The 55,270-nt window shown below is 64.4% G+C and carries 55 protein-coding genes (1 of these 55 only partly in view); 24 read left to right on the top strand and 31 right to left on the bottom strand.

Translation table 11 applies throughout. The annotated features are described in order from the left end of the window. A protein-coding gene (locus tag ACP15I_RS18490) for a hypothetical protein (protein WP_424976207.1) crosses the window boundary here: on the top strand, window positions 1–421 show its 3' portion. 86 nt of this gene lie to the left of the window's left edge; the window shows 421 of its 507 coding nt (coding positions 87–507); its start codon lies beyond the left edge, outside the window; the stop codon is at window positions 419–421. A gap of 3 nt (window positions 422–424) precedes the next feature. On the opposite strand, the gene ACP15I_RS18485 is transcribed toward ACP15I_RS18490, so the two are convergent. Further along, a complete protein-coding gene (locus ACP15I_RS18485) occupies window positions 425–598 on the bottom strand; it encodes a hypothetical protein (protein WP_424976206.1) in 174 nt (57 codons plus the stop codon). A 2-nt stretch (window positions 599–600) separates the two neighbouring features. Further along, window positions 601–1,137: a hypoxanthine phosphoribosyltransferase gene (hpt, locus tag ACP15I_RS18480; RefSeq protein WP_424967452.1), complete on the bottom strand. Its 537-nt coding sequence runs from the start codon at window positions 1,135–1,137 to the stop codon at window positions 601–603. Between the two features lie 78 nt (window positions 1,138–1,215). On the opposite strand from hpt, the gene ACP15I_RS18475 reads away from it, so the two are divergent. Next, entirely contained in the window at window positions 1,216–1,674 is a 459-nt protein-coding gene (locus tag ACP15I_RS18475) for a type II toxin-antitoxin system RatA family toxin (protein ID WP_424967499.1), read from the top strand. On the opposite strand, the gene ACP15I_RS18470 is transcribed toward ACP15I_RS18475, so the two are convergent. Genes ACP15I_RS18470 through ACP15I_RS18460 form a run of 3 tightly spaced genes read right to left on the bottom strand, consistent with a single transcriptional unit; the run spans window position 1,662 to window position 3,768 of the window. Then, window positions 1,662–2,135, bottom strand: coding sequence for a CinA family protein (locus tag ACP15I_RS18470; RefSeq protein ID WP_424976205.1), 474 nt, complete (start codon window positions 2,133–2,135; stop codon window positions 1,662–1,664). The genes ACP15I_RS18475 and ACP15I_RS18470 overlap by 13 nt on opposite strands. Continuing rightward, window positions 2,132–2,620 carry a phosphatidylglycerophosphatase A family protein gene (locus ACP15I_RS18465; RefSeq protein WP_424967450.1) on the bottom strand — a complete coding sequence of 163 codons (489 nt, stop codon included), beginning with the start codon at window positions 2,618–2,620 and terminating at the stop codon, window positions 2,132–2,134. The genes ACP15I_RS18470 and ACP15I_RS18465 overlap by 4 nt, the downstream gene beginning before the upstream one ends. Next, window positions 2,617–3,768 (bottom strand): bifunctional 2-C-methyl-D-erythritol 4-phosphate cytidylyltransferase/2-C-methyl-D-erythritol 2,4-cyclodiphosphate synthase, encoded by a 1,152-nt coding sequence (locus ACP15I_RS18460; RefSeq protein ID WP_424976204.1) that lies wholly within the window; start codon window positions 3,766–3,768, stop codon window positions 2,617–2,619. The genes ACP15I_RS18465 and ACP15I_RS18460 overlap by 4 nt, the downstream gene beginning before the upstream one ends. Before the next feature lie 197 nt (window positions 3,769–3,965). On the opposite strand from ACP15I_RS18460, the gene dusB reads away from it, so the two are divergent. The 5 genes from dusB to ACP15I_RS18435 all read left to right on the top strand — a co-directional run bounded on the left by dusB (window position 3,966) and on the right by ACP15I_RS18435 (window position 11,169). After that, window positions 3,966–4,967 carry a tRNA dihydrouridine synthase DusB gene (gene dusB, locus ACP15I_RS18455; RefSeq protein WP_424976203.1) on the top strand — a complete coding sequence of 334 codons (1,002 nt, stop codon included), beginning with the start codon at window positions 3,966–3,968 and terminating at the stop codon, window positions 4,965–4,967. Then, complete coding sequence (locus tag ACP15I_RS18450; protein WP_424967447.1) at window positions 4,964–6,037, top strand: two-component system sensor histidine kinase NtrB; 1,074 nt, start codon at window positions 4,964–4,966, stop codon at window positions 6,035–6,037. Before dusB ends, ACP15I_RS18450 begins: the two co-directional genes overlap by 4 nt. After that, entirely contained in the window at window positions 6,037–7,401 is a 1,365-nt protein-coding gene (locus tag ACP15I_RS18445; RefSeq protein ID WP_424967446.1) for a response regulator, read from the top strand. The genes ACP15I_RS18450 and ACP15I_RS18445 overlap by 1 nt, the downstream gene beginning before the upstream one ends. A gap of 103 nt (window positions 7,402–7,504) precedes the next feature. Further along, a complete protein-coding gene (locus ACP15I_RS18440) occupies window positions 7,505–9,757 on the top strand; it encodes an ATP-binding protein (RefSeq protein ID WP_424976202.1) in 2,253 nt (750 codons plus the stop codon). Continuing rightward, window positions 9,754–11,169 (top strand): sigma-54-dependent transcriptional regulator, encoded by a 1,416-nt coding sequence (locus ACP15I_RS18435; RefSeq protein ID WP_424967444.1) that lies wholly within the window; start codon window positions 9,754–9,756, stop codon window positions 11,167–11,169. Before ACP15I_RS18440 ends, ACP15I_RS18435 begins: the two co-directional genes overlap by 4 nt. A 6-nt stretch (window positions 11,170–11,175) precedes the next feature. Here ACP15I_RS18435 and ACP15I_RS18430 read toward each other — a convergent pair whose 3' ends face one another. Next, window positions 11,176–11,616: a hypothetical protein gene (locus ACP15I_RS18430; protein WP_424976201.1), complete on the bottom strand. Its 441-nt coding sequence runs from the start codon at window positions 11,614–11,616 to the stop codon at window positions 11,176–11,178. Between the two features lie 105 nt (window positions 11,617–11,721). On the opposite strand from ACP15I_RS18430, the gene trkA reads away from it, so the two are divergent. The 4 genes from trkA (at window position 11,722) to hflX (ending at window position 16,257) form a co-directional block, all read left to right on the top strand. Beyond that, window positions 11,722–13,098 carry a Trk system potassium transporter TrkA gene (gene trkA / locus ACP15I_RS18425; protein WP_424976200.1) on the top strand — a complete coding sequence of 459 codons (1,377 nt, stop codon included), beginning with the start codon at window positions 11,722–11,724 and terminating at the stop codon, window positions 13,096–13,098. Then, window positions 13,098–14,603, top strand: a complete 1,506-nt coding sequence (locus tag ACP15I_RS18420; RefSeq protein ID WP_424976199.1) for a TrkH family potassium uptake protein — start codon at window positions 13,098–13,100, stop codon at window positions 14,601–14,603. The genes trkA and ACP15I_RS18420 overlap by 1 nt, the downstream gene beginning before the upstream one ends. 125 nt (window positions 14,604–14,728) lie before the next feature. Then, entirely contained in the window at window positions 14,729–14,962 is a 234-nt protein-coding gene (gene hfq / locus ACP15I_RS18415; protein ID WP_424967440.1) for an RNA chaperone Hfq, read from the top strand. A gap of 41 nt (window positions 14,963–15,003) precedes the next feature. After that, window positions 15,004–16,257, top strand: a complete 1,254-nt coding sequence (gene hflX / locus ACP15I_RS18410) for a GTPase HflX (protein WP_424976198.1) — start codon at window positions 15,004–15,006, stop codon at window positions 16,255–16,257. 30 nt (window positions 16,258–16,287) lie between these two features. Here hflX and ACP15I_RS18405 read toward each other — a convergent pair whose 3' ends face one another. Beyond that, a complete protein-coding gene (locus ACP15I_RS18405; protein ID WP_424976197.1) occupies window positions 16,288–16,650 on the bottom strand; it encodes a hypothetical protein in 363 nt (120 codons plus the stop codon). 98 nt (window positions 16,651–16,748) lie between these two features. On the opposite strand from ACP15I_RS18405, the gene ACP15I_RS18400 reads away from it, so the two are divergent. Next, window positions 16,749–17,351 carry a TetR/AcrR family transcriptional regulator gene (locus ACP15I_RS18400; RefSeq protein WP_424976196.1) on the top strand — a complete coding sequence of 201 codons (603 nt, stop codon included), beginning with the start codon at window positions 16,749–16,751 and terminating at the stop codon, window positions 17,349–17,351. Here ACP15I_RS18400 and ACP15I_RS18395 read toward each other — a convergent pair. The 3 genes from ACP15I_RS18395 to hemB form a co-directional block, all read right to left on the bottom strand. Next, window positions 17,348–19,828, bottom strand: a complete 2,481-nt coding sequence (locus tag ACP15I_RS18395) for a penicillin acylase family protein (protein WP_424976195.1) — start codon at window positions 19,826–19,828, stop codon at window positions 17,348–17,350. The genes ACP15I_RS18400 and ACP15I_RS18395 overlap by 4 nt on opposite strands. 74 nt (window positions 19,829–19,902) lie before the next feature. Then, window positions 19,903–20,472 carry a YSC84-related protein gene (locus ACP15I_RS18390; RefSeq protein WP_424967435.1) on the bottom strand — a complete coding sequence of 190 codons (570 nt, stop codon included), beginning with the start codon at window positions 20,470–20,472 and terminating at the stop codon, window positions 19,903–19,905. Between the two features lie 176 nt (window positions 20,473–20,648). Beyond that, on the bottom strand, window positions 20,649–21,650 hold the full coding sequence (gene hemB / locus ACP15I_RS18385; protein WP_424976194.1) for a porphobilinogen synthase: 1,002 nt from the start codon (window positions 21,648–21,650) through the stop codon (window positions 20,649–20,651). Between the two features lie 114 nt (window positions 21,651–21,764). On the opposite strand from hemB, the gene ACP15I_RS18380 reads away from it, so the two are divergent. Together ACP15I_RS18380 and mfd are read left to right on the top strand one after the other, a co-directional pair. Further along, window positions 21,765–22,295 carry a component of SufBCD complex gene (locus ACP15I_RS18380; protein WP_424967433.1) on the top strand — a complete coding sequence of 177 codons (531 nt, stop codon included), beginning with the start codon at window positions 21,765–21,767 and terminating at the stop codon, window positions 22,293–22,295. A gap of 114 nt (window positions 22,296–22,409) precedes the next feature. Next, window positions 22,410–25,904, top strand: coding sequence for a transcription-repair coupling factor (gene mfd, locus ACP15I_RS18375; protein WP_424976192.1), 3,495 nt, complete (start codon window positions 22,410–22,412; stop codon window positions 25,902–25,904). Between the two features lie 81 nt (window positions 25,905–25,985). Here mfd and ACP15I_RS18370 read toward each other — a convergent pair whose 3' ends face one another. The 4 genes from ACP15I_RS18370 to ACP15I_RS18355 form a co-directional block, all read right to left on the bottom strand. Further along, a complete protein-coding gene (locus tag ACP15I_RS18370) occupies window positions 25,986–26,411 on the bottom strand; it encodes a hypothetical protein (protein WP_424976191.1) in 426 nt (141 codons plus the stop codon). Between the two features lie 141 nt (window positions 26,412–26,552). Further along, entirely contained in the window at window positions 26,553–27,761 is a 1,209-nt protein-coding gene (locus ACP15I_RS18365) for a multidrug effflux MFS transporter (protein WP_424976190.1), read from the bottom strand. Window positions 27,762–27,838: 77 nt separating this feature from the next. After that, the gene (locus tag ACP15I_RS18360; protein ID WP_424967429.1) at window positions 27,839–28,486 is read right to left on the bottom strand and encodes a DsbA family oxidoreductase; all 648 of its coding nucleotides are present in this window, start codon (window positions 28,484–28,486) and stop codon (window positions 27,839–27,841) included. Continuing rightward, window positions 28,473–29,993 carry a class I adenylate-forming enzyme family protein gene (locus ACP15I_RS18355; RefSeq protein WP_424976189.1) on the bottom strand — a complete coding sequence of 507 codons (1,521 nt, stop codon included), beginning with the start codon at window positions 29,991–29,993 and terminating at the stop codon, window positions 28,473–28,475. Before ACP15I_RS18355 ends, ACP15I_RS18360 begins: the two co-directional genes overlap by 14 nt. Window positions 29,994–30,058: 65 nt before the next feature. Between ACP15I_RS18355 and ACP15I_RS18350 the strand changes: the two genes are divergently transcribed. Then, window positions 30,059–30,685, top strand: a complete 627-nt coding sequence (locus ACP15I_RS18350) for a helix-turn-helix domain-containing protein (protein ID WP_424967427.1) — start codon at window positions 30,059–30,061, stop codon at window positions 30,683–30,685. A 172-nt stretch (window positions 30,686–30,857) separates the two neighbouring features. Here ACP15I_RS18350 and ACP15I_RS18345 read toward each other — a convergent pair whose 3' ends face one another. The 3 genes from ACP15I_RS18345 to otnK are packed head-to-tail and all read right to left on the bottom strand — an operon-like array spanning window position 30,858 to window position 33,531. After that, entirely contained in the window at window positions 30,858–31,625 is a 768-nt protein-coding gene (locus ACP15I_RS18345; RefSeq protein ID WP_424976188.1) for a hydroxypyruvate isomerase family protein, read from the bottom strand. Then, window positions 31,622–32,272: an aldolase gene (locus ACP15I_RS18340; RefSeq protein ID WP_424967425.1), complete on the bottom strand. Its 651-nt coding sequence runs from the start codon at window positions 32,270–32,272 to the stop codon at window positions 31,622–31,624. The genes ACP15I_RS18345 and ACP15I_RS18340 overlap by 4 nt, the downstream gene beginning before the upstream one ends. Continuing rightward, a complete protein-coding gene (gene otnK, locus ACP15I_RS18335; RefSeq protein WP_424976187.1) occupies window positions 32,269–33,531 on the bottom strand; it encodes a 3-oxo-tetronate kinase in 1,263 nt (420 codons plus the stop codon). Before otnK ends, ACP15I_RS18340 begins: the two co-directional genes overlap by 4 nt. A gap of 189 nt (window positions 33,532–33,720) precedes the next feature. On the opposite strand from otnK, the gene aroQ reads away from it, so the two are divergent. Then, a complete protein-coding gene (gene aroQ, locus ACP15I_RS18330) occupies window positions 33,721–34,164 on the top strand; it encodes a type II 3-dehydroquinate dehydratase (protein WP_424976186.1) in 444 nt (147 codons plus the stop codon). Further along, window positions 34,161–34,907 carry a LuxR family transcriptional regulator gene (locus tag ACP15I_RS18325; RefSeq protein WP_424967422.1) on the top strand — a complete coding sequence of 249 codons (747 nt, stop codon included), beginning with the start codon at window positions 34,161–34,163 and terminating at the stop codon, window positions 34,905–34,907. Before aroQ ends, ACP15I_RS18325 begins: the two co-directional genes overlap by 4 nt. A 304-nt stretch (window positions 34,908–35,211) precedes the next feature. Here ACP15I_RS18325 and tsf read toward each other — a convergent pair whose 3' ends face one another. Continuing rightward, on the bottom strand, window positions 35,212–36,084 hold the full coding sequence (gene tsf / locus ACP15I_RS18320; RefSeq protein WP_424967421.1) for a translation elongation factor Ts: 873 nt from the start codon (window positions 36,082–36,084) through the stop codon (window positions 35,212–35,214). 90 nt (window positions 36,085–36,174) lie between these two features. After that, window positions 36,175–36,951, bottom strand: coding sequence for a 30S ribosomal protein S2 (gene rpsB, locus ACP15I_RS18315; RefSeq protein WP_424967420.1), 777 nt, complete (start codon window positions 36,949–36,951; stop codon window positions 36,175–36,177). A gap of 207 nt (window positions 36,952–37,158) precedes the next feature. Here rpsB and ACP15I_RS18310 point away from each other — a divergent pair, with 207 nt between their 5' ends. The 4 genes from ACP15I_RS18310 to ACP15I_RS18295 all read left to right on the top strand — a co-directional run bounded on the left by ACP15I_RS18310 (window position 37,159) and on the right by ACP15I_RS18295 (window position 40,161). Beyond that, on the top strand, window positions 37,159–37,494 hold the full coding sequence (locus ACP15I_RS18310) for a cupin domain-containing protein (protein ID WP_424967419.1): 336 nt from the start codon (window positions 37,159–37,161) through the stop codon (window positions 37,492–37,494). Window positions 37,495–37,543: 49 nt separating this feature from the next. Continuing rightward, complete coding sequence (locus tag ACP15I_RS18305; protein WP_424976185.1) at window positions 37,544–38,440, top strand: PfkB family carbohydrate kinase; 897 nt, start codon at window positions 37,544–37,546, stop codon at window positions 38,438–38,440. Then, entirely contained in the window at window positions 38,437–39,345 is a 909-nt protein-coding gene (locus tag ACP15I_RS18300; protein WP_424976184.1) for a pseudouridine-5'-phosphate glycosidase, read from the top strand. Before ACP15I_RS18305 ends, ACP15I_RS18300 begins: the two co-directional genes overlap by 4 nt. Before the next feature lie 108 nt (window positions 39,346–39,453). Then, window positions 39,454–40,161, top strand: coding sequence for a DUF502 domain-containing protein (locus tag ACP15I_RS18295; protein WP_424967416.1), 708 nt, complete (start codon window positions 39,454–39,456; stop codon window positions 40,159–40,161). Window positions 40,162–40,177: 16 nt separating this feature from the next. Here the strand turns inward: ACP15I_RS18295 and ACP15I_RS18290 are convergent, their stop codons facing one another. Further along, complete coding sequence (locus tag ACP15I_RS18290; RefSeq protein WP_424976183.1) at window positions 40,178–42,001, bottom strand: extracellular solute-binding protein; 1,824 nt, start codon at window positions 41,999–42,001, stop codon at window positions 40,178–40,180. A 444-nt stretch (window positions 42,002–42,445) separates the two neighbouring features. Here ACP15I_RS18290 and ACP15I_RS18285 point away from each other — a divergent pair, with 444 nt between their 5' ends. Both ACP15I_RS18285 and ACP15I_RS18280 read left to right on the top strand, forming a co-directional pair. Then, window positions 42,446–43,219: a 3-hydroxybutyrate dehydrogenase gene (locus ACP15I_RS18285; protein ID WP_424976182.1), complete on the top strand. Its 774-nt coding sequence runs from the start codon at window positions 42,446–42,448 to the stop codon at window positions 43,217–43,219. Between the two features lie 52 nt (window positions 43,220–43,271). Further along, complete coding sequence (locus ACP15I_RS18280; protein WP_424976181.1) at window positions 43,272–44,309, top strand: patatin-like phospholipase family protein; 1,038 nt, start codon at window positions 43,272–43,274, stop codon at window positions 44,307–44,309. A 3-nt stretch (window positions 44,310–44,312) separates the two neighbouring features. Here the strand turns inward: ACP15I_RS18280 and ACP15I_RS18275 are convergent, their stop codons facing one another. The 8 genes from ACP15I_RS18275 to ACP15I_RS18240 form a co-directional block, all read right to left on the bottom strand. Further along, entirely contained in the window at window positions 44,313–44,762 is a 450-nt protein-coding gene (locus ACP15I_RS18275) for a hypothetical protein (protein WP_424976180.1), read from the bottom strand. Between the two features lie 125 nt (window positions 44,763–44,887). Continuing rightward, the gene (phoB, locus tag ACP15I_RS18270; RefSeq protein WP_424976179.1) at window positions 44,888–45,574 is read right to left on the bottom strand and encodes a phosphate regulon transcriptional regulator PhoB; all 687 of its coding nucleotides are present in this window, start codon (window positions 45,572–45,574) and stop codon (window positions 44,888–44,890) included. 15 nt (window positions 45,575–45,589) lie between these two features. After that, complete coding sequence (phoU, locus tag ACP15I_RS18265) at window positions 45,590–46,294, bottom strand: phosphate signaling complex protein PhoU (protein ID WP_424967410.1); 705 nt, start codon at window positions 46,292–46,294, stop codon at window positions 45,590–45,592. Next, window positions 46,294–47,088 carry a phosphate ABC transporter ATP-binding protein PstB gene (gene pstB / locus ACP15I_RS18260; protein ID WP_424967409.1) on the bottom strand — a complete coding sequence of 265 codons (795 nt, stop codon included), beginning with the start codon at window positions 47,086–47,088 and terminating at the stop codon, window positions 46,294–46,296. The genes phoU and pstB overlap by 1 nt, the downstream gene beginning before the upstream one ends. Before the next feature lie 15 nt (window positions 47,089–47,103). Further along, window positions 47,104–48,459: a phosphate ABC transporter permease PstA gene (gene pstA, locus ACP15I_RS18255; protein WP_424967408.1), complete on the bottom strand. Its 1,356-nt coding sequence runs from the start codon at window positions 48,457–48,459 to the stop codon at window positions 47,104–47,106. After that, entirely contained in the window at window positions 48,456–49,925 is a 1,470-nt protein-coding gene (gene pstC, locus ACP15I_RS18250) for a phosphate ABC transporter permease subunit PstC (protein ID WP_424976178.1), read from the bottom strand. The genes pstA and pstC overlap by 4 nt, the downstream gene beginning before the upstream one ends. Window positions 49,926–50,008: 83 nt before the next feature. After that, a complete protein-coding gene (locus tag ACP15I_RS18245; protein ID WP_424967406.1) occupies window positions 50,009–51,034 on the bottom strand; it encodes a substrate-binding domain-containing protein in 1,026 nt (341 codons plus the stop codon). 170 nt (window positions 51,035–51,204) lie between these two features. After that, window positions 51,205–52,248: an ATP-binding protein gene (locus ACP15I_RS18240; protein WP_424976177.1), complete on the bottom strand. Its 1,044-nt coding sequence runs from the start codon at window positions 52,246–52,248 to the stop codon at window positions 51,205–51,207. Window positions 52,249–52,446: 198 nt separating this feature from the next. On the opposite strand from ACP15I_RS18240, the gene ACP15I_RS18235 reads away from it, so the two are divergent. Then, window positions 52,447–52,839, top strand: a complete 393-nt coding sequence (locus ACP15I_RS18235) for a hypothetical protein (protein ID WP_424967404.1) — start codon at window positions 52,447–52,449, stop codon at window positions 52,837–52,839. 200 nt (window positions 52,840–53,039) lie between these two features. Here ACP15I_RS18235 and ACP15I_RS18230 read toward each other — a convergent pair whose 3' ends face one another. The 3 genes from ACP15I_RS18230 to ACP15I_RS18220 all read right to left on the bottom strand — a co-directional run bounded on the left by ACP15I_RS18230 (window position 53,040) and on the right by ACP15I_RS18220 (window position 55,174). Continuing rightward, the gene (locus ACP15I_RS18230) at window positions 53,040–53,564 is read right to left on the bottom strand and encodes a gamma carbonic anhydrase family protein (RefSeq protein WP_424976176.1); all 525 of its coding nucleotides are present in this window, start codon (window positions 53,562–53,564) and stop codon (window positions 53,040–53,042) included. After that, window positions 53,561–54,214 carry a guanylate kinase gene (gene gmk, locus ACP15I_RS18225; protein WP_424976175.1) on the bottom strand — a complete coding sequence of 218 codons (654 nt, stop codon included), beginning with the start codon at window positions 54,212–54,214 and terminating at the stop codon, window positions 53,561–53,563. The genes ACP15I_RS18230 and gmk overlap by 4 nt, the downstream gene beginning before the upstream one ends. Before the next feature lie 75 nt (window positions 54,215–54,289). After that, a complete protein-coding gene (locus ACP15I_RS18220) occupies window positions 54,290–55,174 on the bottom strand; it encodes a YicC/YloC family endoribonuclease (protein ID WP_424976174.1) in 885 nt (294 codons plus the stop codon). Between the last annotated feature and the right edge of the window lie 96 nt (window positions 55,175–55,270).

The raw sequence follows: 55,270 nt of genomic DNA, 5'->3' as shown, positions 1-55,270 counted from the left end.
TCTGACAATCATTGCCCTGCAGCTTGACGGGTTGCTCATCCCGCGGCGTGACCAGATTCCGGTCTACCTGCTCTGCCTGGCGCTGGCTGCTGGTGCACTCTTTCTTCTGCCGTCCACCACGCCTTATCGCATCGCCCGGATCCGGTCCGGCTTTGGCGGGGTGACGGCCATTCTCGTTCTGCTCGCCATGTCCGTGGTGCTGGTGATGAGCTTTGCCGCCGCGTTGGAGATCCCCGCCACAACACCGCTGAGCGATCACGCATCGCTCGCACGAGACCTTGTGCTCGTCTTCGCGCTGGCGGGATGCATGGCGATTGCCTGGCTGGGGCTGACGGCGACACGGGGGCAGGCCAAGCGCGTGCCGATCCTCGAGGCGACGGCCCGCAATCAGGCCCGCGCCAGCGCACAGCGCCGCGCCTGAGCCTCAGAACCGCGGCACACGCGGTGTGCGGTCCGGGGTCAGGGCCTCGGGCCAGCCAAAGATCTGTTCATAAGTGAAGATCAGCGCACAGATCGCGAGGATCACCAGCAGGAACTTGACCTGCCCCATGGAAGGCGGATGCCGGACCCAGCGCGCCATCCGCAGGAACCAGCCCATATTCAAAGCATCCGGACCTTTCCGATATAGGGAAGGTTCCGGTTTCTCTGCGCGTAATCAATGCCGTAGCCAACAACGAATTCATCGGGAATCTCGAACCCGATCCAGGTCGCCTGCACGTCCACTTCGCGCCGCGTGGGCTTGTCGAGCAGGCAGATCGTCTCCATCCGGCGCGGCTCACGCGAGGCGAGCAGGCGTTTGACATGGGACAGGGTAAAGCCCGTATCCACCAGATCCTCGACCACCAGCACGTCGCGCCCGGCAATCTCGCCGCGCAGATCCTTGAGGATCCGGACCTCGCGCGAGCTTTCCATCCCGTCGCCGTAGGAAGAGGCTTCGAGGAAATCCACCTCCACCGGCAGGTCCAGTTCGCGCACGATATCTGCGATGAACACGAACGAGCCGCGCAGCAGCCCTATTACGATCAGCTTGTCTGTCTCGGCAAATGCGGTCTCGATCTCGCGCGCCAGCGCCTCGACCCGGGCCGCGATGGCCTTGGCTGAAATCATCTTGTCGATGACATAATGGTCGTGCTTCATCCCGCCCCCTTGATTTCCGGCGCATATTCACCGAAATCAGCGCGGACCACCATGAAAAAGAGCGTCTCGCTAATCGCCATGCCGCAGCATTCCGAAACCCGCAATCTCCCCTATAGCGCCGCGCAGATGTATGCGCTGGTTGCGGATGTGGCGGCCTATCCGAAATTCCTACCCTGGTGTGCGGCGGCGCGGATCCGCTCTGTGCGCGAGACCGGGACGGGATCCGAGATGCTGGCCGATCTGGTGATTTCGTTCAAAGTCTTTCGCGAGAAGTTCGGCAGCCGGGTGAGCCTTGTGCCCGATGCCCACCAGATCGACACCGAGTATCTCGACGGACCGTTCCGCTACATGCAGTCGCGCTGGACCTTCACGGATCTCGAGGAGGGCGGCTGCAAGGTCGATTTCCACACGGATTTCGAGTTCAAGAACAAGGTTTTGCAGGGTGTGATCGGGGTCGTTTTCAACGAGGCGATGCAGCGGATCGTCAAGGCGTTCGAGAAGCGCGCCGATGCGCTCTATGGGCCTCAGGCCGCTTGAGCCGCCGCAAGTAGCAGCCCGATCGCGTGGTCCCGCGCGGCTTGCCGGACCTGCGCACGCCCCAGCGCTCCGAACTCGACGGTCTCTGTACTCAGCTTGGTGTTGGGACCGATAATCCCGAAACAGACGCGTCCTTCCGGTTTGAACTCGGATCCGCCAGGCCCCGCGATCCCGGTGATCGCCACGGCGATCTGCGCGCCGGCGGCGGTTTGCGCGCCGCTGGCCATCTGGGCCGCAACCTCTTCAGAGACCGCGCCATGGGCCTCCAACGTGGCGGGCGCGACGCCCAGCATCTCGGTCTTGGCGACGTTGGAATAGGTCACGAACCCCCGCTCAAACATCGCGGAGGACCCCGCCACATCGGTGATCGCCGCTGCGAGCATGCCGCCCGTGCAGCTCTCGGCGCAGGTCACGGTCAGGCCCTGCGCCGTGCAGAGTGCGACAAGCGTCGCCGCGCTCAAATCAGCACCACATGGGCCAGAAAGGCGAGCACCGCGACACAGATGGCCGCCATCACGCCGGCCACGATATCGTCGAGCATGACGCCCGCTGCGTCATGGCGCTTGTCGGCCCAACCCACGGGGCCGGGTTTCCAAATGTCGAACAATCGGAAGAAAACGAAGGCCGCGATCCATCCGGGCCAGAGCGCTGAAATCTCGGCCCCCACATGCCAGGCCCCGGCCGAGACGGGCCAGAGCGCGATCCATTGCCCGGCCACCTCGTCGATCACGATCTCGGACGGATCGTGATCCGCAGCGCCCCGTGTCGCCTCCGCCGTGGCCCACCAGCCAAGGGCGCAAACCGCCAGGGTGGCAATCGCGAGGGCCGGAAAGCCGCCCAGCGTGTGGATCGCCCAGGCGAGGGGCAGGGCGGCCAGCGAGCCCCATGTCCCCGGGGCAGGTTTCATCAGGCCGACGCCGAATACGGTTGCGATCATCCGGCTCATGGGCGCAACAGGGTCACTGTGGCCAGCGCCGCAATACCCTCCTCGCGGCCGGTGAAGCCGAGCCGTTCCGAGGTGGTCGCCTTGACGCTCACCTGATCCGGGGAAAGCCCCATCAATTCCGCCATTTTCGCTTTCATCACAACATGATGTGGGCCGATCTTCGGGCCTTCGCAGACCAGCGTGCAATCCATATGGGTGATGCTGTAGCCGCGCTCCGCCGCCAGAGCCACCGCGTGTTTCAGAAAGATCTCCGAGGCGGCACCCTTCCATTGCGGGTCGCTCGGCGGGAAGTGCTGGCCGATATCCCCATCCCCCAGCGCGCCATAGATCGCATCCGTCACCGCGTGCATGCCGACATCCGCATCGGAATGGCCCATCAGGCTCCGGTCATGGGGGATCTCGACCCCGCAGAGGATGACCGCGTCCCCGGGGCCGAACCGGTGCACGTCATAGCCATTGCCTGTTCGTATATCCATCGCTTGCCTTTCCCCCAGCAGCGCTTCGGCCCGTGCGAAGTCCTGCGGATAGGTAATCTTGAAGTTCGTCTCATCGCCCGCCACGATCGTGACAGGATGCCCGGCGGCGCGGGCAATCTCCACGTCGTCCGCGGCGGCGGCGTCATGGTTCAGATGCGCCGCGCGGATCAGCCCGAGGCGGAAGCCCTGCGGCGTCTGCGCGCGGTAGAGCCCGGTGCGATCCTGCATCCCCGTGACCTGATCCTCGGCCCCGGTCCAGAGGGCATCGACCACCGGCAGGGCCGGGGCCGCGGCCCCGATCCGGCGCACGGCGGCAATCACCCGGGCGATCAGATCCGCGGGCACCATCGGGCGCGCGGCATCATGGATCAACACGGGGTCCGAATCTGGTTTGTCCAGACTTGTCAGCGCATTAGCCACCGATTGGTCGCGACGCGCACCCCCCGAGACAACCCGGATCGGGGTCGCGGCCCGCAGGCTGCAGGCAAGGTCCATGTCGTCCGGATGCAGCACCACGACGATCTCGCAGATCTCCGGCACCGCATCAAACGCAGCGAGGGTCCAATCGATCACACGCCGCCCGGCGAGCGGGCGCCACTGTTTCGCGATCCCGTCCCCCGCGCGTGTGCCGCGCCCCGCCGCGACAAGAATGGCCGTAACATCGGGCGTCAAATCGTGCTCTTCTCGCCTAGGAATTCGCTCCGTTGGTAAGTCGCTGCGCCTCAAGGTGCAATCCTGAAGCGGAGTTCGGAGGTTTTCCGCGCAAAAATTAAGCAGACGCTGTTTTTTGCCCACAAGATCAATCCGGGGGCGTTGCGGGAAATCGTTAAACGAGTTACCGGAATAGGGCATGCACAAGGATTAATCGTTTGACTGTTATCTTGGCAGAAAGCCGGTTGACTCACCCGGTCCTCCTCGCGCCCATGGCGGGAATCACAGATCTGCCCTTCCGCGCCATCGTGGCGGAGTTCGGGGCTGGGCTCGTGGTCTCCGAGATGGTCGCAAGCCAGGAGATGGTGCAGGGCAAGGAAAGCTCCCGCGCGCGGGCCGAGCTGGGCTGCGGTGCGCAGGCCACCTCGGTGCAGCTTGCCGGGCGCGAGGCCTATTGGATGGGCGAGGCTGCCCGTTTCGTGGCCGATCAGGGCGCACTGGTCATCGACATCAACATGGGCTGCCCCGCCAAAAAAGTGGTCAACGGCGCGTCGGGCTCGGCCCTGATGCGCGATCTCGACCATGCGCTGAGCCTGATCGACGCGGTTGTCGCCGCCGTGGATGTGCCCGTGACCCTGAAAACCCGGCTCGGCTGGGATGATAGCAGCCTCAACGCGCCGGAGCTTGCGCGCCGGGCCGAGGCCGCCGGCATCGCCATGATCACGATCCATGGCCGGACCCGGTGCCAGTTTTACAAGGGATCCGCCGACTGGGCGGCGATTGCCGCCGTCAAGGAGGCCGTGTCGATCCCCGTGATCGCCAATGGCGATATTGTCGATACCCAAACCGCGCGTCAGGCCCGGGATCTGTCCGGTGCGGACGGGCTGATGGTCGGGCGCGGGGCGCAGGGTCAACCCTGGAAGCTGGCTGACATTTCTGCCGCGCTCTATGGCACGGCCGCTCCCGCGCGGCCCGAGGGGCAGGATCTGATCGATCTCGTGTCGCGCCATCTGGAGGCGATGCTGTCCTTCTACGGCACCGAGCTGGGCCTCAAGACCGCGCGCAAGCACCTCGGCTGGTACATGGAGGCGCGGTCCGACGGGCTCGAGACGCCCAAGGCCCTGCGCCGCGCGCTCTTGACCGAGACCCGCCCCGCAGAGGCCCTGCGCCTGATCCCGGCGGCCCTGACCGAGGCCGCGCCCGCACAGGTGGCCGCATGACCAATCGCACGCAGGCGCTCTGGATTTCGCTGCCGATCCCGGCGCTGATCCTGTCGGGGGACAACAAGATCCTCGATCTCAACCCGGCGGCTGAGAATTTCATGAACGGCTCGTTGCGCAGCCTTCTGGACATGCCGATCTGGGACAAACTGATGGTCGACGCGCCGCTGGAGGATGCGTTCGCCCGGGTGCGCACCAACCTCTCGCCGCTGTTCATCAATGACGTGGATGTGGGCACGGGCGAGCGCCCGCCGGTGCTTTGCAACATCCAGGTCAGCCCGCTGGTGGACAATCCCAACCTCGTGCTTCTGCTGCTGGAGCCGCGCGAGATTGCCGGGCGGCTCGGTCGCTCGATCCAGTCCAAGACGGCGGCGAAATCGGCCATCGGCATGGCCGAGATGCTGGCCCATGAGATCAAGAACCCACTGGCCGGCATCACCGGGGCGGCGCAGCTTCTGAGCATGAACCTGAGCACCGAGGACCGGGAACTGACGGATCTGATCGTGGCCGAAAGCCACCGGATCGTGAAGCTGCTGGAACAGGTGGAGCAGTTCGGCAACCTTCGCCCGCCCGCGCGCAAGCCCGTGAATATCCATGACGTTCTCGAGCGGGCCCGGAAATCCGCCGTGGTCGGCTTCGGGGCCCATGTCTCGATCACCGAAGAATACGACCCCTCGCTGCCCTCGACCTATGCGGATGGGGACCAGCTCTTGCAGGTTTTTCTCAACCTGCTGAAGAACGCCGCCGAGGCGAGCAAACCCGGCGGCAAGATCCGGATCCGGACCTTTTACGAGCTCTCCCTGCGCTTGCGCCGCAAGGATGGGTCCGGGGGCACCGTGCCGCTGCAGATCGAGATCATCGATGATGGTCCGGGCCTGCCACCGGACATCGAATCCGATGTCTTCGAACCCTTTGTCTCCGGCCGCGAGAACGGCACAGGCCTTGGCCTCGCACTGGTGTCAAAAATCATCTCGGAACATGATGGCTGGATCGCCGTGGACAGCGTCCCGGGCCGCACCGTGTTCCGCATTTCCCTTCCTGTCGCCCCCCGAAGTGAGGAGACCTCCTGATGGATGGAACTGTCCTTGTCGCCGATGATGATCGCACGATCCGCACCGTGCTGACCCAGGCCCTGACCCGCGCGGGGTGCAAAGTGCACGCCACCTCGAGCCTGATGACGCTGATGCGCTGGGTCGAAGAGGGGAAAGGGGATCTGGTGATCTCCGATGTGGTGATGCCCGATGGCAATGGGCTCGACACGCTGCCCAAGATCACCGAGGCGCGGCCCGGTCTGCCGGTGATCGTGATCTCGGCGCAGAACACGATCATGACCGCGATCCAGGCCGCCGAGGCCGAGGCCTATGACTATCTGCCCAAGCCCTTTGACCTGCCGGACCTGATGAAGCGGGCGGCCCGGGCACTGGAGGTCAAGCGCCGCGCGCCCCCGCCCAAGATGAATTCCGAAACCGCGAGCGAGGATCTGCCGCTGGTGGGGCGGACCCCGCAGATGCAGGCGCTCTACCGTCTTGTGGCGCGGGTCATGAACACGGATCTGCCGGTGATGATCACCGGCGAGAGCGGCACGGGCAAAAGCCTGATCGCGCGGGCGATCCACGACTTTTCGGACCGGCGTTCGCTGCCTTTCGTGGTAGCTGGGGCGGCGGATCTGGCGGGCGCCGATGGGCCCTCGACCCTCGTGGCGCGGGCGCGCGGGGGCTCGATCCTCTTTGACGAGGTGGGCGATCTGGATGACGACGCCCAGGGGCGCATCGTGCGGATGCTCGACACCTTTGGCGACAACGCTCCGCGGATCATGTCCACCAGCCAGAAGGACCTGATGCAGAAGATGGAGAGCGGGATTTTCCGTCAGGATCTGTTCTACCGGCTGGGCGGCGTGACGATCAACGTGCCCTCCCTGCGTGAGCGGGTGGATGACATCCCGCTGCTGGCGAGCCATTTCCTGTCCCGGGCCGAACGAGACGGCCAGCCGCTCAAGCGGCTTTCCGATGCCGCGAGCGACATGGTGCGCGCCTATTCCTGGCCGGGCAATGTGCGCCAGCTTGAGAATGCCATGAAGCGGCTCGTGATCACCGCGCAGGAAGACGAGATCGGGCGCGGCGATGTGGAACTGGTGCTGGGCAGCCAGCCCGCCATCGAGCCGCTGATGGGCGGCGGCGAGGCGGACAAGCTGAGCGCATCGGTCGAAAAGCACCTGCGCCGGTATTTCGACCTGCATGGCGGGGTTTTGCCGCCCCCGGGCCTGTATCAGCGGATCCTGCGCGAGGTGGAAACCCCGCTCATCGAGATCGCGCTCGACGCAACCGGCGGAAATCAGGCGAAATGTGCCTCTCTGCTCGGAATTAATCGCAATACTTTGCGCAAGAAGATCACGGATCTGGATATTCAGGTGACACGCCGCCGCAAGTTGATGTAAAAGCGCAACATAGCGTGTCAATCAAGGCACGGTCGCATTGGGGCGAAGCCCCATGGATCGAGGAAACGTGCGAGCAGCCCCTGGGCGATATGTAAGTCGTTGGATGGCGCAATACGTGTCCCTCCGCGCGGTGCAGACCTGGACCACCTTCGGCATGGTGGCCCTTGCGCCAGTGCTGGCGGTCGCGACCTTCTTAGTGCTGGGCCCGCTTGATCAGGGGGCCGATGCCACCTCGCTCCGGATCGTGATCCTCGCCGATTTCGTCTATGTTCTGGTCCTCGCGGCGCTTGTGTTGCAGCGGGTGGCGCGGATGATCGCCGCGCGGCGGGCGCGCTCGGCGGGCTCTAGGCTTCACCTGCGCCTGACGGGCGTTTTCGCCATCGTCGCCCTCGTGCCCACGGTGCTGGTCGCTGTCTTTGCCACGATCACGGTGAATTTCGGATTGGAAGGCTGGTTCTCGGACCGGGTGCAGCGGGTTCTGGGCGCGTCGCTCTCGGCGGCAGAGGCCTATGAACAGGAAAAGCGCGTCCAGTTGCAGATCGACACCTCGGCGCTCGCGGCCTTCCTCGACCGCGCCCGGGTGGAGCGGGTCTTTCTCAGCGATGGCGACCTGCGCCAGCTATTGGCGCAGGGGCAGGGCCGGGTACAGCGGGGCCTGCGCGAGGCCTATATCGTCAACAGTCTGGGCGAGATCCGGGTGCGGGGCGAGCGCAGCTACCTGTTTGATTTCGAACAACCCACGCTGGAGCAGATGGCCGCCGCCGATAGCAGCATTCCGGTGGTGATCGAGGACTGGCCAAACAACGAGTTCCGCGCCCTGATCAAGCTGCGCCGCCATGTGGACCGCTATCTCTATGTCAGCCGCGACGTGGACGGGCAGATTCTGACCCTGCTCGATGACACGCAGGAAACCGTGCAGCTTTTCAATCAATTGGAGAGCGATCGCGGGCGGCTCCTGTTTGATTTCGGGCTGCTCTATATCGGGTTCGCTGTGGTGCTCATCATCGCATCGATCTGGCTGGGGCTCTGGTTCGCCGAGCGGCTCGCGCGACCGGTCGGGCGACTAGCGGGCGCGGCGCAGCGGGTCGGGGCAGGGGATCTCGACGTGAAGGTCCCCGAGCAGACGGGCGATGACGAGATCGCCATGCTGGGGCGGCTCTTCAACCAGATGACACGGCAGCTCAAGGGGCAGCGCGACGCGCTTCTGGACAATACCAGCCAGATCGAAAGCCGCCGGCGGCTGTTCGATTCCGTGCTGGGCTCGGTCACGGCGGGGGTGATCGGTCTCGATCCGGACGGCAAAGTGGAATTCATGAACCGCTCGGCCACGACCATGCTCGGGCTCGAGGAGGACGGCGCCAGTGGCCGCAAGCTACGGCAGGTCGTGCCCGAGTTTGCCGAGCTCTTTGACCGGCTGCAATTCGGCAACCGCGACGTCACCCAGCAAGAGATCGTGCTCAGCCGACAGGGCCGCTCGGAAAGCCTGCTGGTGCGGATGGCGCGGCGGGCCAATACCGATGACATGCTTGAGGGCTACGTGATCGCCTTTGACGACGTGACCGATCTGGCATCGGCCCAGCGTATGGCGGCCTGGGGGGACGTGGCTCGGCGCATCGCCCATGAGATCAAGAACCCGCTGACGCCGATCCAGCTCTCGGCCGAGCGGATGAAGCGCAAGTTTGGTCCCAAGCTGGGCGAGGATGGTCCCGCGCTGGTGGAGCTCAGCGATGTGGTGATCCGGCAGACCAATGACCTGCGCCGGATCGTCGACGAGTTCTCGAAATTCGCGCGCATGCCCGAACCGGAGACCGCCGAGACCGATCTGGCCAATCTGGTGCGGGACGCGGTGTTGCTGCAACAGGTGGCCCAGCCCGATACCCGCTTTGTCACCGAGATCGCCCAGGACCCCGTGCGCGCCGAGCTGGATCCCACGCTGCTGAGCCAAGCGCTGACCAACCTTCTGAAGAATGCGGGCGAGGCCATCGAAAGCCGCTTGTCAGGCAATTCCGGCGATACGCGCCCGGGCGAAATTCGCGTGCAGTTGCGGACCCATGGTCGGGAGGCGGAGTTGCGGATTGCCGATAACGGCATCGGTCTGCCCGACAATCCGGCCAAGCTGTTCGAGCCTTATGTGACCACGCGCGACAAGGGCACGGGCCTCGGCCTGCCCATCGTGCGCAAGATCATCGAAGAGCATCAGGGCACGCTCGAGCTTGTGAACGCGCCGCCCTTCGCCCCCGGTGATCCGCCCGGGGCCGAGGCCCTGATCCGCTTGCCCTGCCATCCACCGCCAGCCGCCACGGATGCAGACCCTTCCACGACAGACACGCCCAATAAGAAGATCGAAACAGCATGACCGACATACTGATCATCGACGACGAAAAAGACATCCGGGAGCTTGTCTCGGACATCCTGCAGGACGAAGGCTACGCCACACGCACGGTTGGAAATGCCGAGGATTGCATGGCCCAGATCGAGGCCCAGCCCCCCGGGCTGATGATCCTCGACATCTGGCTCAAGGATTCGAGCATGGATGGCATCGACATCCTCGTGAAGGTCAAACGCGAGCGTCCGGAGATCCCCATCGTGATCATTTCCGGTCACGGCAATATCGAAATCGCCGTCGCCGCGATCAAGCAGGGGGCCTATGACTTCATCGAAAAACCCTTCAATATCGACCAGTTGCTGCTGGTGGTGAAGCGGGCGATGGAGACCTCGAAGCTGCGCCGCGAAAACGCCGAGCTTAAACGTCAGGGGCCGGTTTCAACCGATCTGCTCGGCACGTCGGCGGCGATGAAAACCCTGCGCAGCCAGCTCGACAAGGTGACCCGGTCCAATGGCCGCGTGATGCTGACCGGCCCGTCGGGCAGCGGCAAGGAGGTCGCGGCCCGCTATATCCACGCCAATTCGAACCGCGCGTCGGGCCCCTTCATCACCGTGAATTCCGCCGCGATCGAGGCGGACCGGATGGAGGATGTCCTGTTTGGGCGCGAGGGCGCGGACAAGTCGATCGAGAAGGGCCTTTTGGAGCTGGCCGATGGCGGGGTGATCTTTCTCGACGAAGTGGCGGACATGCCCGCCGGCACCCAGTCCAAGATCCTGCGGGTGCTGGTCGATCAGCAGTTCGAACGGGTCGGCGGGAACCAGAAGATCAAGGTCGATCTGCGGGTGATCTCATCCTCGACCGCCAATCTCGAAGAGGCTGTCAGCTCGGGCCGGTTCCGCCAGGAGCTTTATCACCGGCTCAACGTTGTGCCGATTGCCGTGCCGTCGCTCGGGGAACGGCGCGAGGATATCCCGGTGCTCGCGCGCCATTTCATCGAGCATTTCAACGAGAGCCAGGGCCTGCCGAACCGCGATCTGGGCACCGAGGCCGAGGCGATGTTGCAGACGATGATCTGGCCGGGAAATGTGCGGCAGCTCAAGAACGTGATCGAGCGGGTGCTGATCCTCGGCAATGCGGATGGCCCGATCGAGCCCGATGAACTGCCGAGCTCCGGCGGCTCGGAAGAGCCGGGCGGGACGGGCGTCGTGTCCGGCACCCTGGCGACCTTGCCCCTGCGGGAGGCGCGCGAGCTTTTCGAGCGCGAATACCTGATGACGCAAATCAACCGCTTTGGCGGGAATATCTCGCGCACGGCGGCCTTTGTCGGGATGGAGCGCTCAGCGCTGCACCGCAAGCTCAAGTCGCTGAATGTCGTGACCTCGACCAAATCCGGCGCGCGGGTCGCCCATGTGGAACCACAGGACAGCGAGAACGAGGTCTGAACGCGCTCAGCTTCCGGGCAGGATGACAGGCCCCACGCCCGAGATCTTTGCCGCACAGGAGGTCTCGCTCGCCGCGACCTGTCGTGTGGCGGGCGTGATCTCGCCTGCACGTCCGGTGCTGCAGCTCGGGATCTGCGCCAGGCTGTAGCCCGCCGCCTCGAGACAATTCAGACGGCTCTCCTCGCGCAGGCCTGCATTGATGTCCACATCCACCCATTGTCGGTCATAGGTGATGCGCGGCACGCCGTAGCGATACTCGATCACCTCGACCGTGCGGCGTTCGCGCTGCACGTCGCGCGGTGCGATGGATCGGGCGCGCAGGGCGCAGCGTTCCAGATCGCTGGCCAGTTGCGCCACGGTGACGCCGGGCTGGTCATAGACGATCACCGGCGCGCAACCCGTCAGGCCAAGGGCCGCCACCCCGATCAGTGCCACTGCTTTGCGCATCCGTGCTCTCCTCTGCCGCCCGCGGGACGGCCTCACGCGGCGCAAGCCTTTTCACCGCGCGCGCAACCAAGTATGCCGGGAAGCATACCGAGATGAGGCGGGTCTATGAAAGTCATCATTTGTGGAGCAGGGCAGGTGGGCTGGCAGATTGCCCGCTTCCTGTCGGGCGAGCGCAACGACGTGACCGTCGTGGACAACAACCCCGAATTGGTGCGCCGCGCCACCGACACGCTGGATGTGCAGGGGATCACCGGCTTTGCCTCCTACCCGGATGTTCTGACCTCGGCCGGGGCCCGGGATGCGGATATGATCATCGCCGCGACCTTCTCGGACGAAGTGAACATGGTGATCTGTCAGATCGCCCACTCGATCTTCGAGATCCCGCGCAAGATCGCGCGCCTGCGGGCCCAGAGCTATCTGACCGCGATCTATTCGGATCTCTATCGCCGCGACCACCTACCGATCGACGTTGTGATCAGTCCCGAACGCGAGGTGGCCGAGGCCGCGTTGCAACGGCTCTCGGCACCGGCGGCCTTTGATACGGAAGAGTTTCTGGACGGCAAGGCGCAGCTCCTGGGCATCGTGCTGGACCCGGATTGCCCGGTGCTCTCGACGCCGCTGCGCCAGCTCACGGACCTGTTCTCGACCCTGCATGTGATGGTGGTCGGTATCCGACGGCAGGGCACGCTCTTTGTGCCGGAGCCGGGGGACCAGCTCTTTGAAGGGGATCAGGTCTATCTCTTCTGCAAGGACGCCGATGTGGCCCGCACGCTCGAGGTTTTCGGCAAGACCGTGGGCAAGCTCGAACGGGTGGTCATTGTGGGCGGGGGCAATGTGGGCCTCGCCGTGGCGCGCCAGTTGGAAAAGCGTGAAAACCGTGTCCGGGTGAAGATGATCGAGCGCGACCGCAAGCGGGCCGAACGGGCCGCGGATGAGCTGGAACGCACGATTGTCCTCAATGGCGACGGTCTGAACGTGGAGCTTCTGCGCGAGGCCAATATCGAAAAGGCCGATGCGGTGCTCTGCATCACCGATGATGACAAGACCAACCTGCTCTCGGGGGTGCGCGCCAAATCCGAGGGCTGTCCGGTGGCGATCTCGCTGGTCAATGATCCGACGCTGGTCCCACTGCTCGGCCCGCTCGACATCGATGCCTATATCAACCCACGTGCCACCACCGTCAGCTCCATCCTGCGCCATGTGCGCCATGGCCGGGTGCGCACGGTCTATTCCATCGGCGATGCCGAGGCCGAGGTGATCGAGGCGCAGGTTCTGTCGACCTCGCCGCTGGCCGGACAGCTGGTGCGCGACGTGGACTTTCCCGAGGGCGTGCTGCTGGCCGGGATCCTCAAGGATGGCAAGGTCATCCGCCCCAAGGGCAGCACCCGCATCGACGAGACCTCGGTGATCGTGATGTTCGCCCTGTCCAAGGACGTGCCAGAGGTCGAGCGCCTGTTGCAGGTCTCGATCGACTTCTTCTGATGCAGGCCCTGCGGCGCTTTCCTCTGATCGTGGTGCTGATGGGGATCGGCGCCCTCGCGATGTTCATCCCGGCGCTCTATGCCGGGGCGATAGGCCAGCATGAGATTGCGCGGCCCTTCCTCTATGGCGGGATCCTGTTTCTGACCCTGGTCCTCTTGCTGGGCCTTGCGACGATGAACATCCCCGCGCCGCATAGCGAGCGACGGCAACTGGTTGCGCTCCTGCTGACTTTCTCGGCCTTGCCGGTCATGCTCGCCGTGCCGCTGGCCGAGGCCGTGCCGGACACCCGGTTCAGCAACGCCTATGTGGAGATGGTCTCGTCGATCACCACCACCGGCGCGACCCTGTTCGAGCCCGACCGCCTGCCCATGCCGGTGCATCTGTGGCGCGCGACCGTGGGCTGGCTCGGCGGGTTCCTGATCTGGGTGACGGCCTTCGCGGTGATGGCACCGCTGACCCTCGGCGGGTTCGAGGTCACCTCGGTGCAGGAGGCCGGGCAGGGCCGCAGCACCCGCGAGACCAGCGGCAAATCCGCGGCCTCGACCCGACTGATCCGCTTCGCGCTGCGGCTTGCTCCGATCTATATCACGCTTACGGGGATGCTCTGGCTGGCGATGATCCTGTGCGGCTCGGGACCGGCCGAGGGGCTGATCTATGCCATGTCGACCCTGTCTACGAGCGGGATCACCGCCGGGGATCTGCCGGGGGAGGCCCCCAAGGGCGCGCTTGCCGAGATCGCGATCTTTGTGTTCCTGATCTTTGCCATCACACGGCGCAGTTTCATCGGCGGGCTCAGCCCGAACTGGCGCGAGCTGCGCCGCGACCGGGAGCTGCGCATCGCCCTGATCTTCGTTCTTGTCATCCCGCTCTTTCTCTTCCTGCGCCACTGGCTCGGTGCGTTCGAGGTCCATTCGCAGCTGGACGAGAGCGCGCTGACCGCGCTTTGGGGCAGCATGTTCATGGTACTGTCCTTTCTCACCACAACCGGATTCGAGAGCACCTCCTGGGCAGCGGCGCAGAACTGGTCCGGTCTCGGGACGCCGGGGCTTTTGCTGGCGGGGATCGCGCTGTTCGGCGGCGGGGTGGCGACCACGGCTGGCGGGGTAAAGCTGCTGCGGGTCTATGTTCTTTACAAGCATGGCGTCCGCGAGATGGAGCGATTGATCCATCCCTCCTCGGTGAACAGCGCGGGCTATACGGGGCGTCGGTTGCGGCGAGAGGGGTCCACAATTGCATGGATCTTTTTCATGCTTTTTGCCCTATCTATCGCGCTCGTGATGTCCGCATTGGCACTTACCGGACTTGGGTTCGAGGAAGCCACATTACTGACCTTCGCGGCTCTCACCACCACCGGGCCAATTGCGACGATTGCGACCGAAGTGCCCATTTCCTATGCGGCACTTCCGGAAAGCGCGAAATTCATTCTTTGCGCAGCCATGGTCCTCGGCAGGCTTGAAACGCTGGCCATTCTGGCCCTGCTCAATCCGGATTTCTGGCGCAACTAGAGCGCATTTCCGCTATGTGCCTGCCTTTAGGGCTGGAATCCCCCGCGTGCACATCACATACTCGGGCTTAGTCAGAGTTATCCGCGATTTCATTTGCGGCACAGCACAAGAAAAAGGCACTCAGAATGGCCGGCGACAAACAGAATTTGCAGGACGCGTTTCTCAATCATGTTCGTAAAACAAAGGTTCCGGTAACGGTATTCCTTATTAATGGCGTGAAATTGCAGGGGGTTATCACATGGTTTGATAATTTCTGCGTTCTGCTGCGTCGCGACGGCCAGAGCCAGCTTGTTTACAAGCATGCGATCTCGACCGTCATGCCGACCCAGCCGATCAGCCTGTACGAGGGCGAAGACTGACCGACTATTATGATCACGCACCCGAGCAGACCCGTGCTCTGGTGCTGCACCCCGAACTGACCTCGGACCGGGAGCGCCGTCTGGCGGGCCCGGCTCTGGAAGAGGCCGTGTCCCTCGCGGCCGCCCTGCCACGTCTTGATGTGGTGGGGGCGGAAAACGTGCGCCTGCCCAAGGTGCAACCGGGGTTGCTGTTCGGATCGGGGAAGATCGAGGAGCTGGGCGCGCGCATCAAGGTCGAAGAGATCGGGCTGGTGTTGATCGACGGCCCTGTCAGCCCGGTGCAGCAGCGCAATCTGGAACGCGCCTGGAAGACCAAGATCCTCGACCGGACGGGCCTGATTCTCGAGATTTTCGCGGACCGGGCCAGAACGCGCGAAGGTGTTCTGCAGGTGGAACTGGCCGCGCTGGCCTATCAGCGGACGCGCCTTGTGCGGTCCTGGACCCACCTGGAGCGGCAGCGCGGTGGGCTCGGCTTTGTCGGCGGCCCCGGTGAGACCCAGATCGAGGCGGACCGCCGCGCGATTGACGAGGCGGTGACCCGGATCAAGCGACAGCTTGCCAAGGTGGTGAAAACCCGCGAGCTGCACCGCGCCGCGCGCAAGAAGGTGCCCTATCCGATCGTGGCGCTGGTGGGCTATACCAACGCCGGTAAATCGACCCTGTTCAACCACCTGACCGGGGCAGAGGTGATGGCCAAGGACATGCTCTTTGCCACGCTCGATCCCACCATGCGCGCGTTGAAACTGCCCACGGGGCTCGACGTAATTCTTTCGGATACGGTGGGCTTCATCTCGAACCTGCCGACCGAGCTGGTCGCGGCCTTTCGCGCGACGCTGGAAGAGGTGCTCGACGCGGATCTGATCCTCCATGTGCGCGACATCGCCCATCCCGACAGTGCGGCGCAGGCCGAGGATGTGCACAAGATCCTCGATGCGCTGGGGGTCAAGGACACGACCCGGATGGTGGAGATCTGGAACAAGATCGACTTGCTGCCCGAGGCCGAGGCCGACGCCCTGCGCATCTCGGCGGCGCGGCAGGAGGATGTGCTCGCGATCTCGGCGGTGCGCGGAGACGGGTTCGATGCGCTGCACGAAACGGTGGCAGCACTTCTGACCCCGGCGGTGACCGATGAGACCTTGCTGATCCCCTATGCCGAGGGGCGGGCGCGGGCTTGGCTGTTCGAGCAGGGCGTGGTCGAGGGCGAGGCGCAGACCGAGGATGGCTACGAGCTGCAGGTGCGCTGGACCCCGGCGCAAAAGGCCCGATTTGCCGTCAGGCAAGGGGCCGGGACCTGATCCCAGCCCCCTGATCCCAGCCCCGACCGGTCACGCGGCCTCTATGCGTCCGGCGAGCAGCGCGCGCCACAGCACCACAGCCGCCGCCACCTGACCGCTCAGAACAGCGGGCCAGATCAGTGCGATCTGCGGATCGAAGTAATTCTGCGGCCCGAAAGAGACCAGCGCGCCCAGGGCGGCCAACACCATAAGGCCACGCCCTGCACGCTCCGCCGGGCCGATCCACACCGCCGCCAGCGCCGCCGCAACAGAGGCGCCGATGAACGGACCAATGGCGAAAAGCGGTGTGGTGGCCGGCGGGTGTGGGGCCACCCCGGTATACAGCGCGCTCAGCATCACCACTTGCAATACGATCGGGGCCGCGAGCCCCGCCTGGCTATAGCGACAGGTCATCTTTCTCTTCCTCCCATCAAAAGTGTAACAACGTGTACGGTTGCCCATATCCGTAATCATCTGTACGGTTGTCGTCAAGACCGAGAGGAGGTGACGTGATGCGCGCTGAAAACAAGCGAGACCGACAAGCGGCCATCGAAGAGGCTGCCTTCGATGTCCTCGAAGAAAAGGGCTTCGCGGGCATGTCGGTTCTGTCGGTCGCGCAGCGGGCCAAAGCGTCCAACGGCACGCTCTACAGTTGGTACGGCAACAAGGTGGGCCTGTTCAAAGCGCTGGTCGCACGCAACGCAGCCGAGTTGCGCGCGGCACTCGAAACGGCGCTGGAGGGCGGCGCGTCTCCGCGCGAGACGCTTGATCAGATCGGGCCACAGCTTCTGGGGCTGCTGCTGAGCCCGCGGGCCGTCGCGCTCAATCGCGCGGCGGCGGCGGATCCGAGCGGCGCGCTTGGCGCGGCGCTGTCCGAGGCCGGTCGCGGCACCGTCGCCCCCTTGATCGCCCGGGTGGTGCAACAGGCGCAGGGCGACGGGATGCTCTCGCGCGGAACGGATTTCCAAGAAATCACAGAGGTTTACTTCAGCCTTCTGATCGGGGAGCTGCAGATCCGCGTTGTGGCCGGGCACCAATCCCCGCCCGAGGCCACGGCGCGCAAGGCCCGGGCGGCCCGCGCCCTCACACAGCTCGAAACGCTCTATCCCGCCTAGGGCTGTGCAGCCTCGGCCGGATAGAGCAGGGTCACCCCATTCGCGCCCGCACGCGCAAGGTCGGGATCCAGCGTCATGGGGATGTATTCCCCGCGCCGCCAAAGCTCCCCCAGATCGTCATAATGCCGCGAGAGCGGATGCCCGGATTGCCCGGTGGAGATGATGAAGACCGAACTATCGGGGTCGGCGAAGTCATAAACCCCGCGATAGGCCCCGCCATGGGTGTTGAGATAGGGGTTCGGCCCGGTCCCCTTGGTCACCCCGCGCATCAGGGTCGTGTCCCCGCCGCTGGTGGATTGCCGAATGTTCAGAAGCGGGCCGATGAACGGGGCTGCGCCCAACACAGGATGGTCATGGGTGGCTTCATGGGCATCGCCCCAGCGCCAGCCCTCTACCGCGCGGCCAAAGGTCTCCGACAGGGACAGCAGCGCGTCGTCGAGCGCCCGGCGGGCTTGCAGGGTGCAGGTCTCGACCTCGCTGCTCTGGACCACATCGCACCAGATGCTTGCGCCATCCACATCGCGGAAAACCCGTTCGAGGAACAGCACCTCCGGGTGGCGGAACTCGTCCGCGAGAGGCCCAAGCTCGTCGCGGATCAGGCGGTCCTGCAGGGCGCGCATCCACGCGGTATAGATCAGCGGCTCGGGCAGATGCTCGGACATCTCACCATTCCACTCGGCCAGTAGGTCGAGCGCGATGCGGCGGTCCCGGGATTGGGAACCGAGGGCCGAGGCCTCTTCCGAGAACCACAGGTCCCGCGCCACCAGCGGCAGCAGGGTCCGCGCGCCCTGGCTGACCGTGTCGAGCTGCGCCTCGATGAAGCTGTCGCGGGTATGGACCTGCCGCGCCCCCATGAGCCGTTCCCAGCGCTGGACCCGTTGGGTGTCGCCCCAGTCATAGGACATGTGGAACGGGAAGGGGCGGTCGATCACCTTGTTGTTGGTATTGCCCAAAAGGCCGCTCTGCGGATCCACGAAGCGCGGGTTGGCCGCATAGCCCAGCGCCCCCTGCCAGCGGTTCTCGGGCCGCCAGCCGGGGGTGGGCAGGCGGCCAAGGCTCTGATGGGCCGCGGCGCGGCGGGGCAGGGCGCCGACGGTCTGGAACGCCACCCGCTCGGCATCGGCGAGGGTCAGGTTTTGGGCCGGGGCGATGAAATCACGTCCCACCTCGATCGCGCCCTCCACGTCGCGTGCCGCCATCAGGTTCAGGGCGGCATCCATCGACGTGTCATTCGGGCTCAGCGCCGTCCAGGCCAGCGCGGCCACATGGGCTTGGGGCGTGATGCTCGCGAGGTTATAGTGCTGCCCGGGCAGGACCGGCCCGTTCTCGGTCCAGCGCAGTGTGATGGTCACCGGCGTGGCATCCTTCACCTCGATGACCGAGCGGCGCGTGCGGAAGGGCTTGTAGCCCTCGGGGGTCAGGTATTCCTCGGGATTGTCGGGGTTGAGCTGCTCGATGAAGAGGTCCTGATCATCGGCATAGCTCGAGGTCAGGCCCCAGCCGAGAAACCCGTTGCGCCCGGTCAGAACCGCCGGGATGCCCGGCACCGTCCCGCCGATCACGCCACCCGCGCCGAGATCCATCCGCGCAAGGTACCAGATCGCCGGGGCCGTGAATTCCAGATGCGGATCATTGGCCAGAAGCGTGCCCCCGGCCGCTGAGCGCGAGGGGGCCGCGGCCCAGGCATTCGACGCGCCCGCAAAGGGACGGGGATGGAGCGGCGAGAGCGGATCAAGCGGCAGAGGCGCGCCCGCGAAGGCCTGACGCCGGTCGATCCCCGGCACAAGGCTGGCGAATTCCGGCAGCACGGTCAGGCCCGCGCCCGGGCTCTCGGGCAGGATATCCAGCACCCGCTCCGGCGGCAGGGCGAGCGAGATCCGGGCGCGCAGCACTTCGGTCTGCATGTGCCAGCTCAGCTGCAGCGCCATGAGCTTGATCATCACCACCGAATCCGCGGGCTGCCAGGGGGCGATCTCGGGTTCGAACAGGAAAAACTCCGGCGCACCACGCCCCAGCGCGCCCTTGTTCACCTCGGCGATCCAGGCGTTCACGCCCGCCGCATAGGCCTCCAGCGCTTCGATCGTCGCCGGTGAGAGCGCATCGACCGAAGATTGAGCGAGCCGGTAGAAATCGAACCGTCGCAGCAGGTCATCGATCTGTAGGGTGCGGCTGCCAAAGAGCTCGGACAGACGCCCCTGCGCTGTGCGGCGCATCATCACCATCTGCCACAGGCGATCCTGAGCATGGACGAAGCCGAGACCGAAATAGCTGTCGGCATCGGTCTGGCCAAAGATATGAGGAACATTGTGGGTGTCGCGCACGATCTCGACCGGCGCGGACACCCCTTGCAGCGCGTAGCTGCCATCGTAATCCGGGATCGACCGGGAGGCGAAATAATAGGTGAACCCGAGGCCGATCCCGACACATGCGAGACTGGCCAACAGGATCCGCATCATCCATTTCAGGAGCCGCGCCATATCACCCTTTCCACCCCGGGACGGGCCCGGTCATTCCCTTGGCGCGCCCGGAGGGGCGGTCACCTCCCCGAGGATCAGGGGATGATGCGGTTATAGACCGTCCCGTTCAGGGATGCGCCCGCAATCAGGCCCGCCTGACCGAAGATGATGCCAACCACCGGGTCACGCGCGGTCAGGGTCTCGGCGCTGATGGCTTCGCCCGTATCCGCGAGGGTGATCTCGAGATCGCCGCCCACGGTGAGCCCATTGCCATTGCGGAATTTCTGCAGGGCTTCCTCGGTCATGAAGAAGATCGCATGGGCGTATTGCTGTGCGCCGATCTGAAAGCCGAAGCTGGCTTGAGTGCCCTGGTAGTAGTCGATCGTCGCGCCGTTGATCCGCAGCGCGCCCTTGCCATAGGCCCCGCCCACGCCGAACCCGGCCTCGGTGATCAGCGGCATCACCAGCACGCCGGAGGCCTTGCGCCCCAGATCGGCGGCTCCGGGCACGCTCGATTCCAGAAACAGCATCGCGGCATCCACGCGCTGATCAATGGTTGCGGCCCGCTGGGCGCTGCCCTCGACCGAAGCGCAGCCCGCAAGGGCCACAAGTGCCCCGAGGCTTGCGCCCAAAACGGCACCGCGCCGTGTGATTTTCTGTGTCATCTGCTCGCTCTTTCTCATGACGTCGACTGGGCCGGCGCTGCCTGTATGGCCGGGATCCAGCCGGTTTAGTGGCTGGGGGCTCTATGGCCCCTTGATGTCGTGTTTTAAACGAGGGAGTGCGGTCTGTCACCTCACATCCCTGCATATTGGCCGCTGCGTGCGGAAAACGGGCGGGTTTATGCGATCCCGTTGAGGCGCTCGGCCACGGTCGGTGCGAAATAGGTCAGGATCCCGTCGCATCCGGCGCGCTTGAAAGCCAGAAGCGACTCAAACATCACCTTGTCATGGTCGAGCCAGCCATTGGCCACCGCGGCCTGGATCATCGCGTATTCGCCCGAGACCTGATAGGCATAGGTCGGCACGCCGAACGCGTCCTTCACCCGGCGGCAGATGTCGAGATAGGGCATGCCCGGTTTGACCATGACCATATCCGCGCCCTCGGTCAGGTCGCGTTCGATCATCCGCAGCGCCTCGTCGGAATTGCCCGGATCCATCTGGTAGGTGTTCTTGTCGCCCACCAGCGCCCCGGACGCGCCCACCGCATCGCGGAAGGGTCCATAAAAGCCGGAGCTGTATTTCGCGGCATAGCTCAGGATCGTCACATCCGTATGGCCCGACGCCTCGAGCGCTGCGCGCATTGCGCCGATCCGGCCATCCATCATGTCCGAGGGGCCGAGGATGTCGGCCCCGGCCTCGGCCTGCGCCACGGCCATCTTCACCAGCGCGCCGACGCTTTCGTCATTCACGATCACGCCGTCCCGGACGATGCCGTCATGGCCGTTGATATTGTAGGGGTCGAGCGCAACATCGGTCATCACGGCAATCTCGGGCACCTCGGCCTTGATTGCCCGGATCGCGCGATTGCTGAGGTTTTCGGGGTTCCAGGCCTCTTCGCAGAGCAGGGTCTTCAGGGCCGGATTCGTATAGGGAAAGATGCAGATCGCCGGGATCCCGAGCCGCGCCGCCCGCTCGGCAGCGCGCACGGCCCCCTCGACCGTTACGCGGCTCACCCCGGGCATCGAGGCCACGGGCACCGCCCCGTCGGGTTCGCTGACAAAGATCGGCCAGATCAGGTCATGCACGGTCAGTTCCGCCTGCCGCGTCAGATTGCGCAGGGCAGGGGTGCGGCGCAGCCGACGGGGACGGAAATGGGGAAACGGAGCTTGTGTCGGTCGCATGTTGGGCCTTTTCGTAACTCTGATCTGGGTGCCACGAAATTGCCCGTATCTCAAGGCTGGAACTCCCCTGCGCACCTGCCTATGGTCCGCGCACGCGCCTTCAGGATTGTGCCCTTGGACCTGCATCTCACCATCTCCGAGCTCATCGACGCCCGCTCGTTTTCCAGCATGTGGTACTGGATCGTGCTTGCGGCGTTCTGGTCCATGCTGAGCCATTACATCGTGGGCGTGCCCTTCGATCTGGTGCAGCGCGCCCAGCGGCGCAACGATCCGGAGACCTGGCGCGATCTGACCGCGATCAGCCGCATCCAGGCCCGCCGCTATCTCGCTTTCAGCGGTCGGACCGGGCTTGTGGCCACGGCCCTTGGCGGCTTCTTGATCACCGCGCTCTTTCTGCTGGGGTTCTTCTACTGGATCGAGCTGTGTCAGGCGCTGTTCTTTCTGGTCTTTCCCTTTTGCCTGCTCACCCTGCTGAGCCAGCGCACCGCGCAGGAGATCCTCGACAAGCAGCCCGAGGGCCCCGATCTGGTCGCCGGCCTCAAGCGGCACCGGCTCTGTACTCAGCTGGTGGGGATCGTGTCGATCTTCATCACCGCCTTCTGGGGCATCTGGCAGACCATGAGCGTTGGCGTCCTCGGCAACTGACCGCCCCGAAACCGGCACGGGACAGGACCCCGGACCTCCCCGCCAATATGCCATCACACCGGACGCGGCCGAACCCGCGGTTGACAGCAGCCCCAAAGCACGTACCTCCACGCCATGACCTCCCAAACCTCTCCGACACGATTGCGCGTTACCGGCGTGCCCGAAGGCTTCGACGCGCAGATCGTCGCGCGCGAGGCGCAGGGCGCGGGCGGGCAGGCGGTCTTCGTGGCCCGCGACGACAAGCGCATGTCGGCCATGGCGGCCGCCCTCGCGGTCAGTGCCCCGCATATCCCGGTGCTGCGGTTTCCGGGATGGGATTGCCTGCCCTTCGACCGCTCCTCGCCCAATGCCGAGATCAGCGCCACGCGCATGGCGACGCTGGCCGCGCTGGCCCATGGCATGCCGGGACCCTTTATCCTGCTGACCACGCTGAGCGCGGTGACCCAGCGCGTGCCCGCCCGTGCCGTACTTGCGGAGGCAAGCTTCTCGGCGCAGGTCGGGGGCCAGATCGACGAGCGCGGGTTGCGCGAGTTCCTGACCCGCATGGGGTTTGTCCAGGCGCCCACCGTGACCGAGCCCGGAGATTACGCGATCCGGGGCGGGATCATCGACATCTTCCCGCCGGGTCAGCCGGGCCCCGTGCGGCTCGATCTGTTCGGCGATGTGCTGGACGGCGCGCGCCGGTTCGATCCCGCGACCCAGCGCACCACGGTAAAACTGGACGTGATCGAGCTTGCGCCGGTCTCGGAGATCATCCTCGACGAGGCTGCGATCACCCGGTTCCGGCAATCCTACCGGATCGAGTTCGGGGCAGCGGGCACGGATGACCCGCTCTACGAGGCCGTTTCGGCGGGGCGCAAACATGCGGGGATGGAGCATTGGCTGCCCTTCTTCCACGCCCGGCTTGAGACCCTGCTCGACTACCTGCCCGAGGCCAGCCTGTTGCTCGACGATCAGTTCGAGGCGATGCATCTCAGCCGCTGGGAAGGCATTCAGGACCAGTATGAAACCCGGCGCCACGCGCTGGCGCAGAAGGGGCAGATGGGCACGGTCTACAAACCCTGTCCGCCGGAGCTGCTCTATATCCCACCCGCGGATGAGGCCGTGCAGATCGCCACGACTCGCACGCTGCAGCTGAGCGTGTTGCCCTCGGCCACGGGGCCCGGGGTCACGGATGCGGGCGGACGGATCGGGCGCAATTTCGCGCCTGAGCGTCAGAGCGAGGCGACCGGCCTCTTTGAGGCGCTCGCCGCCCATATCGCCGACAAGCGTCGCGAGAGCCAGGTGGTCATCGCAAGCTGGTCCGAGGGCGCGCGCGAACGTCTGCGCGGGCTGTTGGAGGATCAAGGCGTTGCCGGGCTGGCCGAGATCGGGCGGCTGTCGGATGTGCCCGCCGGGACCGGGGGCGTGCATCTGCTGGTCTGGGCGCTGGATGAGGGGTTCGAAGGCAAAGACGCTGCGGGCACGCGCCTGACGGTGATCTCGGAGCAGGATGTGCTGGGCGACCGGCTCATCCGCACCACCAAGCGCAAGCGCAAGGCCGAGAACTTCCTGCAGGAGGCAACAAGCCTCAGCGCCGGGGATCTGGTGGTCCATGTGGATCACGGGGTGGGCTGTTTCAAAGGGCTTGAGACCGTCACCGCCATGGGCGCGCCCCATGAATGCCTGCTGCTGGAATATGCGGGGGGCGACCGGCTCTATCTGCCGGTGGAAAACATCGAGCTGCTCAGCCGCTTCGGGCAGGAGATCGGCCTGCTGGACAAGCTGGGCGGCGGCGCGTGGCAGGCCAAGAAGGCCAAGCTCAAGGAGCGGATCCGCGAGATGGCGGACAAGCTTATCCGCATTGCCGCCGAGCGTGCCCTGCGCCGTGCGCCCATGCTCGAGCCGCCCCCGGATATGTGGGAGGCGTTTTCGGCTCGCTTCCCCTATACCGAGACCGACGATCAGCTCAGCGCCATCGAGGATGTGGTCAGCGATCTCGCGGCGGGCACGCCCATGGACCGGCTGATCTGTGGTGATGTGGGCTTCGGCAAGACCGAGGTGGCCATGCGCGCCGCCTTCATCGCGGCCCTCTCGGGGGTGCAGGTGGCGGTGATCGCGCCCACCACACTGCTGGCGCGGCAGCACTACAAAAGCTTCGCCGAACGCTTCCGCGGCTTCCCGCTGGAGGTGCGTCCGCTCTCGCGCTTCGTGCCCGCAAAATCCGCGACCGATACGAAAAAGGGGCTCGGTGCGGGGTCCATCGACATCGTGGTCGGGACCCATGCGCTTTTGGCGAAGAATGTCCGGTTCCACAATCTCGGCCTGCTGATCATCGATGAGGAACAACGCTTTGGCGTTGGCCATAAGGAGCGGCTGAAAGAGCTGCGCTCGGATGTGCATGTGTTGACCCTGACGGCGACGCCGATCCCGCGCACACTGCAGCTCAGCCTGTCGGGCGTGCGCGACCTGTCCATCATCGGGACGCCGCCCGTGGACCGGCTCTCGATCCGCACCTACGTCTCGGAATTCGATCCGGTCACCCTGCGCGAGGCGCTCTTGCGCGAGCATCACCGGGGCGGCCAAAGCTTCTTCGTGGTGCCGCGCATCAAGGACATCCCCGAGATCGAGGACTTCCTGCGCGATCACGTCCCGGAGGTGAGCTTTGTCATCGCCCATGGCCAGATGGCGGCGGGTGAGCTCGATGAGCGGATGAACGCCTTCTATGACGGGAAATACGACGTGCTGCTGGCCACGACCATCGTGGAATCCGGCCTCGATATTCCTACGGCGAACACGATGATCATCCACCGGGCCGATATGTTCGGGCTGAGCCAGCTCTACCAGATCCGGGGCCGGGTGGGGCGGGCCAAGACCCGCGCCTATGCCTATCTGACCACGAAACCGCGCCAGAAACTGACGCCCGCCGCGGAAAAGCGGCTGCGCGTTCTCGGCTCGCTCGACAGTCTGGGGGCGGGGTTCACGCTTGCCTCCCAGGATCTCGACATACGCGGGGCAGGGAACCTTCTGGGTGAGGCGCAGTCGGGCCAGTTCCGAGAGGTCGGCTATGAGCTGTACCAGACCATGCTCGAGGAGGCGATCGGCAAGATCAAATCCGGTGAGCTGGAGGGCGTGTCGGACATGGATGGTCAATGGGCACCGCAGATCAATCTCGGCGTGCCGGTCCTGATCCCCGAGGCCTTTGTGCCCGATCTCGATGTGCGGCTGGGGCTCTACCGGCGGCTGTCTCAACTGACCACCAAGGTCGAGCTCGAAGGCTTTGCCGCCGAGCTGATCGACCGGTTCGGGAAATTGCCGCGTGAGGTCAATACCTTGCTTCTGATCGTGCGGATCAAGGCGATGTGCAAGAAGGCCGGGATCGCCAAGCTCGACGGCGGGCCCAAGGGCGCGACGGTGCAGTTCCACAACGACAAGTTCGCCAATCCGGCGGGCCTCGTGACCTTCATTCAGGACCAGCGCGGGTTGGCCAAGGTGCGTGACAACAAGATCGTGGTGCGTCGGGACTGGGCCAAGGAAAGCGACCGGATCAAGGGCGCCTTTGCCATCGCGCGGGATCTGGCGGCGCAGGCCAAGGGCGCGGCGAAACCCGCCGCCAGCGCCAAGGGCTGACCTGCGTTGATGCGCGGGCCATGGCCCGCGTGCCCCCCGATGCGAAGACCGGGCAGGCCTGCAGGGCCGCGATTGGCCGGCTTAGTCGATCAGGTCACCGCCGCCATCGATAGGCAGGGCATCGCCACCGTCATCGCCATCGTCACCGCCCGCAGGGGCGCTGCGCCGGCCGGGGCTTTCGGTGTCCACCAGCCCGCCGCTCACACCGAAATCGAGCAGGTTGAGCGCGGAATCATAGCCGAGATCCAACCCCAGGTAATAATCCTCATCGAGAAAGGCGATCCCGACCGTCGGGCGGAAGACACGGGTCCGGAACATGTAATCGACCCCGAGGCTGCCGACCGTGCTGTCCTGCTCGTCATCCGAGAACAGGCGCAGACCCACGCCCGCATTCGGCTCGCCGCCCGAAAAGGCCATGGTGAAGCCAAACCCAATGGTCGGGTCCGCCTGCGCCGGAACGCTGAGGCCAAGGGCTGCGACAAGGGCCAAAGCCGTCGATTTCATCATGGGATCATCCTGACCGATAGACATATCTGTGGCCTTGAGAGTGTCGAGTTTCCGGCGCGATTTCAAGCGCAGGCGCGGCTGGATCGGGCGGATGCGGCATTGCAGCGACAGTGCACGCCGCATGCGCGGGGGCCGCTCTGCTCAGGCGGGCGCCTCACCGCGCGAGCCGAGGATTTTCATCACCCAGAGCGCGCCGATGCAGAGCACCAGCACCCCGGCAACCCCGGGGATGGGCGTGCCGTTGAACATCAAGCCGATGGGCACCGCCAGCAGGACCGACCCCATGGTCGAGAGCGATCCGACCACCGAGGCCGCCGTGCCCGCGATGTGGCCCATGGGCTCCATCGCGATGGCGTTGAGATTGCCCAGCGTCATGCCTGCCATGAAAAACACGCTCGTCACCCAGAGGAAATAGGCCCAGAGATGCAGCGCCTCGGGCCAGCCGACCCAGCTCACCAGCAGGAATACCGCCGAGATCAGGATCTGTCCCGTCAGCACCGCGCGGACCATCCGGCGCATACCCAGCCGCACCACGAGGCGCGCGTTGATGGCACTGGCGCTGGAGGCCAGAACGGCGATGGCGGCAAACCACAGATGGAAGGTTTCGGCCTGATTGAATGTCACGTCAAAGACCGGCTGTGTCGAGGACAGGGTCGCAAAGAGCGTGGCAAAGGACATGGTCTGCGCGAGGATCGACAGGCGTACGACGCGGTCGCGCAGCACCTCGGCGACATTGCCCGCAACGCTCCGCATGGACAGCGGCCTGCGCGCGGCCACGGGCAGGGTCTCGGCCTGGCGGATCATCATCCAGCCCACCGAGAAGACCGCAAAGCCGATAAAGGCCGCAAAAATCGCTCGCCACCCGGCAAAATGGATGATCAGCGCGCCGAGGCTCGGCGCAATGGCAGGCACCAGGGCGAAGATCAGAAAGACCAGCGACATGATCCGCGCCATATGCCGCCCAACATAGAGATCGCGCACCATGGCGATGGCCACGACCCTTGGCCCCGCCGCCCCGATGCCCTGAACCACCCGGGCAATCAGCGCGAGCTCCAGCGATTGCGCCGCCCAGGCCAATGCCGCCGCCGCACAATAGAGGATTGCACCCGCCACAATCACCGGCTTGCGCCCGAAACTGTCCGAGAGCGGCCCGGCCAGTAATGTGCCGAACCCCATGCCGAAGACAAAGGAGGTGACGATCAATTGCGCGCGGTTCACATCCTCGGGCGTAAGCTCTGCCGCGATCTCGGGCAGGGCTGGCAGCATGGCGTCGATGGAAAAGGCGATCGTCGCAAAGAGCATCGCCATAAGGGCGATGAACTCCGGCTGGGACAGGCGGGGCGGGGGCATTTCAGGCTCCGGTGGATTCCCGGATCGCTAACACGCCTGACCGCGCCGCGCCATATGCTGCGTCGGATTGCGCGGATCTAGTCTTGGGCCGCCTGGATCTGCGCCTTCAGCTCGTCGATGACTTTGGTCCAGAGTTCAGGGGGTTGCGCGCCGTTCAGCACATGCTGGTTGGCCAGAACGAAGGTCGGCACGCCTGAGACGCCGCGCTGCCGGGCATGGGCGTCGCGGGCGCGGATATCCTCGGCATCCGCATCCCCCTCCAGCAGGGTCCGCGTCACGGCCGCATCGAGTCCGATCTCTTCGGCGAGGGCGCAGAGCACGTCCAGATCGCCAATGTCGAGCCCTTCGCGGAAATAGGCCGTGAACAGGCGCGAGACCATGGCGATCTGCCGCCCTTCGAGCCCGGCCCAGTGGATCAGGCGGTGCGCGTCCAGGGTGTTCGGCGTCCGCTTAATCGCGGCGAAATCGATGTCGAGCCCGGCTTGCTTGGCGGTCTCCTCGATCCGGCCATACACCTCGGCGGCACCGTCCGGTCCGCCAAACTTCGCCTCAAGATAGGTGCGCCGCTCCATCCCCCTGCGCGGCATGTCTGGGTTCAGCTGAAACGGATGCCATTCGATGGTGAAGGGGTGGTCCGGCGCTTCGGCCATCGCGCGGTCGAGATAGCTTTTGCCGATGTAGCACCAAGGGCAGATCGGGTCGGACAGGATATCAAGCTTGATCATGTGGGGCCTCGAAACCCGCCCGCAGGGCGCGGCGGTTCAGTTTACCATTGCCCCCCTTGGGCAGCGTTTCCCGGTGAATGTAAAGCCGCGGTTGCTTGTAAACCGCCAGGTGTTGCGCGGCCTCCGCGCGCAGATCGGCCTCGGGCAGCGGGGCAGGGCCTGCGTAAAAGAGCGCGATCACCGTCACATCCGGTTTGATCTCAACCTCGACCGCGGCGGTCTCGGACATGCCTGCCATCCCCTGAAAGGCTCGTTCGACCTCCAGGGGAGAGACCCGGTAGCCGCCCGCGTTCATCATGTCATCGCCGCGCCCGAGATAGCGCAGGGCGCCGTCCGCATCGATTTCGACCATGTCGCCGGTGTCGAACCACTCCCCGGACAGGGGCAGCTTGGGCGTTCCGGCCTCCAGATATCCCAGCATCAGCCCCGGATCGCTGCGATGGATGCCGAGCCGCCCGGGCTGACCCAGGGTGGGCGTGCCGTCTGCGCCAAGGGTGGTGATCCGGCGTCCGGGCTGAGCAAAGCCCGCAGCACCCGCGGGCGCCTGTCGTCCCGGCGCGCCGGACACGAAGGTGGAGCATTCGGACATGCCCAGGGCTTCGTAAATCTCCGTTCCGGTCTTGGCGTGCCACAACTCGCGGCTGGCCTGCGGCAGGGCTTCGCCCGCAGAGAGGCCATGGCGCAGTCTGGGCAGGGCCGGAAAGCTGTCCGCCCGCAGCATCTGGCGATAAACCCCCGGTGCGGCAGCGAAAATCGTCGCGTCGCTCTGGCGCAAGAGAGCGGGCAGGGCGCTGGTGTCTGTCCCTGCTGCCGGGATGAGGGCGGTTGCCCCCATGGCCCAGGGATCCATCAGGCCGACGCCCAGCGTATAGGTCCAGTTGAACGCCCCGGCATGGAGGATGCGGTCCTCGGGGCCCATCCCGTACCAACCCTGCCACATCATCCGCCGCGCCCAGATCGCCCGATGGGCATGGGCCACGGCCCGCGGGCGACCGGAACTGCCCGAGGTGTAAATGATATAGCCGAGCCGGTTGGGATCCCCGAAAACAGGTTGAAAATCGGATCTTTGCGCGCCGTTTCTCAGGTCCTCCGAGAGGAGCGCGGGCATGCCCCGAGGTTTGGTTGTCTCACCGTCCCAGATGCAGAGCGCCGGGTTCAGATCCGCCGCGATCCAGTCGATCTCTTCCTGTGTCAGCGCCGCCGAGGTCGGCACGGGCACCAGATCCGCCGCGAGACAGGCCAGAAAGACGATGGGAAAAGCCACCGTGTTGCCGATGCGCATGAGGATCTTGTCCTGCGGCGCGCACCCGGCCGCGCACAGTGCCTGCGCGGTGTCAGCCACAGCCCCCCGCAACCGGTCATAGCTCCACCGGTCCACACCCGTCGCAGACCAGAGCTCCAGCGCGTGTTTCGCGCCGGGGGCTGCCGCCGGATCGAGCACATAGGCCGCGAGGTTGAACGGCGCAGGGCAGGGTGCGAGCGGGTCGATCTGGGGCGTGGAACTCATGCCATCGGTGCTAGGCTGCGCGCCGGGCGGTTGCAAGTCGCCGCGCAATTCCGGACAATGCGCCCATGACCAAGCCCGATACCGAACCCAGTCTGATCCGTTTGGCCCGCGAAAGCGGCGATAGCACACCGGTGGAGCCGCTCAATCTCGGCGTGCGCGTGCGCGAGTTGCGCAAGGCGCGGAACTGGACGTTGGAACAGGCCGCCGGACAGGCCGGATTGGCGCGCTCGACGCTCTCGAAAATCGAGAACGGGCAGATGTCACCGACCTATGAGGCCCTCAAGAAGCTGGCCGATGGGCTCGAGATTTCCGTGCCGCAGCTTTTCACACCGCCGCGTAAGGCGCAGGTGAATGGCCGCATGTCCGTCACGCGCCGCGAAGATGGTGAGCCGCATCCCACAGCGACCTATGAGCATGAGCTTCTGGCGGTGAGCCTGACAAAGAAGAACATGCTGCCATACCGGGCACGAGTACGGGCGCGCAGCTTCGACGAGTTCGACGGCTGGGTGCGCCATGATGGCGAAGAGTTTCTCTATGTGCTGACCGGCGCGATCCGGCTGATCACCGAATTCTACGAGCCGGTCGACATGCGCCGGGGCGACAGTGCGTATTACGACGCCTCCATGGGTCATAACGTGATCTCGACTAGCGAAGAGGATGCGAGCATCCTCTGGGTCACGTCCATGGCCTGAGGCCGCGTTTTACGGCGCGGAGCGATGGGTCAGGAGGCCTTATCCGGGCATGCAGGAGTCCTGTAATCCGTATTATGTAAATATATGGATGATGAGGCTGGGCGGCGTGAGCGCTTACAGGTGTTTGATTACAATGCCTTGCAGCACCTTTCCGTCACAACTTGTGCTGCGTCTATGGCCGCCCAAGTTCGTCCATCCACCCAAGGCTGTCCTCGGTTGCGCCCTGAGGCTTGTACTCCGCGCCCAGCGGCATGTCCCATCCGAGCTGACCGATTTCAGCGAAGACATGGCCGTAGTTCAGCTCGCCATGGTCCGGCGTGCCGCGATCCGGGACGCTGGCGAATTGGATATGCCCGATGATGTCCTGCAGCGCGCCGAGTTTGTGCGTGATGTCGCCCTCCATGAGTTGCACATGGTAGCAGTCGAACATCAGCTTGAGGTTTGGCAGATCAATCTCGGAAATGATGTCAGACGCTTGGGCCGTGGTTTGCAGAAAATAGCCCGGCGCGTCATAGCGGTTCAGAGGTTCGATCAGAATGGTGATCCCAGCCTCGGACGCGGCGCGGCACGCATATCGCAGGTTTTCGATGAAACACCGACGCGCCTCGGGACCTTCGGCAAACCCGGCCATGACATGGATCGCGCCCGCCTCGATCTGCGTTGCGTATGTCACGGCCTCGTCAATGGCTGCGCGCGCCTCCGTCTCGCGCCCGACGAGCGCCGACAGGCCGTTCTCGCCACCGGCGACATCGCCGCGCCGGGTGTTCAGACCGAGCATCCGAAGCCCGGTCTCTTGCAGCGCGGTCCTGACCAAGGACGGATCCGTGTCATAGGGCCAATGGCACTCCACAGCGTGAAATCCAGCCTCATGTGCGGCGTGAATTGCCTCCGGTAACGTCTTGTTGGTCCAGAGAAACCCTAGATTGGCTGAAAACCTCATGCATCCCATTCCACATCAAAGCGCGTGACGACATCGGTGATCTGTTCCGGCGTCAAGGCGCGCGGGTTGAGGCCGCGGGTCATCATGGCGAGCTGGGCTGTGGCCTCAAGCTCTTCAATGGCATTGCAGGCGGCCTCGATATCTTTGCCGGCGACAACGGGCCCGTGATTGGCGAGCATGACAGCGCTGCGCTTGCCAGCAAGCCCGCGCACTGCATCCCCCATGGCCGGATCCCCCGGCAGGAACAGCGGCAGGAGTTTCACCTTGCCGAGCTTCATGATGCCATAGGGGGTCAGCGGCGGCAGGAAGTTGTCCGGGTCCACATCGGGCATCATGGAGAGCGCGACCGAATGACAGGAATGCAGATGCACCACGGCGCCCGCGGTGCTGCGCGTGTCGTAAAACGCTGTATGCAAAGGCATTTCCTTGGTCGGTTTATCGCCCGAGATCAGCCGCCCCTGCCCGTCGAACCGGCTCAGCCGACCGGGATCGAGCCGCCCGAAGCTTGTGCCCGTGGGCGAGACCAGAAGTCCGCCATCCTCGGTGCGCGCCGAGATGTTTCCCGTGCTGCCGCCAGTCAGGCCGCGGTCGAACATGGATTTCGCCAGCAGGCAAAGCTGCTCGCGCAGGGTGGCCTCGGTGCTCATGCGGCGTTCAGCTGCGCGAGGGCATCGGCAAAGAAACTCTCGGCGCCGAAATTGCCGGATTTCAGGGTGATGGCGATGTCGGATCCGTTGCTTTTGGCAAAGCACCAGGGCACGCCCGGCGCGATTTCATCGCGGATGTCGAGACGGGTGACGCCAAGCGCACTGGCAACCGCGCCGGAGGTTTCGCCGCCGGCAACGACGAAGCGGCGGATGCCAAGATCGCGGGCGGCGACGGAAAGAGCGGCGAGCGCGTCCTCGACCACCGCGCCAGCAGCGGCCACACCGAGCTCGGACTGGGCACGGCGGACCTCCTGAGGTTCGGCGGTGGCATAGATCAGCGGGTTCGCGGATGCGGCTTGTGCCTTGAGCCAGTCGAGGGCCGCGCCATGTCCGGATGTCGCAAGCTGCAGCGGATCGAGTTTGAAACCCGGCGCTTGACCGAGATAGGCGGCCACCTGTGCACGCGTCATTTGCGAGCAGCTGCCCGAGAGGACGAGGGCGCCGTCCGGGACGGACGGCGCGGACCCGCGCTGCGGCGCCCCCTGCCCCTTGGCGTAGAGCGCGGGAAGTGGTTGCGCGACGGCACTGCCGCCGGTCAACAGCGGCATGTCCTGACATGCCTCGGCAATGATCGCGAGATCTGCATCGGCCACGGCATCCACGACCACATGCGCGACGCCTTCGGCGGCACGCTGTGCAAGAGCCGCGCGCAGGGCCTCGGGGCCCTTGGCCACGGTCAGACGATCGATCAGGCCGACTTCGCCCCGCACTTGCGGTGCGAGCAGGCGCATGAGGTTCGAATCCCGCATGGGCGTCAGGGGATGGTCCTTCATCGGGCTTTCATGGAGCGGTTGCTGCCCCACAAACAGGTTCCCCATGAAGATCGAGCGCCCATTCTCGGGAAATGCGGGGCAATAGATCGTCTGGGTCGCGCCGAGATCCCCCATCAGCGCCTCGGCCACGGGGCCGATATTGCCCTCCGGCGTTGAATCGAAGGTAGAGCAATACTTCCAGAAGAACCGCGACGCGCCAGCGCGCTGCAGCCAGCCCAAAGCCGCGCGGCAGCTGGCAATGGCGTCATCCACGGGGGCGGTCCGGCATTTCAGGGCGATCACCTCGAACTCGGCGGCTGTCTCCGCCTCGCTGGCATCGGGCACCCCGATCCGCAGACTGACCGCCGCCCCGCTGCGCGCGAGCAGCCCCGCCAGATCCGTTGCGCCCGTGAAATCATCAGCGATACAGCCCAGAACCGCGCCCATCTTCATCCTCCCCATGGACGCACCCGCGTCTCCCGCGTGCAGAGTGACATTCGTCCGAGCGCTCCACAAGGGGGCGCAGACCACCGTGTTCGGCAGTATCCCTCTGGCTGCGCAGCAAAAAACTTCGACTTGGCGAGGAAGTCTGTTAACAGGTTAAGACTGAATTCGCGCCTGGACCCCGGACGAGCTATGCACATCACGATTCTCAATGGCCCAAACCTCAATCTTTTGGGAACCCGCCAGCCCGAGGTCTATGGGTCGACCACGCTCGCGGATGTCGAGGCGATGTGTGTCGCCAAGGCCGAGGCGCTTGATGTGTCCATCGCCTTTCACCAGAGCAATCACGAAGGCACGCTTGTGGATCAGGTCCACGAGGCCCGCACGCGGAGTGCGGGGTTGATCATCAATGCCGGGGCCTACACCCATACATCCATCGCGCTGATGGATGCAGTGGCCTCCGTGTCGCTGCCCTGTATCGAGGTGCATCTGTCGAACATCCATGCGCGCGAGAGCTTTCGGCATACCTCCTACCTGTCACCGGTGGCGCTTGGCCTGATCTGCGGTTTTGGCGCCAAGGGCTATGAGCTGGCCCTGGACGGGTTGGTTTCGCATCTGCGAAAGGAGGTCACTTGACGCTCGATCACCTGCAAAAATTGGTGTCTGCGACCTCTGTCGACGCTGTGTGGACACAGCACTGCGCGCAGATGGGGGCGTTTGGATTTGACCGATTGCTGTACGGGTATTCGCGGCTGGCCAATTCGGCCGCCTTCGGAGAACGACAGGACGCCCTGATCCTGAGCAACCACGACCCGGATTATCTGGACCGGTATCTCGCCGAGGATCTCTTGCGCGCGGACCCGGTGATCCAGTGGGCCGAAGCCAGTGATGGCGCCCTGAGCTGGCGCGAGATCGCCGGACATGACATCGCCGAGATGAACGGCAGCCCGGCCTCGCCGATCCAGAGCCTCAACCGCGAATTCGGCATCACCGCAGGGTACACGATCAGCTTCCGCAATCTGTCCCATCGCGGGATCGGCGCGATCAGCCTGACCGGTGCGTCGGGCCAGTCCCAGGATGATCTCGACGCGATCTGGGACGCGCATGGCCCAGAGATCATTCTGATGAATCGCGTCATGCACCTGACCGTCACAAAGCTTCCGGCGCGGGACTCGAATCGCCTGACCAAGCGTCAACGAGAAGTGCTGGAGTGGGTTGCGCAGGGCAAGACAATCCCGGAAATCTGTCTGTTAATAGACCGAAAACAGGCAACAGTAGAAAAACACTTGCGCCTCGCGCGCGAAGCGATGAACGCGCAAACCACGGCGCAGGCCGTGCTAAAGGCTTCTGTTCAAAACCAGATCTTCACGCTCAGATAGATCAAACCTATGAATTTGACCAATAGGTAAGGTTTTCCACACTTTCGTCACAGAACCGTTGGTGGCAGTGTCGTGATGTTCCGTGAGTGGTGGCTTTAGGCCATGGAGCACGTCCTAGGAGTGGCGGCAGTTATTTATTCGTCACCTGAAGACACGTCGGCTGGGGGGAGAATATTGATCAACTCCGCTCAGCCGACATCTTTACCCCGGATCTGAAACGTTAGCGGACCCTCGTCAGCGTGCCTGCGCCACGAAAAAGGGGACCGCGATGGGTCCCCTCCTCGATCTTCTGATGATGCCTGGATCAGGCGTTCATCTTGGCCACTTCGGCGGCGAAGTCTTCTTCTTCCTTCTCGATCCCCTCGCCTACTTCGAGGCGCACGAAACCGGTCACTTCCACGCCGGCTTCCTTGGCCGCCGCTTCGACGGTCAGGTCCGGGTTCACGACGAAGGCCTGACCCAGAAGGGTCACCTCGGACAGGAACTTCTTCATGCGGCCGATGATCATCTTTTCGATGACCTGCTCGGGCTTGCCGGATTCGCGGGCCTGCTCGGTCAGAACGTTCTTTTCACGCTCCAGCAGGGCCGGGTCGAGATCCGCCTCGCCAAGGGAGGCCGGGTTGGCCGCAGCCACGTGCATGGCGATCTGCTTGCCGATGCCGTTATCGGCGCCGTTCAGCGCGACCAGCACGCCGATCTTGCCCATGCCTTCGGTGGCCGGGTTGTGGACATAGCTCACGACGCTCTCGCCGGTGACTTTGGCCATGCGGCGCACGGACATGTTCTCACCGATGGTGGCGATCTTCGAGGTCAGGACCTCTTCGACGGTGCCGCCTTCGACGGAGGCCGCTTTCAGCGCCTCGACACTGTCCACGGTCAGAGCGGCCTGAGCAAAGCTCGACACCATGCCCTGGAACTCGGCGTTCTTGGCAACGAAGTCGGTTTCCGCGTTCACTTCGAGCGCGACGGCGGTGCCGCCGTCAACGGCGACGGCCACGAGGCCCTCTGCCGCGGTGCGGCCGGACTTCTTGGCGGCCTTCGCCAGACCCTTGGTGCGCAGCCAGTCGACGGCCGCTTCCATGTCGCCGTCGTTTTCGGTCAGCGCTTTCTTCGCGTCCATCATGCCGGCGCCGGTCTTGTCGCGCAGCTCTTTTACCAATGCAGCGGTGATCGCCATTTTGGTTTCTCCTGAAATTGATCAACGGGTCGGACCGGGATGTGCCCGGTCCGCATGTCAGTGATGTGACAGGGGCGAGGCCCCGTCCGTTCAGCCTTCGGCGGCTGCGGGCTCTTCGGCAATCGCCTCTTCGACGCTGCCCTCTTCGAGCTCGCCGAGATCGACGCCGGCGGCCCCAAGCTGTGCGGACATGCCGTCCAGCGCCGCGCGGGCCACGAGGTCACAATAGAGCGCGATGGCGCGGGCCGCGTCATCGTTGCCCGGGATCACGTAATCCACACCATCGGGGGAGCAGTTCGTGTCCACGACCGCCACAACCGGGATCCCCAGCTTGTTGGCTTCGGCAATCGCTAGATCTTCTTTCTTGACGTCGATGACGAAGATCAGATCCGGCACGCCGCCCATTTCGCGGATCCCGCCCAGGGAGGCCTGCAGCTTGCCCTGGTCACGCTCCATGCCGAGGCGCTCTTTCTTGGTCAGACCTTCGAAGCCCGATTCCATGGCCTCGTCGATCGACTTGAGACGCCCGATGGAGTTGGACACGGTTTTCCAGTTGGTCAGCGTGCCACCCAGCCAGCGGTGGTTCATGTAATACTGCGCGCAGCGCTCGGCGGCTTCGGCGATCGGCTTCTGGGCCTGACGCTTGGTGCCAACGAAGAGTACACGACCGCCCTTGGCGACGGTGTCGCGCACGGCTTGCAGCGCCTGGTCCAGCATGGGGACGGTCTGCGTCAGGTCGAGGATGTGGATCCCGTTGCGGTCGCCGTAGATATACGGGCCCATGCGGGGGTTCCAACGCTGGGTCTGGTGACCAAAGTGCACACCAGCCTCGAGCAGCTGGCGAATTGTGAAATCGGGAAGCGCCATTCCAAAGTTCCTTTCCGGTTTGCGCCTGAGAGGGGCCATAGAGCTGTTGCTCAACCGGCGGACGTCTTGAGGATGTCTCCCTCAAGGGCCCAAGCCCCTCCTGTGAAGTGCGCGTCGTGTACGGCGGTCCGCGCGGGATTGCAACCCCTGCCTGCTTCGGGTGATCCTGCACCATGGCCATCCCGGCCCGAATGCAAAGGACACCCAATGCCCCTGCCCTCTTTTCTGGACGATCTGCCGAGCCTCGATTTGCCTTTTCCCGACAGCGTTGTCACCACCAATGTGGTGCGTTCGGACACGGCTTTGGTGGTGTTTTTCCGGTTTCATCAGGATGTTGAACTGCCCCCGCACAGCCACAAGGGCCAATGGGGCAGCGTCCTCGAAGGCTCGGTCACGCTGACAATGAATGGCGAGACCCGCAGCTATGGTCCCGGCGAGAGCTACGACATTCCCTCGGGCACGGAACATGCGGTTAAGGTCACCGCAGGCACCGTGGCTTTGGACATGTTCGAAGAGCCGGATCGCTACCCGCTCCGAGGCTGAGCGCATCTGCTCTCTGGACCCGGCCCGCACGGTGTGAAACAGCTTGGCCATGGCACAATCTCCTGACGTTCTCTGCATTGGCGCGGTCCTGTGGGACACGGTCGGCCATGCCCCCATCAAGATGAAATCCGGCTATGACGTCCCGGGCCTGATCCGGCGGGTGCCGGGGGGCGTGGCGATGAACATCGCCATGACGCTTTGCCGGTTCGAGCTGCTTCCTGCGCTCCTGTCGGCGGTGGGCACGGATGCCGAGGGCGACGAGCTTCTGGGACGGGCCGCCGCCATGGGCATGGTCACCGAACATGTCTATCGCAGCGACCGGCCCACGGATCGCTACATGGCAATCGAAGGCAGTAACGGGCTGATCGCGGCGATTGCCGATGCCCATTCGCTGGAGGATGCCGGGGATGCGATCCTGACCCCATTGGCCGATGGCCGTCTTGGCTCGGCTGAGCAGCCTTGGCGCGGGATGGTGGCGCTGGACGGGAACCTCACCGACGAGATGCTGAACGAGATTGCCCATAGCCCGCTCTTCGCCCGGGCCGATTTACGGGTTGCGCCCGCGTCGCCGGGCAAGGCCAAGCGGCTGCTGCCCTTCCTGTCGGCCTCGGACGCAACGCTTCATGTGAACCTGATCGAGGCCAACCTGATCTCGGATCATCCCAGCCAGACGACACAGCAGGCGGCGTCGATCCTGCTGGGGATGGGGGCGCACCGGGTGGTGATCACCGACGGCGCGAACCCCGCAACGGATGCCTCTGCGCGCCATTCCTTCACCGTTGCGCCGCCCCCCGTGCCCGTGCGCCGGGTGACGGGCGCAGGCGACACCTTCATGGCCGGTCACATGGCCGCCGAAATCGCCGGGGCCGACCCCGAAACCGCCCTTGCCGCCGCCGTGGACGCCGCGGCGCGCTATATCTCGCAATCGGAGACAGACACCGAATGACCCCCCGCTACGCTCCCGAGGTCGCCGAGGCCCGGGCCGAAGGGCGCCCCATGGTGGCGCTCGAGTCCACCATCATCACCCATGGCATGCCCTATCCCCAGAACCTCGAGACCGCACAGCAGGTCGAGGCGGATATCCGCGCCGCCGGGGCCGTGCCCGCGACCATTGCCGTTCTTGAGGGCCAGCTCCATGTGGGTCTGACCGAGGCCGAGCTGTCGACCCTGGCGCAGGCCGAGGATGTCCTCAAGCTCAGCCGTGCGGATCTGGCCTATGCGGTGGCCACCGGGCGGACCGGTGCGACCACGGTCGCCTCGACCATGATCGCCGCCGAGATGGCCGGGATCGCGGTCTTTGCCACGGGTGGGATTGGCGGCGTGCATCGCGGGGCGGAGACGAGCTTTGACGTCTCGGCGGATCTTTACGAGCTGGCGCGCACGCCCGTGGCCGTGGTGGCCGCCGGGGCCAAGGCCATCCTCGATCTGCCCAAGACGCTTGAGCTTTTGGAAAGCCTCGGGGTGCCGGTGCTGTGCAACGGAACGGACAGCTTCCCGGCCTTCTGGATGCGCGAGAGCACCCTGCCCGCCCCGCTGCGCGTGGACGGTGCCGCCGAGATCGCCGCCTGCATCGCGGCGCGTCGGGCGCTGGGGCTCAAGGGCGGCCACCTGATCGCCAACCCGATCCCCGAGGCGGACGCCCTGCCCGAGGATCAGATCCTGCCGGTGATCGAGAGCGCGCTGTCCGAGGCCGAAGCCCAGAACATCGCCGCCAAGGATGTCACGCCCTTCCTGCTGGGGCGGATCTTTGAGGCGACCGAGGGCCGGTCCCTGACGGCGAATATCGCATTGGTGCGCAACAACGCCCGGCTCGGGGCAGAGATTGCCTCCGCTTTGGTCGCGATGGACTGAAAAGCGGCTCAACGTCGCGACGTCGGCAAAGACTGGGCAGTGTGCGCTTGTGCGCGCCCCCTCTGCCGCCTAGATACAACCCGACCGACCCCGTGAGAGCTGGTGCCCGTGAAACTCGACCCCGATCCACGCCAAGTGCCGAAACGCGGCATCTTTGCCCGGCTGCGCGCGAACTTCCTGACGGGACTGATCGTGATCGCGCCGATCGCGGTGACGGTCTGGCTGGTCTGGTCCGTGGTTGGCCTGATCGACAGTTGGGTGCTGCCCTTCGTGCCCGCGCGCTACAACCCGGTCCTGCTGATCAAGGAGTATTTCGACGTCACCGTGGATATCCGCGGCGTGGGCGTGGTGTTCTTCCTGCTCTTCACGCTGACCGTCGGCTGGCTGGCCAAGGGCCTGCTGGGCCGGTCGGTGATCCGCTGGACCGAAGGCGTGGTCACGCAGATGCCCGTGGTCCGCTCGGTCTATGGCGGGATGAAACAGATCGCCGAGACCGTGCTCGCCTCGGGCAGCACCTCGTTCGACAAGGCCTGCCTGGTGGAGTATCCGCGCCGCAATATCTGGGCGATTGCCTTCATCTCGACCTCCGCCAAGGGGGAGATCGCGGCCAAGGGCGAGGATGAGATGATCTCGGTCTTTCTGCCGACAACGCCGAACCCGACCTCGGGCTTTCTGCTATTCGTGCCCAAACGGGACGTGAAGGTGCTCGACATGTCGGTCGAGGATGCGGCCAAGCTCGTGATCTCGGCCGGTCTGGTCTATCCGGATACCGATCCGAAAAAGGTGCGCGAACAGGCCTGGATCAAGTCGATCTGACCTTTGGCGCGGCGGGTCAATTGCCCGCCGATTTCGACCACCACACATCCGGCTGGAACCCGATGAAGTCCCCGTAGGCCGGCAAGGTCTCGGGATAGGTGAGATCCGCGTCATGGGCGATGCGCGAGACCGGGCTGTACCAGATCGGGATCACATAGCGACCGGCGGTCAGCACCCGGTCCAGCGCGCGCACGGCAGCCACATACTCCTCGTGGCTCGCCGAGCTTAGCATGGCGTCGATCATCGCCTCGACCGCAGGGTCCGCGATCCCCATCCAGTTGCGCGTGCCCGGCGTCTCGACCCCGTCCGCGCCCCAATAGAGCCGCTGTTCATTCCCCGGGCTCAGGGACAGGCCACGCCGGTAATAGGTCATGTCGAAATCATAGGAATCCGTGCGCTCGCGATACTGGGCGCTGTCCACGGTGGCGGTGGTGATCTCGATCCCCAGACGTTCCAGCGCCTTGGCGTAGATGTTGATCATCGACTGCACTTCGGAACTGCCCTGCGAAACGAGGATCTCGAAGGTCATGGGCGTGCCATCGGGGCGCGTCATCACACCCTCTTCGATCGTGTACCCGGCTTCCTCCATCAGGCGCAGGGCCTTGCGGATGTTGCGCCGGTTCGCCTCGGAGCCGTCTGAGACCGGCAGGTTATAGCCCTCCAGCGTGCCGGGGATCAGCGTCTCGGCAAATGGCGCCAACAGCTCGGCCACGCGCCCCTCCGCTGGTCCGTCGCGCATGCCAAGCACGGAGTTCGAGAAATAGGAGGTCGCGCGCGGCTCCTCGCCCCCGTTGAGCGTGTTGTTCATCAGCTCGAAATTGAAGGCGTGAATCATCGCCGAGCGCACGCGCCAATCGGCGAAATCCCCGTCGCGGGTGTTCATGGCGAAGCCGATGATGCCCGAGGGGCGCTCATGGGGGATGATCGATTTGACCATTTCGCCCGACTGGATGGCCGGGAAATCGTATTGCTGGTCCCATTTCGCAGCATTGGTCTCGCGGATCGTGGTGATCAGACCGCCCTTGAAGGCCTCGAACATCACGCCCGCATCGCCGAAGAACTCCATACGGATCTCATCAAGGTTCTGGGTCCCCCTGCGGTAAGGCACATCCGCGCCCCAATAGTCCGGGTCGCGCCGCAGGGTCAGGAAGCGTCCGGGCTCGAAACTGTCGATCACATAGGGCGCGCTGGTGATCGGGATCTCGTTGAGCCCGGATTCGGCGAAATCCTTGCCCTCCCATTGCGCTTTCTTCAGCACCGGGCGCATGCCCATGATCAGCGCAAGCTCCCGGTTTGGCTCGACAAAGGTGAAGCGCAGGCTGCGCTCGCCCACGGCTTCGGCCGAGGCCACCTGAGTCCATGCGCCCAGATAACGGGGATGGCCGACCGTCCCGAGTGTCTCGTAGGACCACAACACGTCCTCGACCGTCACCGGGCTGCCGTCAGAGAATCGCGCCTCGGGCCGCAGGGTGTATTCGACCCAGAGCCCGTCGGGATCCGCCTCCACCGATTCGGCCAGAAGTCCGTAAAGGGTGAAGGGCTCGTCATAGGACCGGCCCATCAGGCTCTCATAGGCCAGAAAACGCAGTTGCCACGGAACCCGCCCCTTGCGGATATGCGGGTTGAGGCTGTCAAAGCCGCCAACCTCGCCCGTGACGATCCGGCCCCCCTTGGGTGCGTCCGGGTTGGCGTAGGGCAGAGACACAAAATCCGGTGGAAGCGCCGGGTCGCCATACATAGCGATGCCATGAGCGGGCTCGGCCCAGGCCCCTCCGGCCCATGTGATCACACAGCCGCAGAGCAGCGCCCCCAGTCGTTTTGTCGCGCCAAACCGTTTCATGACCTGCCCTGATCCCCATCTCAACGTGTGGTTTGTTTCAAACCGTAGCGATGCCGCATGGGGGCTGCAAACTTTTCCCTTGGATGCGCGCAGGCGATTGCCTATAACAGAGTCACTGCTCGATAGGTTTCTTGCCTGTATGAAACCTGCCTCAATGACTTAACGCCCGCTTCGTGCGGGCGTTTTTTTTGGTTCCCACGGTTGGGGTTGAGAGGCGGTGCCTCAAAAATGCGCAGTGAATGACGGGCCTCCCCCCGGGCCTGCGCCAGCGCGATCCAGATCAAGTTCCAAAGGCTTTTGAGCCCCGTCGGCGACCAGCCGCCCGCCGATCACGGCCATGGCCGCCAGACGCCGGGCGCGGTGCCAAGACCTTTGTCATTCTGCATCTGCGTCGTTACCTTTGCAGCTGCAGAATGTTTGCCGAGAATCAAGGGGAGCCGCACCATGTCGCTCAAAGGAAAAACCGCCATCATCACCGGGTCGAATTCGGGCATTGGCCTTGGTGTCGCATGGGAGCTGGCGCGCGCAGGCGCGGATGTGGTGCTCAACAGCTTCACTGACCGCGACGCGGACCACGCCCTGGCCGATGAGATCGCAGCAGAGACCGGGACCTATGCCCGTTACATCAAGGCGGACATGTCCAAGGGCGACGAGTGCCGCGCGCTGATCGAGACCGCGGGCAAATGCGACATCCTTGTGAACAATGCGGGCATCCAGCACGTGGCCCCGATCGACGAGTTTCCGGCGGAGAAGTGGGATGCGATCATCGCGATCAACATGAACTCGGCGTTTCACACCACGGCGGCGGCGCTGCCCCTCATGCGGACAGCGGGCTGGGGGCGGGTCATCAACATCGCGTCGGCCCATGGCCTGACCGCCTCGCCCTTCAAGGCGGCCTATGTGGCGGCAAAGCACGGGGTGGTCGGCATGACCAAGACCGTGGCGCTCGAGACCGCGCAGGAGCCGATCACCTGCAACGCCGTCTGCCCGGGCTACGTCCTGACCCCGCTGGTCGAGGCGCAGATCCCCGACACGATGGAGAAATACAAAATGGGCCGCGACGAGGTGATCAAGAAGGTCATGCTCGAACGCCAGCCGTCCAAGGAGTTTGCCACGGTCGAGCAGTTGGGCGGCACCTGCGTGTTCCTGTGCTCGGATGCGGCAGCCCAGATCACCGGTACGACCCTGTCCGTTGACGGCGGCTGGACGGCGCTCTGACGCTGACCGGGCCAAACCGGTCAGACAGACAACTCAGCGAGGGAGGCCGCCCATGGCGCGCAAGAGGATCAATCTGGCCCTGCAAGGGGGCGGCGCCCATGGGGCCTTCACCTGGGGCGTGCTGGACCGGCTGCTGCAGGAGCCGGAGCTGGAGATCGCCGGGATCTCGGGCACATCCGCCGGGACCCTGAATGGCGCGGCGGTCAAGGCAGCCCTGGCCAAGGGCGGCACCAACGAGGACGCGCGCGAGAATCTCGACTGGCTCTGGGGTCAGATCGGCGGGATCCACGACACGCGCTTTGCGCCTTGGCTCGAAGTCTTCCCGCCCAGCGTGATCGCCGCAGCGCTCGAATTCTCTCCCTACGCGGTGCTGGCCGAAACCATGGAGCAATTCGTCAGCCCCTATGATACGCCCTTTGGCGCGCATAACCCGCTCTCGCGGATCGTGGAAGAGTTCAAGTACGACAAGATCTGTTGCGATAGCGGGCCGAAATTTCATGTCTGTGCCACCAATGTGCGCACCGGCAAGCTGCGGGTCTTTACGGGGTCCGAGATCGGCGAGGCGCCGATCCTGGCCTCGGCCTGCCTTCCGACCCTGTTCCGGGCGGTTGAGATTTTCGATCCGGCGACGGACCGGCTCGAAAGCTATTGGGATGGCGGCTATTCCGCGAACCCCGCGCTAGAGCCGCTAACCCAGGATCCTGAGCTGCCCGGGGATGTGGTGATCGTGCATATCAACCCGCTTCACCGCGAGGCGATACCGCATACGGCCAAGGAAATCTCCAACCGGGTCAATGAGATCAGCTTCAATTCCTCGCTGATCCAGGAGCTGGCGCATATCCAGTCGATCCACGAGATGTTGGCAGATGGGCGTCTGGTCAAAGGGTCCATGAAGGACGTGCTGATCCACATGATCGCCGATGACGGGTTGATGGTAACCCTGTCTGAGGCGACCAAGATCTATCCCAACCCGGCGGTGATCCTGTCGCTCAAATCCGCCGGAGAGGCCGCGGCGCAGAGCTTCCTCGATGCGGATCTGCCATCGGTCGGAGTGCGGCCCACGGTGGATCTGGCCCGGATGATCTGCTGAGGCTCAGGGCGCGGCGGCGCGCCGTTCATGGGCGGTCTTGGTGGCGTCCCAGGCCATGAGCGAGGGGATGATACCGTCGAGCATCCGGTCCGGTGTGAAGGGGCCATAGGAATTGGCCCCGACCGTAAAGCTCACGCCCACATCCGCCCCGGGCATGTCCCGGAACTTGATCACGAAGTCATCGGTGAAGTTGAAAAGCGTGTTGGCGATGATGTTGTGCAGCTCGTTCTTGCTCGGCCCGTCCGGCTGATCGCGGCCCCAATCCACAGACACCCGGATGGCGATCGAACTGGCCTCGCCCGGCACGCGCACAAGCTGTTCCTTGGTGATGCCAAGGGGGCGCAGCGTCGGATTGTCGGTGTATTGATAGAGCAGATAGGCACTGGTGGCGGGCAGCGCCGTACAGACAATGATCGTCAATAGCGGGTTATACCGGCGGTGGAAATTATTCATCGACCCAAGATCCCTTCGCGAATGGGTCAAGCATCGCGCAACCGGTTTGAGAAACCGTTAAGAATTCTGATCAAAACGTTTACAAGCCGCGGCAAAACGGCCCGAACCGGGCCGATTTTAAGGGCTTAGCCGAGCGAGTATCCCGCGCCGCGCACGGTGCGCACGGGATCATTGCCGCCATGCTGGCACAGGGCCTTGCGCAGCCGTCCGATATGGACATCCACCGTGCGCGTATCCACGTAGATGTCGCGCCCCCAAACCCGGTCGAGCAACTGCTCGCGCGACCAGACCCGGCCCGGTTTCTCCATGAAGGTCGCCAGCAGGCGAAACTCGGTGGGCCCGAGTTTCAGCGCCTGCTCGTCGCGAAATACCCGGTGGCTCTCGGCATCCAGCAGGATGTCGTCAAAGGTCAGCTGCTGGCCCACGGTCGAGGGCCGCACCCGCCGCAATTGGGCACGGACCCGGGCCATGAGCTCGATCACCGAATAGGGTTTGACCACATAGTCATCCGCCCCGGTTTCCAGCCCGCGCACCCGGTCAACCTCCTCGGAGCGGGCCGAGAGCATGATGATCGGGATGGTGCGGGTGTCGGGCTTGGATTTCAGCCGCCGACAGACCTCGATCCCAGAGACGACCGGCAGCATCCAGTCGAGCACGATGATGTCCGGATGCTCCTCTTCCACCAGAAGCATGGCCTCATCGCCATTCTCGGCCTCGGCCACGCGAAACCCTTCGGCCTCCAGATTGTAGGACAGCACCTCGCGTTGCGCGGGTTCATCCTCAACGAGCAAAACAGTGGGCTGCTCGGTCATGTGGGTACCTCGGGTTTACTTGACGCTGGTGCGGTCGAGTTTCGGGCGATCGTCATCGGGGATCTCGCCGCTGACCATGTAGATCACCTGTTCCGCGATGGAGGTGACATGGTCCCCCATCCGCTCGATATTCTTGGCGATGAAATGCAGGTGCATGCAGGCCGTGATGTTGCGCGGGTCTTCCATCATATGGGTCAGGAACTCGCGGAACAGCGCGTTATACATCTGGTCCACTTCCTGATCGCGCAGGCGGATCGCCTCGGACATCTCGACATCGAGCCGCAGATAAGCGTCCAGCGCATCGCGGAGCATCATCTCCACATCCTTGGCCATCCGCTTGAGCGACCCGGCGGAATTGCCCACGGGCTGCAACTGCACGAGGATCGAGGTGCGCTTGGCCATGTTCTTGGCATAGTCGCCGATCCGCTCGAGATTGGCGGACATCTTCATGACCGTCAGCACCACGCGCAGATCCCCGGCGGTGGGCGCCCGCAGCGCAATGAGCCGCGCGGCTTCCTCGTTGATCTGTTCTTCGAGCAGGTCGATCTGCTTGTCGCGCTTGCGCACGGTCTCGGCGAGTTCCTCGTCACGCTCCGCGAGCGAGCGGGCGGCGTCGACGATCTGTTCCTCGACCATCCCGCCCATCTTCATGATCAGGGCCTGGATCGCCTCGAGATCGCGGTCAAAGGCAGAGGCGATATGCGCGCTATCGATAACCATTAGCCGATCCGTCCTGTGATGTAGCTTTCGGTGCGAGGGTCTTCGGGGTTGGTGAAGATCGTCCCGGTTTCGCCATACTCGACCAGATTGCCGAGATGGAAAAAGGCGGTGCGCTGGCTGACCCGCGCGGCCTGTTGCATGGAGTGGGTCACGATGACCACCGAGAAGCGCTGGCGCAGCTCGTCGATCAACTCTTCGACCTGGGCGGTCGCGATCGGGTCGAGGGCCGAGCACGGCTCGTCCATCAGCAAGACCTCGGGGCTGGTGGCCACGGCCCGCGCGATGCACAGACGCTGCTGCTGACCACCCGAGAGACCCGTGCCCGGCGCGTCCAGACGGTCCTTGACCTCGTTCCAGATCGCCGCCCGGCGCAGGGATTGCTCGACGATCTCGTCCAGCTCCGCCTTGTTCCGGCTCAACCCGTGGATACGCGGGCCGTAGGCCACGTTGTCATAGATCGATTTCGGAAACGGGTTCGGCTTCTGGAACACCATGCCGACCTTGGCGCGCAGCTGCACCGGATCGACCTTGGGGTCATAGATATCCTCGCCATCGATCCGGATGTCGCCCTCGATCCGGGCCACATCGATCGTGTCGTTCATCCGGTTCAGGCACCGCAGAAAGGTCGACTTGCCACAGCCCGACGGGCCGATGAACGCGGTGACGGTCTTGTCGAGGATATCGACATCCACGTCCTTGATCGCGTGGGTGTCGCCATAATAGACCTGCACGCCGCGGGCCGCGATTTTCTTCTCTTCCTGCACTGCTCTCTCCGTCAGACGCATATCGTTCATGACACGCTCTCCCAATTACCAGCGGCGCTCGAAGCGACGGCGCAGTAGGATCGCGATCGCATTCATGATGAGCAAAAACACGAGCAGCACAATGATCGCCCCAGAGGCGCGCTCGACGAAAGCCGGGTCGGACCGTTGGGTCCAGTTGTAAACCTGCACCGGCAGGGCCGAGGCGGGGTCGAAAAATCCTTCGGGCGGGCCCGCCGGGTACTCGCGGACAAAAGCCACCATCCCGATGAGCAGAAGCGGCGCCGTCTCTCCCAGGGCCTGAGCCAGACCGATGATCGTTCCGGTCAGGATCCCGGGCGCGGCCAGCGGCAACACATGGTGGAACACCGATTGCATCTTGGACGCGCCGATCCCGAGGGCCGCGTCCCGGATCGAGGGCGGCACGGATTTCAGCGAGGCGCGGGTCGAGATGATGATCGTCGGCAAGGTCATCAGGGTCAGCACCAGCCCCCCGACGATGGGCGCCGATTGCGGCAGGCCTGCGAAATTGATGAAGATCGCGAGGCCGAGGATCCCGAAAACGATGGAGGGCACCGCCGCGAGGTTCGAGATATTCACCTCGATCAGGTCGGTCAGCCGGTTCTTCGGCGCGAATTCCTCCAGATAGATCGAGGCCGCGACCCCGATGGGCAGTGCAAGACAGAGCACCACCAGCATCATGTAGATCGAGCCGAGGATCGCCACGCCCAGACCCGCCGCTTCGGGCCGCTGACCGGAGGCATCGGGATTGGTGAAGAAGGACCAGTTGAAGCGCTGCTCCAACGTGCCCAGCTCCAGCAACGCGTCGGTCAGCAAAAGCTGCTCGGGCGAGACATTCTTGTCGAGCGCTGCGGTCTCCATGGTCACGCGGCCCTTGAGGTAGCCGTCGATCCGACCATTGGCCAGAAGCTCGAAGGTCTGGGTCGTGCCGACGGCTTCGGGGTTCGCCAGCACGAAGTTGCGCAGCTGCGCCGGGGCGTCTTTCGAGATGATGCCACCCGCCTGTTTGGCGCTGAGCCCTTCGATGGCGATGCCTTCGGCCTCGAGCTTGGCCTCCATGGCCGTGGCAATCAGCGGCGCGTAGCCGAAGGTCGAGACCTTGCGCATGACCGCAAGGTCCCGCACGCCGGATTTGTCGAGCTTGTCTTCGGGCAGCTCGATCTCCAGCGTGACATAGGTCTGCTGGAAAGCGCTCAGCCCGTTGGACAGGATCGAAGCCAGCAGAAGGACAAGGGCAAGGATGCCGGTCACGACCGCGGCCATGCCATACATCTTGAACCGGCTTTCGGCGGCGTTGCGCTTCTTGGTCCGGTCGTCCTGAACCAGCAGCGAAGAGGATTTGGGCTGGGCCGGGCTGGCGCTGCCGAGGCTTGCGTCGCTCATTCGTACTGCTCCCGGTACTTGCGGACGATGTAGAGCGCGAGGACATTGAGCCCCAGCGTGATGACAAAGAGGGTCAGACCCAGCGCAAAGGCGACCAGCGTCTCGGGCGAGGCGAAATCCGTATCCCCCGTCAGCTGGCTGACGATCTTGACGGTGACCGTGGTCATGGCCTCGAACGGGTTGAGGTCGAGCTTGGCCGCCGCCCCTGCCCCGAGCACCACGATCATGGTCTCGCCGATGGCGCGCGAGGCTGCGAGCAGGATCGCACCGACAATGCCCGGAAGGGCGGCGGGGATCACCACTTGCTTGATGGTTTCGCTCTGGGTGGCACCGAGGCCCAACGAGCCGTCCCGCATGGCCTGGGGCACCGCGTTGATGATGTCATCGCTGAGCGAGCTGACAAAGGGGATCAGCATGACGCCCATGACGATGCCCGCGGTCATGACGCTGGAGCTTGACTGGCCCAGCCCGAGGGGGGCCGCGAAATAGTCCCGCAGGAGTGGCCCCACCGTGATCAGCGCAAAGAGGCCGTAGACGATGGTCGGGATCCCGGCGAGGATCTCGATCAGCGGCTTGGCCACCGAGCGGACCTTGGAACTCGCGTATTCCGACATGTAGATCGCCGCAAAGAGCCCGATGGGCACGGCCACCAGCAGCGCGATGAAGCTGATATAGAGCGTGCCCCAGAGCAGCGGGAGGATGCCCAGCTCCGACGCCCCGCCCCGGCCGCTGAAGCTCGGGCTCCAGGTCGTGCCGAAGAAGAAATCAGTCCACTGGTACTGAGTGAAGAAATTCCGTGTCTCGAACAGCATGGACAGGATGATGCCGAGGGTCGTGAGGATCGCGATCGAGGACGCGATGATCAGCAGAGCAAGGATCGCCGCTTCGACCGTGTTGCGGGCGCGGAAATCCTTGTGGGTGCGCAGCACCGAGATGCCGAGCCCGATGGCGGCGATGGCCAGCACCACGACGCTCATCCAGCTGGCGAGGGAGGCGTTCATCGCGCGGTAGCTTTGCGCTGCCTGCAAGGTCGCGGCCCCCACCTCGCTGCCAAGGGCCACGCCGACTTCGCCCAGCTGCTGCCGGACGTCGGTTTGTTCGGCCTGCAGGGCGCGGGCCTCGGTCTCGCTCAGCACGCCCTGTGCCACGGCGGCGTCGAGCCCGTCAGCGATCCGGCGAACATCGCTCATCACCAGCGACAGGGTGCTGTTCTCGGAAATCGCGCTCTCGGGGATCAGCGACGAGATCCGGGATTCGATCAGGCCGGGTTGCACCAGCAGCCACAGAACCATGATCATCAAGGCCGGTGCGACGGTGAACAGCACGACATTCATGCCGTAGTAATTGGGCAGCGAATGCAGCGCGCGGGCATCGCCCCCGGCTGCCGACATCGCCCTTTGGCGACCTATCCCATACCCGGCGGCTGCCAGGACAAGAATGGTCACTATGATCCAGAGAACCGGCATGTCCGCTCCCACCGTCCAGTTTGCAAGTCTTCAAATGAAGGAAGGGGCGGTCATCCGCCCCTCCCCGCGTCGGTCGCGTTGGCTTACATCGCCTCGCCGGAGGCCACGATGGCCTGGGTGTCGCCCAGCTCTGGGTCGGACACGAGGCCATAGGCGGCCAGCGGGCCGTCCGGGCCGGCAATCTCGTCGGCCACGAAGAATTCCGCGAATTCCTGCAGACCCGGGATCACGCCGATATGGGCTTTCTTGATGTAGAAGTAGAGCGGACGGGACACCGGGTACTCACCTGCGGCAATCGCCTCGGTCGTGGGCACAACGCCATTCATGGTGGCCACGGTCAGCTTGTCGGTGTTGTTCTCGTAAAAGGCCAGACCGAAGACGCCGATACCGTCCTTGTCGCCGTCGATGCGCGCGAGGGTCTCGGTGTAGTCGCCGTCGATATCCACAGAGCGGCCATCGGTGCGCAGCGCCATGCATTTCTCTTCGGCGGTGTCCTCATCCACGCCGCTGTCGAGCATCGCCTGGAAGAACCCACCGTCTTCGCAGCCCTGCAGGATCACCTTCTCTTCGAAGACTTCGCGGGTGCCGTGCTTGGTGCCGGGCACGAAGGCTTGGATTTCCTGTGCCGGGAAGTCCGGGTTGACCTGATCCCAGGTCGAGAAGGTGTTCGCCACCAGCTCGCCATTCACGAAATGCTCGGCGGCCAGCGCCTTGTACCAATCCTCGGGGGTAAACGCGAAGGACGGGCCGTTGATGTCGGAGGCAAAGACGATGCCGTCATAGCCGATGCGCACTTCCACGATGTCGGTCACACCGGCTTCGGCGCAGGCGGCAATCTCGCGGTCGCGGATCTTGCGGGACGCATTGGCGATGTCGATCGTGGTCTCGCCCACACCTTCGCAGAACCGCTTGAGGCCCGCCGAGGATCCGCCGGATTCAACGACCGGTGTCGGGAACTCGAAATTCTCGCCAAAGGCTTCGGCCACGATGGCCGCGTAAGGCAGCACGGTGGACGACCCGGCCACTTGGACCTGATCCCGGGCAGAAGCGGCCGTGGCTGACACAAGGGCAACCGCAGCAACGGAGGCAGCGAGTTTGACATAAGACATGAGATAGCTCTCCTAGGTGTAACGATAGGCGCCGTGTGTCCGGCACTCGCTGGTGTCCTAGGCGCCTTTGGCGATGCTTTTGTTAAAGTTTTGTAACGCTTTTATGACGGGCGCTGCCGCACTAGGGCGCCCGGGGCCCGATCCGGCACTGCGCGCCGGGTCCGGCAGCCTCAGGCGACGGGAATTATTACGGAAAAACAAGAGCCTGCCCCGGTCTCACTGGTGATCGCCATGCGTCCGCGATGCCGTTGAACAATATGTTTGACGATGGCCAGACCCAGCCCGGTCCCGCCCAGTTCACGGGACCTGTGGGCGTCGACACGGTAAAACCGTTCCGTCAGGCGCGGAATGTGATGCGATGCGATTCCCGGGCCGCGATCCTGCACATCCACCCGCAGGCTCCGGGTGCGCAGATAGAGGTCCTGGGGCACAGCGCTGAGGGTGACCTCGACGGGCGCGGTCTCGCCCCCGTATTTCAGCGCGTTCTCGATGAGATTGTTGAAGACCTGGCGCAACTGGTCCGTATCCCCGCGCACCTGATCGATGCTGGGATCCACCCCGGCAATGTCGAGCTTCAGCCGGTCTCCGGCGGTGTCCGTCGCCAGGGTGGCGACCGAGGCGCTCAGGATCTCGCCCAGATCCACGGTCGCGTCGGGCATCTGCTTTTCCGAGAACTCGACTCGGCTCAGAGACAGCAGATCGCCCACCAGCCGGTTCATCCGCTGCGCCTCGCGCGCCATGACCGACAGGAACCGGTCCCGGGCCTTGGCATCTTCGCGGGCGGGGCCCTGCAGCGTGTCGATGAAGCCCAGCAGCGCGGTGAGCGGAGTCCGCAATTCATGGCTGACATTGGCCACGAAATCGCGCCGCATCTGACCGGCCTCGTAGACCGGCGTCACATCCTCGAGACAGACCAGAACGCCCTGGGGTGCGCCGCCCTCCAGAAGTGCCGCGGTCACCCGAAACTTGCGCTCGCTGACCGGGCCGGACACCGTGTATTGCCCCACCACCCGGCGCCCCTCCGAGACGGCAGCCTCGATCGCGCGCAGGATCGCCGGTTGCCGCAGGGCGGTGACGTAATGGCGCCCTTCGATCTCCGGACCGAAGATCTCGCGCGCCGCATCATTCGGCACCTGCACTCTGAAATTTGCGCCCACAAAGAACGCCGGAATCGGGATCGCCGACACGATTTTTCCGATTTCGATTTCGGCCATTTTCGTCTTCCCATGCCTGTCGGTCCGCAAGGTTTCTGACGTGCACGTCAAAAACAAGCGGCTTTTCTTTCAAATCGGCTTGGGTCACATTTTCTTCAGGGTAGGAGAAATCTTGGTGCGTAGAGACAACAGGGCTCGGAACAGAGCCTGTGAGGGATAGAGGATTACATGCAAGACAGGACTGATCTGCGTCCAAAAGTGCTACGGCCCGCTCAATTCAATACCCAGGTGAATGTCTCGCGTCCCGTGCTCTGCATCGATCTGTTGCCGGCGCAAACCACCGCTTTGTCACGACATCTGTCCGAGCCCGACGCGCAGTTGCAGGCCCTGCGCTATGGTGCGCTGGGGGATGAATGCCTGATGAAGTATCGCCCCGAACTCATTGTAACACCCTTGTTTTCAGAGCGTTTCGACGCAGTGGATGTGGCCGAGACCCTGGCCTTTGCAGGGTATTACGGCGAGCTTTGGGCCATTGGCCCTGCCCTGCCGAACCCCCGCCTGATCGAGCGGGAATTGCGCGATGTGGCGCAGAATATCGTCTGCCGTCTGATCGTCGAGGACGCCACGCCGCGCACGGGCACCGGCGACTGATTGCCGATGCGGCGCTTCGCCGCTCAGCGTTGTTTACTTCTCGGAAACAATGTGATGATTCGTGGGTGTAGTGGTCTGAGATGCACCGTTTAACCCCGAACAGTCGGCGGCTCCCCGCTTAAACTAGTGTTTTTTTCGCAACAATTAACGGCGTGTTTCTGAAATTCGACACGCGCGTTCCGTAACGTCAGACAGCCGGCTCAGACCGCCGTGAGCCCGTCGCGGAACCGACGCATATTTGCCTGGTAGCCCTCCGCCGACTTGAGCAGTCCGCTCTGCGCTGCAGCATCAAGCGTACGGACGATCTTGCCCGGAGCGCCCATCACGAGGCTGCCATCCGGGATCTCCTTGCCTTCTGTGATCAGTGCCCCGGCCCCGATCAGACAGCCCGCGCCGATCTTGGCCCCGTTCAACACCGTGGCGCCCATCCCGATCAGACTGCCATTCCCGATGGTGCAGCCATGGAGCATCGCCTTGTGTCCGATCGTGCAGTTTGTCCCGATACTGAGCGGGAAACCCATATCCGTGTGCAGCACACAGGCCTCCTGGATATTGGACCCGGCCCCGAGGCGGATCTCCTCATTGTCACCGCGCAGGGTGGCTCCGAACCAGACCGAGCTGCCCTCTTCCAGCACGATCCGGCCGATCAGATTGGCATCGGGTGCGACCCAGTAATCCCCCGAGGCCGGAAACTGCGGGGCAACCCCGTCCAGTGCATAGATCATATCTTATCCTCCTCGAATTCCTGCTGCAGCCCGCGCACATGTCCCTGAAGCCCCGGCTGCTGGGCCCGCCGCAAGCGCTCCGCCGAGACGATGCATTTCAACTGCGCCTCGGTCTCGTCGATATCCTCGTTCACCAGCACGTAGTCATAGCTGTCCCAGTGGCTGATCTCGTCCCAGCTCTTCTGCATCCGCTTGCCGATGGTCTCGGCGGTGTCCTGGCCCCGGCTTTCCAGCCTGCGGCGCAGCTCGCGGATCGAGGGCGGCAGGATGAAGACCGACAGCGTGTGCTTGCCCAGATCCGAATTGCGGATCTGCTGCGCGCCCTGCCAGTCGATGTCAAAGAGCACATCGCGTCCGCCGGTGATCGCGGCTTGGACCGGGGCGACCGGGCTGCCATAGAAATTGCCGAAGACATGGGCGTGTTCCAGCATCCCGCCCGAGCCCACAAGCTCGCGGAAGGCGCTTTCGCTGAGGAAGCTGTAGTCTTTGCCGTCCACTTCACCGGGCCGGGGCGCGCGGGTGGTCGCCGAGACGGAAAAGGACAGCGTCGGATCCCAGGCGATGAGGCGTTTGGCCAGCGTCGATTTCCCGGCCCCCGAGGGCGAAGACAGGATGATCAGAAGTCCCCGTCGCGACAGATGTAGGTTCACCGGTATCCCCCATAGCGGCCTTTTTGCTCGCCCCGTTCTTAGAGGGACGGGTCCGGCGCGGCAACCGCAGGGCGATCACTCGATGTTCTGAACCTGCTCGCGCATCTGGTCGATCCGCACTTTCATATCGAGCCCGATCCGCGTCAGGTCGGTGTCATTGGCCTTGGCGCAGAGCGTGTTCGCTTCTCGGTTAAATTCCTGCATCAGGAAGTCGAGTTTCCGACCCATGGGGCCCGTAGCGTTAAGGATGTCGCGGGCGGCGGAAATATGGCTGTCGAGTCGCTCCAACTCTTCCGAGACATCAGCCTTAACAGCGAGCACTGCGAGTTCCTGCGCGATCCGCTGTGGATCCGGGGCGTCCTGACCCGCCAGATCGAGCACCGATTGCAGGCTCTTTAGCAGCTGCGCGGCCTGGCGATCCGCCCGGGCCGGCAGAAGCGCGCGTGCCTCCTGTGTCATGGCGTCCAGCGCGTCGAGCGTCGCGCGCAGCGTTGCGGCGGTGCTGGCCCCTTCGCGCTGGCGGGCGGCGATGAATTCCGGGAAGGCCAGATCGAAATCCGCGATCAGCGCCTCGCGCAGGGCGGCCATCTCGTCGCCATCCGGTTGCGCCGCCTCGCTCACGCCCCGAAAATTAAGGATTTCCAGTGCGTTGGGTGCTGGGAGCGAGACGTTCTCTTCCGCCGCACGGCGCGTCACTGCCCCGATGGTGGACAGCACGGCGGCGAGGGCTGTCTCGTTGATCGGCTGGTGTGCCTCCTGCCTGCGCGACAGACGCAGTGCTACGGTCACCGAGCCTCGGGTCACTTCGGTCGCGATGGTTTTGCGCAGGATCTGGTCCAATCCCGGCACCCAGTCCGGCACCCGGATCTTGAGGTCGAGCCCCCGTCCATTCACGGATTTCAGGTCCCAGGTCCAGACCCAGTCGTCCAGCCCCCCTTCGCGGGCGGCGAACCCGGTCATCGACCTAGTCATGGAGATTAACCATCGGCAAAAAATTCCGATGCAATTTTCGCGAATTTTCCGGTATTAAGACTTGAGTAATCATTATGCGAGTAA

It is taken from the genome of Dinoroseobacter sp. S124A, assembly GCF_049801015.1.
Classification (GTDB): Bacteria; Pseudomonadota; Alphaproteobacteria; order Rhodobacterales; family Rhodobacteraceae; genus Dinoroseobacter.
The sequence above is the reverse complement of the archived record's forward strand: the minus strand, read 5'-3'. Positions and strand labels throughout refer to the sequence as shown.

What these genes read in the sequence shown, in the direction of transcription:
- ACP15I_RS18485 (WP_424976206.1), bottom strand. Translation starts at nt 598, where the DNA reads ATGGGCTGGTTCCTGCGGATGGCGCGCTGGGTCCGGCATCCGCCTTCC.
- hpt (WP_424967452.1), bottom strand. Translation starts at nt 1,137, where the DNA reads ATGAAGCACGACCATTATGTCATCGACAAGATGATTTCAGCCAAGGCC.
- ACP15I_RS18475 (WP_424967499.1), top strand. Translation starts at nt 1,216, where the DNA reads ATGCCGCAGCATTCCGAAACCCGCAATCTCCCCTATAGCGCCGCGCAG.
- ACP15I_RS18465 (WP_424967450.1), bottom strand. Translation starts at nt 2,620, where the DNA reads ATGAGCCGGATGATCGCAACCGTATTCGGCGTCGGCCTGATGAAACCT.
- ACP15I_RS18450 (WP_424967447.1), top strand. Translation starts at nt 4,964, where the DNA reads ATGACCAATCGCACGCAGGCGCTCTGGATTTCGCTGCCGATCCCGGCG.
- ACP15I_RS18445 (WP_424967446.1), top strand. Translation starts at nt 6,037, where the DNA reads ATGGATGGAACTGTCCTTGTCGCCGATGATGATCGCACGATCCGCACC.
- ACP15I_RS18440 (WP_424976202.1), top strand. Translation starts at nt 7,505, where the DNA reads ATGGCGCAATACGTGTCCCTCCGCGCGGTGCAGACCTGGACCACCTTC.
- ACP15I_RS18435 (WP_424967444.1), top strand. Translation starts at nt 9,754, where the DNA reads ATGACCGACATACTGATCATCGACGACGAAAAAGACATCCGGGAGCTT.
- ACP15I_RS18430 (WP_424976201.1), bottom strand. Translation starts at nt 11,616, where the DNA reads ATGCGCAAAGCAGTGGCACTGATCGGGGTGGCGGCCCTTGGCCTGACG.
- trkA (WP_424976200.1), top strand. Translation starts at nt 11,722, where the DNA reads ATGAAAGTCATCATTTGTGGAGCAGGGCAGGTGGGCTGGCAGATTGCC.
- ACP15I_RS18420 (WP_424976199.1), top strand. Translation starts at nt 13,098, where the DNA reads ATGCAGGCCCTGCGGCGCTTTCCTCTGATCGTGGTGCTGATGGGGATC.
- hfq (WP_424967440.1), top strand. Translation starts at nt 14,729, where the DNA reads ATGGCCGGCGACAAACAGAATTTGCAGGACGCGTTTCTCAATCATGTT.
- ACP15I_RS18405 (WP_424976197.1), bottom strand. Translation starts at nt 16,650, where the DNA reads ATGACCTGTCGCTATAGCCAGGCGGGGCTCGCGGCCCCGATCGTATTG.
- ACP15I_RS18400 (WP_424976196.1), top strand. Translation starts at nt 16,749, where the DNA reads ATGCGCGCTGAAAACAAGCGAGACCGACAAGCGGCCATCGAAGAGGCT.
- ACP15I_RS18395 (WP_424976195.1), bottom strand. Translation starts at nt 19,828, where the DNA reads ATGGCGCGGCTCCTGAAATGGATGATGCGGATCCTGTTGGCCAGTCTC.
- ACP15I_RS18390 (WP_424967435.1), bottom strand. Translation starts at nt 20,472, where the DNA reads ATGACACAGAAAATCACACGGCGCGGTGCCGTTTTGGGCGCAAGCCTC.
- hemB (WP_424976194.1), bottom strand. Translation starts at nt 21,650, where the DNA reads ATGCGACCGACACAAGCTCCGTTTCCCCATTTCCGTCCCCGTCGGCTG.
- mfd (WP_424976192.1), top strand. Translation starts at nt 22,410, where the DNA reads ATGACCTCCCAAACCTCTCCGACACGATTGCGCGTTACCGGCGTGCCC.
- ACP15I_RS18370 (WP_424976191.1), bottom strand. Translation starts at nt 26,411, where the DNA reads ATGATGAAATCGACGGCTTTGGCCCTTGTCGCAGCCCTTGGCCTCAGC.
- ACP15I_RS18365 (WP_424976190.1), bottom strand. Translation starts at nt 27,761, where the DNA reads ATGCCCCCGCCCCGCCTGTCCCAGCCGGAGTTCATCGCCCTTATGGCG.
- ACP15I_RS18360 (WP_424967429.1), bottom strand. Translation starts at nt 28,486, where the DNA reads ATGATCAAGCTTGATATCCTGTCCGACCCGATCTGCCCTTGGTGCTAC.
- ACP15I_RS18355 (WP_424976189.1), bottom strand. Translation starts at nt 29,993, where the DNA reads ATGAGTTCCACGCCCCAGATCGACCCGCTCGCACCCTGCCCTGCGCCG.
- ACP15I_RS18350 (WP_424967427.1), top strand. Translation starts at nt 30,059, where the DNA reads ATGACCAAGCCCGATACCGAACCCAGTCTGATCCGTTTGGCCCGCGAA.
- ACP15I_RS18345 (WP_424976188.1), bottom strand. Translation starts at nt 31,625, where the DNA reads ATGAGGTTTTCAGCCAATCTAGGGTTTCTCTGGACCAACAAGACGTTA.
- ACP15I_RS18340 (WP_424967425.1), bottom strand. Translation starts at nt 32,272, where the DNA reads ATGAGCACCGAGGCCACCCTGCGCGAGCAGCTTTGCCTGCTGGCGAAA.
- otnK (WP_424976187.1), bottom strand. Translation starts at nt 33,531, where the DNA reads ATGGGCGCGGTTCTGGGCTGTATCGCTGATGATTTCACGGGCGCAACG.
- aroQ (WP_424976186.1), top strand. Translation starts at nt 33,721, where the DNA reads ATGCACATCACGATTCTCAATGGCCCAAACCTCAATCTTTTGGGAACC.
- tsf (WP_424967421.1), bottom strand. Translation starts at nt 36,084, where the DNA reads ATGGCGATCACCGCTGCATTGGTAAAAGAGCTGCGCGACAAGACCGGC.
- rpsB (WP_424967420.1), bottom strand. Translation starts at nt 36,951, where the DNA reads ATGGCGCTTCCCGATTTCACAATTCGCCAGCTGCTCGAGGCTGGTGTG.
- ACP15I_RS18310 (WP_424967419.1), top strand. Translation starts at nt 37,159, where the DNA reads ATGCCCCTGCCCTCTTTTCTGGACGATCTGCCGAGCCTCGATTTGCCT.
- ACP15I_RS18305 (WP_424976185.1), top strand. Translation starts at nt 37,544, where the DNA reads ATGGCACAATCTCCTGACGTTCTCTGCATTGGCGCGGTCCTGTGGGAC.
- ACP15I_RS18300 (WP_424976184.1), top strand. Translation starts at nt 38,437, where the DNA reads ATGACCCCCCGCTACGCTCCCGAGGTCGCCGAGGCCCGGGCCGAAGGG.
- ACP15I_RS18290 (WP_424976183.1), bottom strand. Translation starts at nt 42,001, where the DNA reads ATGAAACGGTTTGGCGCGACAAAACGACTGGGGGCGCTGCTCTGCGGC.
- ACP15I_RS18285 (WP_424976182.1), top strand. Translation starts at nt 42,446, where the DNA reads ATGTCGCTCAAAGGAAAAACCGCCATCATCACCGGGTCGAATTCGGGC.
- ACP15I_RS18280 (WP_424976181.1), top strand. Translation starts at nt 43,272, where the DNA reads ATGGCGCGCAAGAGGATCAATCTGGCCCTGCAAGGGGGCGGCGCCCAT.
- ACP15I_RS18275 (WP_424976180.1), bottom strand. Translation starts at nt 44,762, where the DNA reads ATGAATAATTTCCACCGCCGGTATAACCCGCTATTGACGATCATTGTC.
- phoB (WP_424976179.1), bottom strand. Translation starts at nt 45,574, where the DNA reads ATGACCGAGCAGCCCACTGTTTTGCTCGTTGAGGATGAACCCGCGCAA.
- phoU (WP_424967410.1), bottom strand. Translation starts at nt 46,294, where the DNA reads ATGGTTATCGATAGCGCGCATATCGCCTCTGCCTTTGACCGCGATCTC.
- pstB (WP_424967409.1), bottom strand. Translation starts at nt 47,088, where the DNA reads ATGAACGATATGCGTCTGACGGAGAGAGCAGTGCAGGAAGAGAAGAAA.
- pstA (WP_424967408.1), bottom strand. Translation starts at nt 48,459, where the DNA reads ATGAGCGACGCAAGCCTCGGCAGCGCCAGCCCGGCCCAGCCCAAATCC.
- pstC (WP_424976178.1), bottom strand. Translation starts at nt 49,925, where the DNA reads ATGCCGGTTCTCTGGATCATAGTGACCATTCTTGTCCTGGCAGCCGCC.
- ACP15I_RS18245 (WP_424967406.1), bottom strand. Translation starts at nt 51,034, where the DNA reads ATGTCTTATGTCAAACTCGCTGCCTCCGTTGCTGCGGTTGCCCTTGTG.
- ACP15I_RS18240 (WP_424976177.1), bottom strand. Translation starts at nt 52,248, where the DNA reads ATGGCCGAAATCGAAATCGGAAAAATCGTGTCGGCGATCCCGATTCCG.
- ACP15I_RS18230 (WP_424976176.1), bottom strand. Translation starts at nt 53,564, where the DNA reads ATGATCTATGCACTGGACGGGGTTGCCCCGCAGTTTCCGGCCTCGGGG.
- ACP15I_RS18220 (WP_424976174.1), bottom strand. Translation starts at nt 55,174, where the DNA reads ATGACCGGGTTCGCCGCCCGCGAAGGGGGGCTGGACGACTGGGTCTGG.